Origin of the sequence: Alkalimarinus coralli (genome assembly GCF_023650515.1) — a bacterium.
Classification (GTDB): domain Bacteria; phylum Pseudomonadota; class Gammaproteobacteria; order Pseudomonadales; family Oleiphilaceae; genus Alkalimarinus; species Alkalimarinus coralli.
In genome coordinates this window covers 972,743-1,030,413 of sequence record NZ_CP096016.1, presented here as the reverse complement: position 1 = coordinate 1,030,413, position 57,671 = coordinate 972,743, and the positions used below count along the sequence as shown (strand labels likewise).

Sequence of the window (57,671 nt, the reverse complement as noted above, 5' to 3'; positions counted from 1 at the left end):
TACCACCTGGATAAGCTGCCTCATTTTATCAGTCATATTGTTAAATTCAGTGGTCAGCTCGCCCATTTCGTCATGGGTATATTTCTCCAGACTCACCGTCAGATCCCCGCTAGCAACTTTGCGTGCAGCACTGGTAAAACTCGCGATGGTGGTTCTAACTGATACCGAGAAGCCCATATAAAGGTACACAATCACCGCCAGCAGTAACCCCAGTACAATGAACATCACCATCCGGGCCCTGGTTTCTTCTGCCAAGCGGTTTTCAAGCGTATTCGCTACATAATCAAGCAGGCGTTCATTAAACGCGGTGAATTTGCCAATTTCTGCCGAAACCAGCGAATCAAAATCTCTCCATGGTTTCTCAAGTCTCATGGGCGTGATAATGTCCAGGTCTACGCTATCCTGCACCACAATAAGACTTCCCTTGATCTCTTCAGCATGAGCACTCAGCTTAGATTCAACCTCAGTGCTCGCCTTTAGAGCAACTTCCAGAGAGGGCTCCAATGACGTGTTAACGCTTGTCAAACGATCAAAAATCTCGTTCAGCAGGTCACTCATCGTGTAGTTGACCGTCCCATCATTCAACGCAAAGATACCGATACTTCTTGCTTTCCCCAGCACCTCTTTGGCATCGATAACTGACCCACTTGATAGCTCCAACAAAAGCTGAATATCTCTGGATGAGTCCTGCGCAAGCCCAGACACTTGCATTGAGGTTGCGACCAAATTGCGTGATTTTTCTACAAAGGCATCGTAATACTTGAACTGATTACCAAAGTCATTTTCGAAACTGTCTTCTACTGCCATTCGCTTCCAGTCAGCAGCCAGTCCCGAGACCTGATTTTTCAGATCACCATTTAAGTCAAACTCAAACTCCATTTCGTCCAAATCTGAGATTAATGCGGATATATTCTTACGAATCTTTAACGACGTTTCATCAAGACCTTCAATCGGGCGCAACTTTGAAACCGTGCGATAGTCACGGTAGTTTATCGCCTCTTGCACAATCATGTATGACGAATGGTAGGCTTTTAAACCATCCACTTCATTGGCAACCTGGCTAATTGATTCATTTAACTGACTAACCAGCATGTAAGTCAGTCCTCCAATGGGGATTAGCCACAGCACACTGATGAGGGTAAATTTATAAACGTAAGTCAGTCTGTTCATCAACGCCATTGCAGGCAACAACAGATTTTTCACACATATTCTCCAACAAGTGAACAGAATCAACTCTTCAATCGTTTTATCGGCTTATTCTTATTAGCGTTTGATATTTTTAGTAATTCTAGCTTAAATATCGAAAAGTGCAGCACATCTCAAGAAATTCAACATTTTAATCTGCTGTCACTCGTGCCCTGGTTATAGTATCGGCTACAACAGGTAACGGTTAATGCATTTTTTATTTCATTTTGTAAGTAACGTTTTTGATCATAAATTAATTATAAAAAATAATGTCGAGATTCAGGAGCTACCTGCATGCGCTTAGGTATTGACCTAGGAGGCACCAAAATAGAGCTGATAGCACTGGCGCCTGACAATAAAGAAGTATTTCGGAAGCGAATTGCCACCCCACAGAACGACTATCACGAAACGCTCAATGCACTAACCTGTTTGATCTTTGATGCAGAAACACGTCTAGCTACAAAGGGCACTGTGGGTATTGGCATACCCGGCACATTATCACCTGACCATGGTCGGGTTAAAAATGCCAACTCCGTCTGTTTAATCGGCCAAAATCTAAAAAACGATTTGGAAGCAAAGCTCTCACGTCCCGTTCGTATAGCCAATGATGCTGATTGCTTTACACTATCTGAAGCAAGTGACGGCATCGCCGAATCTTACAACACTGTTTTTGGGGTGATTTTAGGTACCGGTGTAGGTGGCGGAATATCGGTCAACAAAACGCTCTTAAGTGGACCCAACGCAATAACCGGTGAATGGGGGCATAACCCGCTCCCCTGGCAAAATGCACATGACCTGCCACTTCCCCCCTGCTACTGTGGAAAATCTGGCTGCATTGAAACTTATTTGTCTGGGCCTGGCTTTAAACACAGCTATATCTCTCAAGGAGGGCAGGATCTACCGCCAGAAAAAATAATAGCATCACTCCCTGACGATAAACTGGCCAGCACTGCGTTCAAGTATTATGTTGACCGGCTGGCTCGCTCCCTTTCGACCGTAATCAACCTGCTAGACCCCGATGCTATCGTGTTGGGTGGAGGGATGTCTAATATTGATTCTCTCTATCTCCCTGTTAAACAAGCGTGGTCATCTTATGTGTTTTCAGATAAGGTCAATACTCAGCTACTAAAAGCGCAGTATGGCGACTCAAGCGGTGTCAGAGGTGCTGCGTGGCTATGGACCCTGGATGAGGCTAATAGCTATAGCGTAAAAATTGATTAACCGCGAGTTAAAGAGTCCGAAAAAAACATATACAGCCTGGATATATAACTATTTATGTCAACAACACCTTCCCCACGCTCTAATCCAGCGCCTTCAATAAAGGCTATTGAGTCATTACTTGATCGCTTTATTGCGCTTTCACTGAAAATTGATCTCTCCCTGCCAAAAGTGGAGTGGGATAAAAACTGGACATCTGAATGCATCGTAGACCCAACCCCTGACAATCACGGTTTGGTACAATGGAAACCTGCCGTTAGAGGTGAGAGCAGAATTTTTTCAGCGCTGGAAGGCGCATTGGAAACAACATTCCACCCTGATATCAACCGTTATTACGGGCACTATTGGTCTGATGGTATCGTCGTATCTCATGAAACCGGAGAGATGAGCCTCATTCAGATATGGAACTCACAAGACGAAGAGATGCTCAAGCAGAACTTGCTGGGCCACGCTTTTGCCAAGAAGAAAAATCGCCTGCCGCTGACGTTATTTATCGGCTGCACACAGGATGATCAAATAATCGCAATAGATAATGCGAGCGGAAATATTGTTCTGGAAAAGCCCGGCTTCGCAGCACATCAAACAATAGCCACTGACTTGGAGGCATTTCTCGGTAGCGTAACGCCGACGCTTAAAGCATATAACGGTTAAACCGTAGTGATAACAGCAATGGCAAAAAGGCCTAGCCAGAGAACCATACTCCTGCTTAGCAACCCTCGGACACCTTCAATTCCCTTCGAACCGTTATCGATGAGGGCATCTCGCCCCATACCAGAGTGAACCTCCGTTCTAACATTAAGGCCATCCAGTGCGCTCGACGCCGAGCGCTTTAACACTGTTGCTGTCTCAGTAGAAAAGTCTGCGAAGTTTAGAGTGCACTGGCGAATCGTATTCTTGAAGTCACCCATAAGCGCAAAGCTTAACGCCAACAATCTGGCAGGAAACCACTCCGCAACCCAGGACACTTTTACCGCCATAACTTTTAACTTGTGAGATGAGTGTTGAGCCAGAATATTTGCCACCCTCACCACAATAGCAAACGCGGGACCAGCCACCATAAACCAAAACATGACCATAAAAAAGCGGTTAAAGTTGTGGTACAAAAGCGCGCTGGATACATCATTTTGCATTAATACCGGGCTGCGTAAACGGCGCTTATTCGCGCGAGAGAGCGCCATATGCATAGCCCCCGCAGACTCAAAGTCCCCTTTCCTCCACGCACGCAAATAAAGCTCCAGCTTTTCCTTAAACCCATTGGAACCTAGCAACAATAGCAAAACGAAGATCTGCAACAGCAGCGAAGGAATATTCCAGAACTCATCATCGATAAGAAAAAACAGCAGATAAAAAAAGAAGAAATAAGCCGACAGGATAAGCATCAACACAGCGAAAGCCGCAGTTGAAGATTTCGCCATCATCGAGAACTGCTTAGGCCTTAAAACTTGCAGTGTCATCCTGTCAAACCAAACACTCAACGGCAAGTCCAGCTTTTGTTGAAGAAAATAACTTATCAGCAGCGCAACAAGACTCATCACCAGTTCTCCGCTTGTTGACTATACAACACGGGAATCATCGCCTGTCCCATCGCTTACCTGCGCAAAATACCCGGTCCAGTCAAACGCTGCTCCAGGGTCTGTTTTTCTACCTGGTGAAATATGTTGATGGCCTACGATTCTATCCATACTAATCGCTGGATATTCGGCCATCAAACTGCGTGTAATATCTGCTAGTACACTGTATTGGTGACTGGTATAAGGAACATCATCCTCGCCCTCAAGCTCAATACCAATAGAAAAGTCGTTGCAGTTTTCCACTGTTTGAAAAACTGAAAGACCGGCATGCCACGCTCGTTGGTTAAACGGCACAAACTGAACCACCTCGCCGTTTCGCTTAATCAGTAAGTGAGACGAAACCTTAAGGCCTTCAATTTCTTTAAAAAATGGGTGCAGAGAGTGATCAAGTTGATTGGTAAAAAAGCGTTCAATATGGTCTCCCCCATATTCCCCAGGAGGCAAACTAATATTATGTATGACAAGCAAGTTTATTTCAGTATCGGCGGGGCGTTGATTAAAATTAGGGGACGCTACACGTGTTACACCGTTTAGCCAACCATCGGTTATGCCTTCACGGACGGGAGTCGATACGTTGCTTTGAACCTGATCTATCGATTTAGATCTATCAGCTTTAGCCATGTTTTTTGCAACGTGGCTTTTAGTGCTTGTATAAACCATAACAACAGAACAACCCCTTCGCGACTTTTATGTAATTACCTACCATAGTATTACAAAGGGGAGGGATTACAAAGGAGCAGTATTACAAAGGAGGCGGATTACAAGCAAAGCAGGTTTCACGCGTAATAGCTCCGTAAACACCTTACACTGGGCATACCAATCAACGTCAACTATGCCAAACCTGCTCTTTTGTGAATATTAGTCCTGTCGGTTATTTCTCAAATTACCAATCACAGATTCAAGAGCACGATCAAATAACAACCCATCATTGAGGATGTTAACCTGCCCCTGCTGAGCCATCTGCAACAGCTCCTGTTTATTCTTGTCCGCTATTTTAATTCCACTGCGGTCAACAAAGATATATTTGCCAGTGACTCGAATCAGCGCTGCCAGTTTGCATCGAACAACTTTGTCGCCTTCATTAAACTCAAGCCAAGATCCCACGCGTAACGACTCAACCATCTCTGTCGCAACGGCATCAATCGCAGTTTCGGAAATTGTTTTAACTACCGGCTCTGCATTCCCTTCATCTGGCGTCACTGTAGCGCTTGAAGCGACAGCAGAATCTGGGGCGACAGCAGAATCTGTGCTGGCTGCAGAGTCTGAAACAACCGTATGATCTGGAGTAACGTCATGACTTGAAGTAACGTCATGACTTGAAGTAACAATAGCCTCGGCCGCCTGCTTTTCATGGGCGACTTCGCTTCGGGCTGGTTCGCTAGTGCTTGGCGTTTCAACCTGCCCATCCACCGCATTCAGTATCGAATCAACGTCATCCAGAACCGAATCAAGGCTACTATTTATTGCATCTCGCTGGTCGCCCTGCTCATGTAATTCATTCTCGGAGTCTACTGACTTAAGCGATTCAGAAAAAGGCGACGATTGAGCTTTTGACGCCTCTCTATCTTCACGCAAAGGTGAAGCAGAAGTGGCCAGCATCTGAAGTGCATCGATATGCAACCCTTCAAGCGACTTAAGGAGCTCACTGGCCTTAAACTGGTCAAAAGAAGATTCACTCAGCCCTGCTCTAATGCGCTTAAGCAAGCCCGGAATAAGTGACAACAAATGGCTTCTGGCATCTGGCATGCTCTGATCTGGGCATACACTCCAAACCAGATTTTCTGCCACCGTTAAAGCGCTCGCCCACTCTGAACTTTGTTCTCCGTGTTTCAGGTAGGTCAATGACATATACTGACCCCAACCATCTTCCAGCAGTGTTAAGGCTGACTCGGGAACATCTTTGTTGGCAATAATCTGTTCGATACTCTGCTGAACAAGGCCTTTTGCACTCTCATTTCTTGCCTTTCCTTCTTCGGCATCACGGGTTCTTTGCTCTATAAGCTGGCCACGTCGACTTTCGATATCAAGAAACCGGGTAAATTCCGACAGCAGCGACTCAAATACACTAAAGTCATTGTCAAAATCATCCAACAGGTGCTGAACAATGCTTTCAACTTTCTCTTTCAGAGGGTCTCGCGAGCCTTCTGGTTTCTCATTCCAGCCAATAGCCGCATTGGCGATCTCGTTCAATAGTTTCCGGGCCGGATGCCCTCCTTTATTGAAGAAACTCCGATCCAGCATCGCAACTTTCAGCATTGGGATCTGTAGGCGCGCAATCAACGCCTTCATTGTTGGCTGTAATTGACGATCATCCAATATGAACTCAAACAGCATAGATACCAGATTGATGACATCTTCATCTACCTTTTTGAGCTTTGGCTCTTCTATTCCCGACGCCCCCATCTGATCAATCAGGAGACCTCTGAAATTCATAACGCTAATCGCTCCGCCCTCCCCTTCAGGGACGGAAAAGCCTTGCTGCACATCAGATAAGACCGATACTACCTGATCCCTGCTTACCTCTGTATAGCCCGTCGAACCTGCGGCATTCCCACCAGCATACGCCATGTTTCCAGGTTGGCTGCTGCCTCTTGAGTTAAGCATCTCTCGCAAGCTTTCAAATAAGTTACTATCTTCTTCTATGACTTCACCCGTATCACCATCGACCAGGTTGGATCGATTATTAGCCTGCGTCCCGGCTTGATTTGAACGGGAGTAATTGCTTGATGACCTGGTTCCAGTTCTCTTTTCGCTCGACCTTACTTGCTTAAGATCAGGCATAACACCATCATCAATAAGCTTCTGGTTCACCAGTTTGTACACTTTTTCAATATCGTTTAAGACATATCGTTCAAATAGCTTAAATACGATTAGTTTTGCTTCAATATCCACCTGCAAGTCTTTACACCCATTCACGAAACTATGAACAAGAACTTCTGGACTTGCTGGAGTATGCGCCTGATCCAGCTTGGTATGCGGTAAAAGCGTTTGCACTCTAATTTCATAATGGTCGATAGATTGGCCGCAAGCACTTCGGGTTTTGCTAACCATTCCCTCAATCGCAACTCGCTCTTCAAGCTCATCATTTTGAACAAGACTTAATGAGTCAACACTGGAAGGCATTTCAGCACTGGTAAGGCCACTGAGCTTGTAGCGCCCTACCTGATTAAAGGATCTGACCACAGATTGCAGCATCAGCAACGCTATTTGCTTACGTTGAAGTCGCACTTCTCTCATCGCATCGAAGTACTTTGCCTGCTCGCCATTGGAACCTGCTTTATCGGCCAACTCAAAAAGAGCATCATCGGCATTGTCGAATAGCTGGCGTAGCAATGTCTTGAGCTGCCCAATTGCAAGATCCCGCACCTTCGATAAGGGCGCAGGAAGTGAGCCAGAAGAGTTACTGCCGTCAGGAACGGCTCTCAATTTATCAAGGTCAACTACATTATGATTCTGCGTCATATTGATTTCACTGTAAGAAGCTATTACCAGATCCCAATCCAGTCACACTCAAGAGAAAGGACACGCTTTATTTCACTTTATTTTACAAATCATTTTTCCACCTAATTTCAATCTTTTATAGATCATCTGTGTCAACAAATGTCACGAAATGTCACTTCGAGACATGGTTCACAGTTTTGAAACCGACCTCCTAAAGCTCACTCAATGACTTAAATAGCTTAGCTGATTTGTGGCAGAGCAAGACTCACTATCTCCTTATTGGCTGAAAAAACTAATTCACCCACCTCTTTGGGTCTTGTATAGTCTAGGCATCATTGTTAACCATCAGCAGACCATGTCAAACCAGAAAAACACACAAGACGTACACACGCAGACTAAAACCGGCCGAAACATGGCGATTATTGCCTGGGTCATCGGGATGATATTACTTACACGCTTTTTAGGCGTGTGGGAGGACAATCAGCTCAACCCGAACAAATCATTATCTGGGATTTCATCCAGTGACGCTCAAATAGAAGTGGCCCTAGAAAGGAATCGTTATGGCCATTATGTATTTGACGGCAAGATCAATGACCAATCAGCTACTTTTATGATTGATACGGGCGCCACAGATGTAGTCATTCCTAAAGCGCTTGCAGATGATCTAGGGCTAAAATCATATGGCCGCTCAAAAGCATCAACTGCAAACGGTATTATAACGGTCTACAACACGACCCTCGAAAAAGTTAGCATTGGGCCAATAACTCTTTATAATGTCCGCGCCAGCATAAACCCGGCAATGAATTCAGACGACGTTGTATTAATGGGGATGAGCGCGTTAAAGCAACTAGAGCTAAGACAAAAAAGTTCAACACTCACGCTGATTCAGCATTAGGCCCAATACGCCCCATAATTACGACGTCCTAAAACAGACAATCACTTTACAAGTCAGATATCACCTTATGACCACTATATTGCGCTCCGCGATCATCCAAAATGTCACCTCAGCTTTAGAAGAAGATATCGGTAGTGGTGATATTACGGCCATGTTGATCCCCCAAAATACTCACGCAAAAGCCAATATCATTACCCGGGAACACTGCGTTGTTTGCGGTATAGATTGGGTCAACGAAGTGTTTAAACAGGTTGATGAAACTGTGCATGTTAAATGGCATGTATCAGAGGGTGATTACGTTAAGCCCAATACAGTCCTCTTTTCACTAGAAGGGCCTGCCCGAGGTTTGCTGACAGGGGAACGTGCCGCACTTAATTTTTTACAGACACTGTCTGGTACTGCGACGATCTGCAAAGAGTATGCATCATTGGTATCCCACACCAACGTGAAGCTGCTGGATACACGGAAAACAATTCCAGGGCTAAGGCAAGCACAGAAATACGCGGTTACATTTGGGGGCTGTCACAATCACCGCATCGGCTTATACGACGCATTCTTAATTAAAGAAAATCACATAATGGCCTGCGGCTCGATCCAAAAGGCGGTTGAGAGTGCTCGCGCTATCGCACCAGGAAAGCCTGTGGAAGTGGAAGTTGAGAGTATGTCTGAGCTTGAACAGGCACTAAAAGCAAAAGCAGATATTATCATGCTCGATAACTTTGACAACACATCACTTGTCAAAGCCGTTGCAATGTCATCAGGTACCGCCAAGCTTGAAGCATCAGGCGGGATTAATAAAGATACCTTGGCAGCCATTGCAGAGACCGGGGTAGACTACATTTCTATAGGAGCACTGACCAAGGATTGCAAGGCTATTGATCTTTCTATGAGGTTTTCGCTCTAACTTAATGGAAAATAAGTAATAAGCGACTTATTCTAGACTACACTAGGTTACATAATGATACGCTTTGCTTTAGCACTATAAGTTGATTTCAGATTAAACTGGTCAAGATTATTGGATTGAGACCTTTGCACAACGTTACGAGCGAAGCAACGACATAACAAAAAAGGCGAAAAGCGCAACTTATACACAATAAATGAGTATTTAAGTCATTTTTAACGATGTATTTGTGAGCGCAATAGTCGTGAAAAAATCTCAGAATAATAAGATGTGCGCGATTTAAGCAATTGAATACGCCAAAAACTGAACTCGTTACGAGCAATGGATGCACTAAAGATGACTACCGGTAAACTGTCGGAGTTAAATATAAGCAGGTGGTTCTTACCTATTAAAGAGCACCCTCTTAGAATGCTGGTTATCTTTGTAACCTACTTGGCACTTGCTCGACTGTCTATTTTTATCACTCTGCCTGACTCTCCTATTTCCCCATTGTGGCTACCTGCCGGATTTTCACTGGCAATGCTTTTTATCTATGGTGACAAACCACTGCCTGCACTTTTTTTAGCTGCGTTAAGCGGTTCAATTTCAGGTTATTATTCTGCTACCAGCAGCTTACCCGATGCACTTCTGCTGACTACTTCGTTTGCCGTGCTCAATACCTTGCAACCCTATCTCATTTATCACTTTTTCATCAATGTCACCAATGCGTCATATCCGTTTGATAAAGATCGAAATCTGCTGGCCTTTCTTCTCGGATCACTATTGGTCATCGTCACAACTTCATCACTGTTTTCAGCGCTGACAAACCTTCTGCAGCTCAACAATGATATTAGCTTCACACTAAAGTTACTGGTTTTCACATTAGCGGACTTTTCGGGCATTTTGTTTATTACTCCCCTGGTACTTGCCCACCATCACTTCCGTAACGTTCGATATATTTCGGAAAAGTTGCTCGAATGGAGCGCCTGGTTTATTGGCTTGGGGATGATTACCTACCTTGCGTTTTATCAGGGCATTCAAGGTATTTTTTTGATGCTCCCCTTAACCATTTGGGCTGCGACCCGATTTAGCCAGCCTGGCTGTACGTTGGCCGTATCTATTACACTGTCTCTGGCCTTTTTCGTACTCATCTATATTGAACCCATAAACCCAGCATCCGGCCTCTATGACCAAGTCATGCTGGAGATATTGTTGGCAATCATTATCGCCGCAACGCTTTATGTCAGTGCGTTATTAGAAGAACGCCAAAAGGTCGCCAGCAAACTGGAAGATACCGTTCTTCAACGAACTCAGGAATTGCAAAAAGCCAATCAGGAACTGATCGATGAAGTGTATGTAAGAAAACAGGCAGAGAAATCATTCCGCCGCTCTTCACGTCGCTACAAGGCACTTATCGAGACCGCAGGAAGCCCAATTGTTGTTATTGACACCCAGTACGTGATCAAACAGTGGAACAGCGAGGCCGAAACCCTATTCGGGTATAGCCGAGATGAAGTAATCGGGAAAAACTATATCGACTGTTTTGTTCCCCAGCACCATCAGGATGAAACGGCCTGGAAGATCACTAAAGTTGTTGAAAGCGGTGGGGGAAAGGAGAACCTCGAAAGCGAAGCCCTGGCCTTTGATGGTACATCACACTCCATGCTTTGGAACATCAACCGCATTTCCAATTCAGATGACGAACCCGCTCAGGTTATATTGATAGGGCAAGACATCACTGAAATAAGAACAACTCAGGATCAGCTCCATCACCTGGCCCACTATGACATTCTTACTGGCGCGGCCAACAGACGCCTGTTTGAAGACCGATGTAACCAGGCACTTAAGCAATCTCTAAGACATCAACACCCTATCGCGCTCATTAATCTCGATATTGATTTTTTCAAGCGAATTAACGATACATTGGGCCATGATGCGGGTGATGAACTACTCAAAGTCATCGCAGACAGGCTGACCTGTTGCGTTCGTAATGAAGACACAATCGCCCGCTTAGGGGGGGATGAGTTTGCTGTTCTATTAGCCGACGTTAACGGAGCGGAAGGCGCAGAACTGGTCGCCAGGAATATTTTAAACGCGATCACCACCCCCATTCCTTTACCTGGGGGAGAATTGGTAATCACTTCCAGTATTGGTGTCTCTCTATCCCCCAATGACGGGGTTCAATACGCAGAGCTGTTGAAAAATGCCGATATGGCCATGTATCAGGCAAAAAGCGCTGGGCGTAACAATATACAGTTTTACAGCCCTCAAATGAACGAAGACATGCAGCGACAACTCACAATCGAGCAAGAGCTGCGGCACGCAATCTCAAACAACGAGTTTAAGCTTTATTATCAGCCAATTATTGATATTGAGACCGGCCAAATAGTCGCCTTAGAAACCTTGCTCAGATGGCAGCACCCTAATAGAGGCCTCCTGAAACCTGAAGAGTTTCTACAGGTTGCTGAGCAAACAGGGCAACTACTGGCCATTGGCGAATGGGCGCTCCAAAATGCCTGTTTACAGGGTAAGGCCGTGCAGGCGATGAGCGAAACGCCAGTACAGATCACTCTTAACCTATCAAACCGGCAGTACAGTCACCCACAACTGGTAAAAACGATTGAGCGGGTGTTGATGGAGACCCGTTTCAACCCACGCTTTCTGGTTTTGGAAATTGAAGAAAACACCATCACCAATAAGCTGGAAGAGTCCGTCACCACCCTTAATAAACTTAAGCAGCTAGGACTAACACTCACCATCGATAGTTTTGGCACAGGCATTTCATCCCTGAGTCACCTTAAAAAGCTCCCGATTGATATCATCAAGATCGACCGTACCTTTATCAAAGGTATTCCAGAAGATGAGAATGATATGATCATTACCGAAACGCTGATCAACATCGCCCACCAGATGAACCTCAAGACATTCGCAACCGGTATTGAAACACGCGAGCAGGAGGCATTTTTGAAGATAAACGGCTGTCGCTACGTACAAGGCTACTTATATTCAAACCCGCTCCCGAGCGAGTTACTGCCGCAGTTGTTTCAGGAAATTCGTAAAGGGCTTAGGCTCAACGAAGGCGAGCAGATATTTTTGCCTCTTGACTAGGGATATTTGCACGAACTGCTGAATACCCGGACATTACAGAAAATGAATGTAAATAAAGCTACCCAATATCGGCGTTGTTTTATCGGGTTTAGTATACCGGAGCCGCTCAAGTCACAGCTGATAGACGCACAAAAAGCACTTAAAAAGCAGCCGTTATTCCAACACTTTAGGTGGGTTCCGCCTCAAAACTTACATATTACACTGCACTTTTTGGGAAACATAAAACCGAATGAGCTAGCAGCACTTCACTCGGAACTGAGTTGTCACAGGCTAATAAACAAACCAATTCCAATAAGTATTGGCTCTATTTCCGGTTTTCCTCAGCATTTTCAGGGGGCCTTCACCTCTCGCTCTGCCCCTTTTCTGGTCGCTAACATTAATAACCATCAGCCATTGCAGGCTTTCTATACGACGTTAGCTCAACACCTTGCTGAGCTCAATTTAACAATAGAAACTAGAACCTATCGCCCTCACATAACACTAGCGAGAACCGGGAAAAAAAGAAATTTGCACCGAAATGACAGGGTTGCACTTCCTCAGTTTTCGTTTGAACAACACGCCAATGTTTCCGGTTATACTCTCTTTGAGAGCACACCAGGAGGGCAACACCCTGTTTATAAACCTATCGGCGAATACCAATAGGTTATTTTAAATTCGGCTCATTGCTTATCTTGATTGGGAGATGCTTCAATAACCTCCCCAAAACCAACGGTACCGTCTTCTTTCACTAAATAAGGCACTGTTCTAACAATCACTTTGCCATTAGCGTGTTTAAGGTTGATCTTCAGTAAACGGTTTTTATCCCCCTTAGAGTCAGCCCCCGCACTTTGCGATGACGGATCATTACTCTGGGTATAGTATACAACGCTTGCTACTGCCAATCCTTTATCCATCCAGGATGTCATAGCAGAACCTAACACTCTGACAGCGATATCTACCGGCACTGGTTGCTCTTTGTTAAGCTTTAATGGCTTTACATCACCATTAGGCAACAAACCAGCAGCATAAGGCTTGGTTCCACCTTCGGACTTAATGTTCTCCTGTGCTGACTTATAGGTATTTGCCATCAGGAAATTAAGCTGCCTTGTCACCTGCTCTTCGGTATAAGCTGCACGATCAACTGAGGTTCCACTACCAGCCGAAGGCACTTGCCCAGGTTTATCACTATCCGCAACAACCGTGGTCGACACCCCTAACGCCGCAGCAACCAAAAAACCAGAAAGCCAACTATTCATCGCATACTCCAACTTCTTTTTATCGTGTCTAAGCAACGTCCTTCGCTATTTAATCCAATATTGCCTTAATATTGCACACATGTACAAACCAAACAAGATCCGTGTGAGCTTTAATGGGCCATAATTAGCTGGTCGAATGCCCTGATCAACGCAACAAATGCAGTAGCATTCAGCGATGAACCTCTAAAATATTCTTCCGCCATAGGCGCAATATCACTGTTGGAAGGCAGTGTTCCCCCCTGCTCTACAATACACTTTAAACGTTCAATGAATACAAACTGAATCCATTCAGGAAAGCTCATGGTATCGATACAGAATGGCTCTGTACTCATTAGCTGCTCTTGAGTGGGTGCCAGGTCTGACCATATATTTAGCCTCCGCATTTCCAACTCAATGTCTAGCAGTAAATCAGCTATTTTTGAATGCATATCGTAACCCTAAATGTTCGTCCAACGTTGTTTAGACTTTCAACCCTCATTCACTAAATCCATCAATTGTCCAATATGGAATAATTCCCGCTATGAACATAATGATAAAGGTTTTAGAATGACCCACCAAGAAAACCCGCTCTCAAACTACTGAGGATAATCATGGAATACCCTACATCTTTAAACTCGCTACTTGCATCCACCGGGCTAAAATACCGCTGGATTAATATTGGTAGAGGTATTCGTAACATGACTCAAGAGCAGTTTGAGTCAATTGAATCATGCCAGTCTGTATACCCCTGGCCATTAAACTATCAAGCGCAATTTGCATTGATTGTCTGGAACCCAAGCCAAGACCAACAGCACACGATCTGGTTTTTCAAACTTCCACTGGATGAACAAGGCCTGATTATTCCCCAGGCACGGGATGCGCTGATACTAGAGCTCCTGGCAATGCTTGGAATCACCACATCGGCACAGCAAAATCAGGGTGCGACATCTGTCTATACCTTTGAACCAGATAATGAGCAAAAAGCCGCTATTCATGCAAAAGTCAGCAAAATTCTTGCAGAGCCACCCTCAACATGGTTCCAGCCAGTCCTGGACTATTTATCAAATACGAATCCCAATACTCCTTGGAGCAGTCTTGGCTTACAGGGTTTTGCTGATATTGTGGAAAGAATATCGGAAAACAAAATGAGCGCTCTACTTACAGATGCAGTAAGTTGGGTAGATGCGCCCGTTTTCGAAGCATTGTGTCATTTTATTCAGAATAAGCGGGCACCCAGCATATTGCTAGCCGCCATCGCCCAACGGGTAAACCAGTCTCTTTCTGAAACAGAAACACCGCCACTACCTGCCAGCTTTTATTGCAGTGCTATCAGAGCCTTTGCTCAAGTCGAGACAAACGACAATGGATTAACCTGCATAACCTCGATATTGTCATCCCCTGCAGGAGAGAATCCAGCCGTTTTGGAAAGCTTGGCACTCTATTGCTGGCACTATTTGAAGAATAAAACGCTCATGAAGCAGTATCTGGATAACCTGTCACAGGTGCCAAATGGACAGCCGCTGTTTAATCAACAGGTCTCTGACTTAATGTTTGTCCCGGATATGCGACCTGAAGTGCTGGCACAATTTCGTAATCCAGAGCGTTCTGAAAGCCTGGGAGTGGCAATCGGAAACTTAATGAGTGGAATGAAAAGCTAACAACAGAGGCTATGGAGGATATACTGAAGGAGAAAGAGGTAAAGGAAGAAAGGAAGCCTAACCCGTCGGCTTCCTCTTATAACCAGATAAGATTGTCTACTGGCCGCTATAGTGCCTCAACCGAAACCTCTTCGCCATTCAACACTTTGTGTAAATCAATAAACTGCTTGGTTAACCCATGCTTTGGTGCAAAGTGAATTAACGGATTCTTTGCCTGGTGGGACTCCTTCATTTTTACTGACGATGAAAGCCGAACAGGTAACACAGGCAACTGCTCTTCAATAAGCTCGCTAATTAGCTGACGCGGTAGACTTGCTCTGGGCAGAAACTGATTAGCAATAATCCCTTCAACGCTTAACCCCTGGTTATGATCTTCTTGAAGATCTTGAATCTCACCCAGAATTTGATAAAGCGCTTGACGAGAGAAATCATCACAGTCGAATGGAATCAAACACCTGTCTGCTGCAATCAATGCTGATCGAGTATAAAAATTAAGCGCCGGAGCGGTATCAATGTATATACGATCAAAGGTTTCACCCAGTTTATTGAGCGCATCACGAAGTTTATAAATTTTGTGCTTCGCTTCCAGCTTTCGCTCCAGATAGTCTAATTCAGGGCTCGAAGGTAAAACATAGAGGCCATTAAAAGGGGTTGCATGAACAAAGTCTTCAGGTTTCTTATTGAAGATATTAAATGCAACGGTTTGCTCAAACATGTCACCTATTGTGTCTTTCAACTCGGCCGTTGGCTTGCCCAACAGATATTGGCTTGAATTTCCCTGCGGATCGAGATCAACCACGAGCGTTCTCAACCCCTCAGCGGCACTTATAGCGGCAAGGTTGGAGGTAATACTAGACTTCCCCACTCCACCTTTTAAATTAAATATGACACGTTTCATGCTTCCCCCCAGTTTTTATAATCCTTATTGTCCGCATTCGAGTGATGCGTCCTTTTTCAGCCGACTATATTTTAATCAAGTTCTATGCGACTTGTAACAACTTTCTCGATACTTTTATCAAGCACCATGTTAGTACCTATCAAGCACCATGTTAGTACCTCTCCCCACACCCCATAACCATATTGGCCTCACCAGCCCAATACCGACTTCACAAAAGGCACGGTTAATCGACGCTGGGCACTTAACGATGCGTCATCAAGTTTATCTAACACGCCAAACAACTCATCCAGACTACGGTCACTACGCCGCATAATAAACGCGGCCACTTCATCGCCCAACAGCAAACCTTTGTCTTTGGCTTTTGACTTGAGCGCCTGTTGTTTCTCTTCGTCAGTTAGCCTGAACAGTTGCAGCAGTAACCCTGCTCCCAATCTTGACTTAAGGTCAGCTAACGCAAAGGTTTGCTGACTGACCGGTTCTGTTGCTGTCACCACCAGCATCTTCCCGTTTAAACGCAGTCGGTTATACAGGTCAAACAGAGCCTCTTCGCTGTCTGAATTTTCAAACAACAGATCAATATCGTCGAGCATCACTGCGTCAAATGATTCTAGACCATCAAAAAGCTGGCGATTGAACGCTCCCACATCTTTCAGTGATAGAAACATAACCCGCTTATTTTGCCCTTCAAGCGTGTTACAGCAGGCGTTGAGGAGGTGCGTCTTACCACTTCCCTGATCCCCGCAAAGATAGACAAAAAGCTCGTCTGAACTAAGCGCATGCAGCAAAATATTACTGTTTTTTGTATTAGCAGCCCCAAAATAGTTATCAAACGAGGCGTCTTGACGAAGCTTGACGGACAAAGTCAGTTGCTGAGGGTTATCAGCCTGAACAGTTCTTTTCATATAAAACAATCAAGCCTTAATAGATTTCCGGTGAATATAAGCTTTACGGCCCCAAACGTAGGCATACTGAGCACAGCTCAGCACTGCAAGTACAGCGACACCCCAAACGCCATAGTGAAGTACAGCGTCAGGCATTTCAATACCCGACAATGAGACCACGACAACCAGCACGTACACGATTTGAACAAACGTATTCATTTTTCCCAGCACAGAAGGCTTCATCTCATAGGCCCCAATCCAGTAGTGATAGATAAGCGCGCTGCTCACAATAATAATATCTCTACCAAATACCAATGCGGTAAGCCAAAGAGGAAGGTGCCCTGTAATGGTTAACATCACATAAGCGGTCACCAGCAAGAGTTTGTCGGCCAAGGGGTCTGCTATTGCGCCGAAGCGTGACTTCCAGTGAAAGGTTCTCGCCAGAAAGCCGTCTACGCCGTCTGACAGCCCTGCAATAAAGAATAAAATTAATGCCTGTTTAAAGTATTCAAAGTACAGACATGCGGCAAATGGAATCACTAAAATGATCCGCAGGAATGTCAACAAGTTAGGAATATGACGCCACTCTAAAAGCATAAATAAAACATTCCTGTTTATTCCCCGACCCGCTTATTTACAAAGCACTCTGTTTTGTCCAACGATAGTAAAGCTTGGTGCTATCTTCCACGTTAAAGGACTGCGATATCTCTTCCGAGAGTAGTGTGTCCAGCTCAATATGCTGCAATAGTTGCTCTAGATAACCATTAAGCGTGATACTAAAGCGTATTTTGTCGCCTTTAACCCAACTCAATTGCGCGCTACTCACCGGTGGTAACGCATTGATATAACGTGTAGCGCCCACATAGTCTTCCATGGTTTTAATCGCACTTATCTCCAGCTCTACTTCACTATTCAGAGAGCTGTCGCCCCCTAGTATCGCATAGCGTTCTGCCAGAATTTCAGCAATATACCCCATCAACGTCAGGGCACTTTCGTCTAATGTCTGCCCCTTAACTTCACCATTATAGACAAACCCTTTTAGCTCGAAGACCCACTGCCCTGACCATCCACCCCCATCTGCTCGAGTTAACCGAGTCACCAGGATCGAGTCAGCGCTATAGCGTGCTGAGGGTTCTTTCAACGAATCAAGAAATAGCCCCCAAATATCCGAAGAATTAACAGCAGCCTTGTCCTGGTCATCCATGGACGGCAGAAAAAGAGGCACGCCTCTTATTTGAGCCGCCTTCTTGATTGCAGAAGACAATGAAGACTGATCTTTGACACTTAGAATAGATCGCTTACCCTGGCCATCTGACGCCAGCCAAACGAGCACGGAAGGACGATTACCGCCCCACACCGGTTCACCATATTGCTTGAGCGCCTGACTCACTGCTAGCCGGGAAAACATAATACTTATTGCATAAGTGCCTCGCGAGCCCGATTGAGCGAGCTGGCGCTTCGCCGCATCGGTAGACAGATCTACCGGGCTTAAACTATCGCCTGCTTTCTCATAACTGAACTTCTGAACAAACGGGTCTGGCTTTTTGGCGAGGTCCATTAATTGGCTGTTATCAAGTACAGATACTTTGCCTGAAACCCTGACCAAGACTTCTTGCAGCGCCAAATTAAATGCCTCTTGGCGCTCTTTTTCACTTTGAGAGCTCACCAAAACATCAGCCTGGTACAGGCCACTAACCTGGGCCGCAGACAGAAAACCGGAAAAAGATAGAAGTGACGCGATAAATACCAGCTTACCCAATGTTTTTATTAGATATTCGTTAATAACAATTTTCAAATCAACATCCATAAATAAGCACAACCTAATTGAATAGGGATAATACACCAATAAAACATTTGTTCCTACGTTGGCTGTTCTATTCGTCACCTGCTAAAATACCGCGCTTTCAGATTTGCCTAAATCTGTTGCCTGGAATTATTGTTTATAACCACAGTCGAGAAACCAATGACAGACAAGCCAGAAACACAGTCCTTAAGCTACAAAGATGCCGGTGTTGATATAGATGCCGGAAATGCACTGGTTGAACGCATTAAAGGTGTTGCCAAGAAAACACGTCGCCCTGAAGTCATGGCTGGACTCGGCGGGTTTGGTGCGCTGTTTGAATTACCCACCGGTTATAAGCAGCCCGTGCTCATTTCAGGCACTGACGGGGTCGGGACGAAGCTTCGTCTGGCGATGGATTTAAAACAACACGATACCATTGGTATTGACCTTGTTGCCATGTGCGTCAATGATTTAATCGTCGCGGGTGCTGAGCCTCTGTTCTTTCTCGATTACTATGCAACCGGCAAGCTTGATGTAGACGTTGCCGCACAGGTTGTTGAAGGTATTGGAGCAGGTTGTGAGCTGGCAGGCGCGTCACTGGTGGGTGGCGAAACAGCCGAAATGCCAGGGATGTATGACGGTGGAGATTACGACCTGGCTGGCTTCTGTGTCGGTATTGCAGAAAAAGACGAACTGATTGACGGCAGTAATGTTGCCGCAGGCGATACCTTGATCGGCCTGCCATCATCAGGCCCGCATTCAAACGGCTACTCGTTAATCAGAAAGATCATCGAAGTATCAAATGCAGACTTAAACGAAGAAGTGGGTGGCAAGCCTCTAGCCAATGCGTTGATGGAGCCAACGCGCATTTACGTTAAACCACTACTCAAACTGATAAAAGACAGCCAGGTTAACGCCCTTTCACACATTACCGGCGGCGGGTTGTTAGAAAATATCCCTCGCGTTCTTCCAGAAGGTACTAAGGCGGTCATCGATACCGCCAGCTGGGAAATGCCTGCCGTATTCAAGTGGTTGCAAGAAAAAGGCAATGTTGAAACTCGTGAGATGTACCGCACACTCAACTGTGGTGTAGGCATGGTACTTGTGGTTCCTTCTGAAAGTGCAGAAACAGCGATATCAATACTCAAAGCCGAAAATGAATCACCTTGGATTATCGGCACCATCGCCACTGCACAAGCAGGTGAAGAGCAAGTCGAACTGAAAGGATTGAACGCTTAATGAGTCAACCGGAAATCTCACTGGTCGTTCTTATTTCCGGCAGCGGGTCAAACCTGCAAGCCATTATAGATGCCACTCAAAACGGTACCTTACCGGCACGCATTAAAGCGGTTATCTGTAACAAAGAAGATGCTTTCGGGCTGACAAGGGCCGCTGATGCGGGCCTTGTTACCGAGGTGGTTTCTCACAAGGGCTTTGATAGTAGAGAAGCCTTCGATCAAGCACTTCAAAAAACGATTGACCAATACGCCCCAGACCTCGTGGTATTAGCAGGGTTCATGAGAATCCTTACGCCAGAGTTCGTCAGGCATTACAGCGGGCGTATGCTAAACATACACCCGTCATTGCTGCCTAAGTATCGGGGCCTTCATACTCACCAGCGAGCGATTGAGGCTGGAGACGCCGAGCATGGAGTGACTGTTCATTTTGTTACAGAGGAACTTGATGGAGGGCCTAACGTACTCCAGGCCAGAGTTTCAATCAGTGATGACGAAACCCCGGAGTCACTGGCCAAAAAAGTACTCATTCAAGAGCATCAAATCTACCCACGCGCCATTAAGTGGTTTGCCCAGGGCCGGTTAAAGATGACAGATAACCAGGCCTTTCTTGATCACAACGTACTTTCTGAATCTGGCCAGCAACACCAAAGTGGTGATACTGACTAAGCAGCCAGAAAACACACGCCAAGCCCCGACCTCAAGGGGCTTTGTTTTTTTCTTCATAAGTTGATCTTAACACTCACCCGTAAGCTAGTCTCTCTCCTAAGCTAGTCTCAACACGCCCCCCCAAAGCTCCATCCATTCTGTGACAGTCATTAAAAGCGCTCATCCCGTGGCAGTCATTTATTTTCTTGAAGCCGGAACTGAAAACGATTAACGTGATATCAAAAGGCGAACAAACACACTACGAATGAATACACAGGTCTCCCCCAAAGGTTTTTTATCTTCTGATGAGACGAATAACACACCCCTGCTCTAAAAAGCTGATATCGATACTGCTGTTGCTTGTCTCAACTGCACTATACCCAGTTGAACTCAAACCAAACGTAGCCCAATACAGCGCATCATATAAAAATGGTGTACCTATCAGCGGAACGGCAACCCACACACTGATTCAATTATCACAAGATATTTGGCGTTATCGGTTCAACGTCGACTCTTTTTTTGCAGACATCAACGAGTCGGTCTACTTTCAATGGGACGGAAAAACAGTCACACCTATCTCATACCACTACAAGCGTAGCGGATGGGCCGTCAGCAACCGCCGAGCGACCTTAGAGTTCAATTGGAAAGAGAATAAAGTATTAAATGATGTTCAAGGTGTGCCCTGGTCTATGGGTATCCCTGACCGTGCACTTGATAAATTGGGCTATCAGCTCCAGATCAAACTAGACCTCATGGCAGGCAAGCAGGACTTGACCTACCACGTCGCAGATGGAGGGCGCCTAAAGACATTTCAATTTGAAATATTGGGCGAAGAGACCCTTGATACAGAGTTGGGAGAAGTAACAGCAACAGTCGTCAAAAAGGTGCGTTCGGAGTCAAGCAAACGGGATAGTACATTATGGTTTGCCAAAGAGTGGGACTACCTTCTGGTCAAGCTGATCCAGGTAGAGGCTGACGGTGAAAGGTATGAAATTAACATAGAAAGCGCGCGTTCCATTTCTCGATAGCTATCAGTCACCCAATAGCTCACCAACCCTAAAGCAGGTAAACCAAACGTTCACTATCTACGCTTTATCGAGTGCCCTGGTTTTTCTATAAGGGGCTTTTCTGGCCATCGGTGTCTAGGGTATTTACCTCGCATCTCTTTGGCTACATCAAAGTAAGACGTATTCCAGAAATTTGCCAGGTCACTTGTGGTCTGAATTGGACGCTGTGCCGGGGAAAGTAGTTCAAACCTGATCGGAACTGAGTCGCCACCCACTCTTGGCGACTCTAGCTCTCCAAACATTTCCTGTAACCGCACTGAAACCGTTGGGCCACTATTTCGATCATAGACGATATTTATCTTTTTACCGCTGGGGGTAATATAAACCGCAGGGGCTTCTCGCTCTAACAGCTGTTGTTCTTCCCAGGAGAGTGTTCCTGTCACTAACTCATAAACATCTACATTTTTCAGTTGTGCCAAACTCTTTACATAAGGAATATACGGCAACAGCCACTGATCAACAGACTGAACCAACATGCGTTCGGATAATACTGGAAACCCATCGATGGCATCACCTAACCAAGCGACCCGTGCCAACCAGGCCTGACATTTTTCAGTCCAGTTAAGAATGCTGAGCCCCTCTGAGTCAAACAGGCTCTTAATGCATTTTTGAAAGGCATCAGAAGGTACTTCCGATAGGGCTTGAGAGCGTAGGGTAAGCGCTTGATATCGAGAAATTCTTCTCCCGACGATACCCTGTTTTTTGTCATCTAACCGATAAACATCCTCTTCGACAGCCCTGTGTCCTACCGTTTCATCAATATCCCGCAAACTGACGGGCGATGCACTGAAGATATGCCCTTCTTTTTTATGCGCATTGCAGTCACAAACAACTAACCAGTCGGCATTAAAAAGGGAATCATCCTCAAATAACAATACCCCCCTCCCATTCGAAAGCTGATATCGGCCAGAGTTAATGGTGCGCCGCTTAGCCAGACGATCCGGGTAAGCGGTTAGCAGCAGTCTTCCTGCTCTACCCTGCAACTCAGCCAATGAGTAGCTCGCTGTTTTAGTTGGCAACCCCAGGTGGCCTTTTATCGATTTCGACGTCGCCAACACCTGCTCAATCACAGCCCTTTTCAGCGGCCAAGACTCCATGGCTGATTTTTTGTCTGCCTTATAGTCCTGAAGCGCAACTAAACGCTCAACAATATCAACACCCTGTCGACCATAAAAAATGTCACTTTCAGACAGCAGTGCCGAGAGTTCGCAAGCAATAGATGCATCGATTGGTTTCTCCGCCAGCAATAACATGGCAGCCAGCCTTGGGCTTACACCAAGCTGTGACGCCTTAACTCCGGTAGATGTGGCGCGTCCTGATTCACCAATTAGCCCTAAAGAGATCAAGAGCTGTTTAGCCGACTCAAAGTGTGGCAGAGGCGGCGGTGTCAACCAGTTTATTGACTGATAGTCGTGCTGCCCCCATACGTGAAGCTCCAGCACTAACCCTGTTAAGTCGGCAGAGAGTATCTCCTCGCCTTGATACTCTCTGAGTGAGTGGTGTTTAGACTGACGCCATAACCTGATGCAATGGCCTGCTTGCAATCGGCCAGCTCGCCCCTTTCTCTGATCCGCAGACGCTTTTGAGATATACGTTGTATCGAGCCGGGTCATACAACTAATAGGGTCATAAACTGAAATTTTCTCTAGCCCGCTATCAATAACGCTGGTGACACCCTCAATGGTTAAACTTGTCTCTGCGATATTGGTGGTAAAGATCACACGCCGCTTACCATTTGGATCTGGCAATAACGCCCTCTCCTGCTGCTCAATGGAAAGACCTCCATACAGCGGCAAAAAAACCAGATTGCTCTGGCTTTGAAATGCTTTCTCGGCCTCCCCCATACACCGCTTTATATCTGCCTGCCCTGCTAGAAAAACAAGCGTATCTCCCTTGTTACCGGAGGCTAATACCGAGTTCAGAGCATTAACCACCTCGACGCATAAGTCTCGGTTACCACGTTCAATGTATTCTACGCTAACCGGGTAAGCTCGACCGGGGCACTTAATAACCTCTGCCCCGCCCAAGTAGGCTGATATTGCATCCGTATCGATTGTAGCGGACATAACTAACAGCTTCAGATCGTCACGAAGCGTTTGCTGAACCTCCAGCGATAGCATCAAGGCCAAGTCGGTATGAAGGGAACGCTCATGGACTTCATCAAAAATGACCAAGCCGACATCAGAGAGTTCGGGGTCATTCTGTAGCCGTTTGGTTAATACACCCTCGGTGACAATTTCCAGCCGAGTGTTTTTAGATACTTTTCTATCATTTTTTACTTGATAACCAACTCGCTCACCGACCTTTTCAGCTAGCTGCTTTGCCAAATAATATGCAATTGATTTTGCTGCTACTCGGCGGGGCTCTAGCATCACAATTTTTTTATCGCCTAACCACTCCGCATCGATAAGGCTTAAAGGCAAAGCGGTTGACTTTCCCGCACCGGGTTCTGCTTGGAGCACAAGGTTGTTAGAAGTAGATAAACAACGCGAAACGCGGGGTAAGATATCGGTTATAGGTAACAAATGCAGGCTCGTGACATTGTCATATAGGTTTGCTGGGTTTGAAACGAATGAAGCATTCTAACTGAGAGCATATTCAATAAAAGGGGCCATGAAGCAAGGCCCCTTTAATATGTAATTTCTAAGATTGGGCGTTTATTAAGCGTTCACCTCTTTCTCGTGAGTAAACATGTGCACATCCCGTTGTGGGAATGGTATCGTCGCACCGGCTGACTCTACAGCCTCTTTCAGTAGTGCTCGCGCATCGAAGAAGAAACTCCAGTAATCTTCATTTTTAACAAATGCTCGCACTAGAAAATCGACTGAGCTTTCACCTAAATCAGTCACAGCAACAACGTTGTTTTTATCTTTTAAAATACGTGCGTCATTTTCTAGCACCTGCTCCATTGCCTGTTTCGCCGCTTTAATGTCATCCGAGTACGAAATGCCAATAGACACCTCAACTGCACGGGTTTCATGACGAGAGTAGTTAACAATGCTTCCGTTCGCCAACGGGCCGTTGGGTATAATAATTGTCCGCTCATCAAAGGTTAATAACGTTGTGACGAATATGCCAATATCCTGAACGATGCCCTCATAACCTGCGGCTTCAATATATTCACCCACTTGAATGGGGCGGAATATCAGCACCATCACACCGCCTGCAAAATTCGACAAACTTCCTTGAAGGGCTAAGCCAACAGCCAGCCCGGCAGCACCAATAACCGCGATAAAGGACGTTGTTTCAATGCCAACTATAGACGCAACACTGATCACCAACAGCACTTTAATTGATATTTCAAAAGCACTTGATAGGAACTTTACCAGTGTTTCATCGGGCATATTGGCGTGGAGAGAGCGATCCACAAGCGAGCTTATTTTATTAACAAGCCACCACCCGACAATGAGCGCAACCAATGCCAAAACGACTCGCCCGCCATAGAGCGCGACCTGCGCTTCGATAACACTCCATAATTCTTGTATTTTTTGTTCCATCATTTTATCCCCTGTTATTTTTAAGGTGGCACAATATCAGATCGCGCCTTTCAGTTTGTAGACAGCATTAGCGATAATGGTTGAGAGGTAACGCAGAAATGGCTATCAAGCCCCCTCTACTACAGTTAATCCGACGATGGCTAAACAACATCCAGGTAGTTTTCGAATACCGACAGCCATTCATCGTAATAGGCTTCAGCATGCTTCTTGATAAAGGGAAACAACCACTGAGCAGCCTGCGGCGCAAGATTAAAGTCCTCATCCAACGGTTCATCAATACCCGGAAAGTTTAATGCGTGCTCTACTGCAGCAGCACACAGCAAAAACTGACCAATAGAGTCTGCTATCGGGCAGAACTCCCATGGCCCAGCCCCTTGCATTGCACTGTACACAGTGGAAGAGTCGCTATGCTCATCCAGCTTGACAATGATAGGGTCACCCCCTTCGTTGGCGATTAAAAACCATGCATCATTCCAACTGGCAATTGGCTTGCCCGTCACAGCATTTCTGTTATAGCCAGGCATATTCCACGACATTTCGCTTTTAGAGATAATGTCTACCGGGTATCCCACACTCTCAAAAGCCGTATGTGCTATTGGACAAACGGTATCGATATACGCCTTAAGCTCAGGAGGGAACGTTATCGACCTTTCTTGTTCCAACGCCTTTCGTACCGAAGAATCGCTCACTGAGCGGAGGCGCTCGGTGGAGCAAAAGCTATTAATCAGCTGTGTGGCTTCTTGTAGTTTCATAAGCTTACTGTCGCAGGTTTTGGCTCTTTGCTGTTTTATAATAGCCGCATCATAATAGAAACCACCTGGCTTATCTATCACTCTTACCCTAAAGCCTGTATCAATGGCTCTATAGCTTAACATCATCGATGAGCGGCCGCCGCCACGCGATTAATGACGGTAATAACTGTTTTAAAAAATAGTTATAGCGAACATGTATAAGAAATACCCCCGTACTAAACTAGACTTATTGCATATAACATTTTGCTGGAAGCACTGAGGTGAACCGGAGAACTGATTATGCGAGCAATATTTGAGGCTAAAGACCCGGAATATAGAGGCATAGAGCGACGCATGAGCCATCGGAGGGTGCTGGAAGAAAGGCGCACCAGCGTTCGTTTTGAACCAGAAAAGATAGACCGACGCCAATTGTTAGGGCGCAGAGCCCAGGATGGTGATAGCTGGCTACAACGAGACTTTTAATATGACATGACCCCAGGCCTACTACTTATTCCGCACATTGCTCCACACAGACATAAATGTCGGTACGTTCTGTCGCTTTCGCTGCGCGGAAGAAACGATCAATGGTATACTTGCCCGCTTCCCTATCTCTTTCAGGATACTTCAGATGGTTAAAGTAGGTCAGGTCAATGAGCTCGAAATTATTAAAGAGACCGATATCGGTGCTTATCTGGATGGAGATTCATTAGGCCAGATATTTATGCCTTTCAGATATGTTCCGCCGGGTAAAAAAACCGGTGACCATGTAGAAGCATTCATCTATTTCGACTCAGAAGACCGTATCATTGCCACCACCGACAAACCCAAGGCAATGGTCGGCGACTTCGCTTGTTTAAAAGTCGTTGCAGTGAACTCGGTCGGTGCGTTTCTGGACTGGGGACTACCCAAAGACCTGCTGGTTCCTTACAACGAACAAAAGCAAACCATGGTTGAAGGGCAGTCGTATGTGGTCGCCGTTTTCTACGACAAAAATACCAACCGAATTGCGGCATCTGCCAAGCTCAATAAGTTCCTGGACCAGGAAATGGGTCGCTATCACAATGGCCTCGAAGTTGACTTGCTTATCTGCGACCATTCAGATATTGGCTATAACGCCGTTATCAACAACCAACACTGGGGCGTATTATTCGACAGTGAAGTTTATCGCCCGCTGAAATATGGACAGAAAATCAAAGGGTATATCAAACGCATCAGAGATGACGGCAAAATAGACCTCTGCCTCCAGCAACCGGGTTACAAGAAAGTATCAACGTTATCAGACCGGGTCATGGAAGAGTTAAAGAAACAAGGCGGTTATTTACCCTTATCAGACAAGAGCGCTCCTGAAGCAATTTACAAAGCCTTCGGAGCCAGCAAGAAAGCCTACAAAATGGCGATTGGCGCACTTTATAAAAATCGTCAAATCACCATTGAAAAAGAAGGCATCACCCTCATTAAAGAAAATGGTTAACTCGAGAGCTTTGCACGATGTAATTGTAAGCGCAGTAGTCGTGCAAAACTCTCAACACATTTATTTGCCGGGGCACTCAATAGCCTAGGCTCAAGTTGGAGAAAATTATGGCACGTGCCAGCGCAAGACATATCTTGGTAGACAGCGAAGAAAAATGTAACGAGCTTAAAGCAAAAATAGAAGGTGGCAGTGACTTCGCAGAGATCGCACGCAACTTCTCCACCTGCCCTTCTGGCCAGCAAGGCGGCGCATTAGGCGAATTCGGCCCTGGCCAAATGGTTCGCGAGTTTGACGAAGTCGTATTTAGCGGCGAGCTTAATAAGGTATTAGGCCCGGTTAAAACCCAGTTTGGCTATCACTTATTAGAAGTAACCAGCCGTTCGGAATAACCCCAAACTAGCGCACCTAAATTGACAGTAATAAATAGTAAAAAGGCCCTTAACCAACAGGGCCTTTTAATCGACCTCTATTATCTGGTTTTAGCTAATTCATCTTAACTGTTAATTCGAATCTAACGTATCTCTCCGCCGACTCTCAAAACCTTCATCGTATTGGTACCACCTTGCGCATTAACATAGTCACCTTTGGTCAGTATCACCAAATCGCCATTCTCAACAACTTTTTTCTCAAGTAAGGTATCAATAGCAAAGCGGTTTACTGCTTCATTTTCTACATCTGCTGCATTAAACGGTATGGTCTGCACGCCTCTATATAGAGCCATACGTCGCTGGGTGTGAAGCTGACCAGAGAATGAAAATATAGGCAACTTGGAGCGTATCCGAGACATTAGCAGCGGTGTAGCTCCCGTCTCAGTCATACTGACAATCGCTTTAACCCCTTTAAGGTGGTTGGCCGCATACATAGCGGACAGCGCAATACTTTCATCTATTTTCTCGAAAGATTCATGAATCCGATGCTGAGAGACCTGCGTAGTTGGGCTTCGTTCGGCTCCAGTACAAATACGATTCATCGCTTCTATCACTTCGACGGGGTATTCACCCACCGCAGTCTCAGCAGACAACATCACCGCATCAGTGCCATCAATAACGGCATTTGCCACATCAGATACTTCTGCCCGGGTTGGCATTGGGCTGGTGATCATTGACTCCATCATCTGGGTTGCCGTAATCACCACACGGTTTAATGCCCGCGCTCGTTGGATGATGTGCTTTTGAATCGCGACTAACTCAGCATCACCAATCTCGACCGCCAAATCACCACGAGCGACCATCACGCCATTTGAAACACGAATAACTTCATCCAGCATTTCATTGTCAGCTACCAGCTCTGCACGCTCTATTTTAGCAATTAAACCTGCCTCGGAGCCCGCGTCAGCCAGCAATGCTCTTGCTTCATTCATATCTGAAGCGTCTCTTGGGAACGAGACCGCAACGTAGTCAGCATCAAACTGTGCGGCCACTTTGATGTCTGCTTTATCTTTATCTGTTAGCGCCTTGGCCGACAAGCCTCCACCTTTTTTGTTGATGCCTTTATTGTTTGAAAGTACACCACCAATTAACACATCACATTCAATTCGAACACCATCATTGCTTTTGACTAGCAGCTCTATTCGGCCATCATCCAACAGTAATACATCGCCCTTGCGGGTATCGTTGATGACGGCCTCATGATCAATACCTACCGCGCTCTGGTCGCCATCATTGGTTCCAAGGCGCGTATCAAGCGCAAAACAGTCGCCTGCATTAAGCGTGATTTTGTCACATGAAAAGCGGGCAATTCGTATCTTTGGGCCTTGCAGGTCAGCTAATACAGCAACAAACCGCCCCAACCTGCCAGCCACTTCTCTAACACGGTTAGCCCGTTGAATATGGTCTTCGCTTTCACCGTGAGAAAAGTTCAGCCTGACAACGTCAACTCCCGCTTTAATAATCGCTTCAAGTGATTCAACAGAGTCGGTTGCCGGCCCTAACGTCGCAACAATTTTGGTGCGTCTCAACATCAACACTTTTCCTTATTTGTTTTTGAGAGACCTTTGCACGACGTTATGAGCGAAGCAAAGACAAGGCAAAAAATGACGAAAAAGCGCAGTATATATGTAATATATGAGCATTTTGAGTCATTTTTTAACGCTGTATTTGTAAGCGCAGTAGTCGTGCAAAGGTCTCTTTGAGTCAAAGAGATTAACAACAATTCTATACCAATACGATTAGACCTTAGCACAGACTCAGCGAGACGCCTTGATCAAAGCTAAGGTGTTATCCAGCATACGGTTTGAGAACCCCCACTCATTATCGTACCAGGACATGACTTTTACATGACGGCCGATAACGCGTGTCTGGTTAGCATCGAAAATTGATGATGCGGAGTGGTGATTGTAATCAGTTGAGACCCACTGAAGGTCGTTATAGGCCAGCACATCAGACTTTTCGCTGGCGTCCTTTAGAAGCTGGTTAACCTCTTCTACTGTGGTTTCACGTTCCATGACCAGAGAAAGATCAACAACCGACACGTTAACCACCGGGACTCGTACCGCTAACCCATCAAATTTGCCTTTCAGTTCTGGTAACACCAAACCGATAGCCGCCGCGGCTCCCGTTTTGGTTGGGATCATAGACTGCATGGCAGAGCGGGCACGATAGAGGTCTGGATGATAAACATCCGTCAGGTTCTGGTCATTCGTCACCGCATGAACCGTCGTCATTAAACCACTGACAATGCCAATATTGCGCTCTAGAACCTGAGCAACCGGAGCCAGACAGTTAGTGGTGCAAGAGGCGTTTGAAATAATATGATGAGAGTGGTTTAGGACTTGGTCGTTTACGCCGTAAACAACCGTTGCATCAACGCCTTTTCCGGGTGCCGAAATGATAACCTTCCTGGCCCCGGCATTCAGGTGTTTTGCTGCCGCATCTCGGCTGGTGAATAAGCCAGTGCACTCATAGACAACATCAATATTAAGCTCAGACCACGGCAACTCGGAAGGGTCTTTCGATGAATAAACATCGATTTCATCACTCCCTACAAATATATGGCTGCCATCATGGCTCACTTTTTCAGCAAAGTGGCCGTGCACTGAGTCATGTTTGAGCAAGTGGGCGTTGCTTGCCACGTCAGCCAAGTCATTAATCGCGACCACCTGAATTCTGTCACGGTAGTCATTCTCATAAAGCGCCCGGACGATATTTCGCCCAATCCGCCCAAACCCGTTGATAGCTACTCGAATAGTCATGTTCTTCTCCTACAGATCTTAGATACTCATAAGCTCTGTAAAGTTCCCGAAAAACAATGCCCGCTCACGTCCCTGCAACAAACGCTAACCTGACAGAACAAAAACGGCTCGGGTATACCAGAGATATGTAATCTGGATCTACAACTAAAAGTTTATAAGACTCCCGTTTGCAAAAAACGGGGATCATCAGCGCTAACACTGGCACAAACGCCTCGTATTAGCGCCCATTAATCATAAGCTTTTATGGGAGATATACAGCGTCACAACTGGTCAGACTTGATCACCAATTGAGACATCTTTTATACGGCTGTCAAACAACGCACCACTACCTGCTCCACAGGCAATAATCGTACGCATCATATCTTCTACCTTAATGTCTGGGCAGACTTCGACCTGTTCTGGCGGCAGGTGAAACATATTGCCCGACGTGGGGTTTGGCCCTGTTGGAACAAACACAGTATAAAAACCGTCTGCATGCCGAGATGTAACTATCGCTGTTACCGTCGTTCCGCACCCTTTTCCAAATATACTTGCTCGCGCGACTTCACCGTTAGCAAACGGTGAGGATGCCTTGTCACCAAAAAACTGCCCTACAATTTCTTTAATCAGCCTATAGCCAGGTGCTATACGTGCCAGGTACTTATCAAAATGAGTGTGCATTAAAACGCCTACACCGGTTGATACAATGCTACCTATGACAAAACAGACCAGGAAAATGACCATTATTGCCAACATATCACCCAGGACTTCGGGCATTCCATTGTTCTTAATAATCAAGTCGGTTAATGGCTGAATCATATTGGTGACGATGTTAAACGCCCAATTAAACAAAAGTACTAATATAACGATAGGCAGCAAAACCAGAATGCCACCAACCAACGATGTTTTTACAAATTTCTTTATACGTCCCATAACAATACCCGCAAAAAATATCCAGAAATTACAGCAGCCGATCCGTCGCGCCCAATATCAGCTCGGCTAACGTCTTGGCCGCCACGCCAGCCGTATCTTTATCTGCATACACTAAATAAAGCTCAACTGACCGAGTTCCCCCTTCTTCCAAAGGTAATGGTTTTAACACACCGCCCTGCAACTGCTTTTCAATGATTGGCTTTGGAAACCAGGCAAAACCCAAACCTTCGCAAACCGCATTAATCGACGTTGTCATATTACTGACGGTCCATCGCTGCTCTGTGCCCAGCCAGCCTGCATCCCACTTTCGCTGTACGCCTGAGTCACGCACAACGAGTTGACGATGTAGCCTTAAGTCTTGAACCGTAACTTTTCGCCCGAGGTGCTGCAATGGGTGCTCAGGGTGCGTTACCGCAATAAATTCCATATTAAATATAGGCTCCCCTAAAAAACCCATCGGCACGCGTGCTGCAATGACAATATCTGCGCCGCCTGCCAGCAGTATTTCTTCGGTACCTGATAATACTGTTTCCAGTAATTCGACGCGAGTATTCGGGCATAGCAGGGAAAATTCATTTAGGCAGGGCAACAATATCTCATTTGGAAATATCACCTCCACGGCCAATCGAACAACCGGCTCCTCCCCCTTCCCCAGGGTTTCGGCAAGCTTCTCTATGCTGCTGGCATCATCAAGCAGTAATTTGGCACGCCTTAACAGCACTTCTCCCTCTGCGGTCAGCTTTGCTTTGCGCCCTTTCACCTGCAAAACCTCAGTCCCCAAAAGCACCTGTAGCTTTTTCACGCCATAGTTTATCGTCGACTGGCTTTTGTTTAATGCCTCCGCCGCCTGAGCATAACCACCATGCTCGACCACCGCTTGAAACATTCTCCATTGCTCAAGCGTCACTTTTGGGAAGTTATTCATTTTAGCTCGCCCATCCTTTCTATTTTTTCGTATGGATTGACCTATTTATTCTAATTTTAACCAGATTTTTAGTATATATAATTAAAAACATCAACAACAAACACTCATCTAGCTGAGGATCACAACATGAACACATCAAGCTCCACAACCAACACGTTGAATGCGTCAATCGACCTAACGGGACGTGTACTTATCTCTGTTCTGTTTATTATGGCGGGCGTTAGTAAGCTAGGCGCAGGCTACGAAGGAACACAGGGATACATGGAGGCAATGGGCGTACCAGGCATGCTGCTGCCATTAGTAATCTTAACCGAGATAGGCGGCGGGCTATTGATACTGGTGGGGTACCAAACCCGTCTTAGTGCGTTGGCGCTGGCAGGATTTTCGATTGTTTCTGCACTGTTGTTTCACGCCAACCTGGCTGACCAGATGCAACAAATACTGTTTATGAAAAATATCGCCATTGCGGGAGGTTTTCTATTCTTAATAAGCAATGGTGCTGGCCGCTTTAGCGTTGACTACCAGTTAGCCAAGCCCCGTGAGAGCCAGCATATTTCAATGCGTCAGGCGTCTTAATACTCAAACTCCAGGGCTTAATAACATGAGCCCTCTTACAATCTATACAGGGTGACTGCTATGAGTAATCGAACGGTATTAGAAGTTATTCCAGCCAGACCAACCTCTGATGGTGATGGAGTTAAAATCAGCCGAGTCATTGGAAATCGCGGAATGAAAGATTTAGATCCATTCCTTCTACTGGATGAAATAAAAAGTGACGAGAGTAAAGACTATATTGGTGGTTTTCCCCCTCACCCTCACAGAGGGTTTGAAACCATCACCTATATGAGGAATGGAAGCTTTCGACACCGTGATCACCTAGGTAACGATGGCGTTATCAACTCGGGTGGTGCCCAATGGATGACTGCTGGCAGTGGTGTAATCCACTCCGAAATGCCCGAACAAGAAGAGGGTTCGCTGCACGGGTTTCAGGTTTGGCTCAACCTTCCTGCCAAAGACAAGATGCAGAAAGCAAGTTACAGGAATATCCAGCGTGAGCTTATTCCAGAAGTCTCGACAGAAAATGGTGTCGTCATTAATGTGCTGGCTGGCAACCTGACTATTGGAAACAACACCTATCAGGGGCCTATACACGGACAAGCCACACAACCGGTCTATTGGGACTTAAACATTCCTCAAAAAGAGACCTTAACCGTCCCTCTTGATGAACGTTTTAACGGGTACCTCTATCTATACAGTGGAACCATATCGATAGAAAATAGAGAGGTCAGCGCACAGTCGTTTATACGTCTCAGTGAGGGGTGCGACATTACCATTACTGCAAACACCGACGCTCGACTGCTATTGCTTGCAGGCATTCCAATAGGCGAACCCATAGCCAATCATGGCCCTTTCGTTATGAATAACGTTGAAGAAATAAGACAGGCAATGAGGGACTATGAAGAAGGAACACTAACCGATGAGGAGCATGTAGCCTAAAGTTGTTATCTTGGCTTGTGTATGCGATGTCCAACTGAACAGTATCAGCAGCTCTGTTCGACATTCGATACTCAAGCCTGATCCATTCACACATCATCAAAGTGTGACTTCCACCGCTGATTGGAAACATGGCCCTTAAGAAGCTCAATACATTCGTCGAGAATCGCTATTATCTCTTTATTCAGGGCTTTCTCTTCGAGCTGAGAGGCAGTGATACCGTGCGTCATAAAATAAGTTATTTTCTGCGGACTCATATCTTTTAACAGATGAATCACTGACTGAATAACAATATCTGAAACCGCACTTTCGAGCGTCTGCTCAATTGTACTCCCCAGAACCGGAACCAGTTTCAAACGTGATACTTCACTGTTTTCTCGCACCGCTTTTGAAACGCTGTCTTTCACATGATCCCTGATCATTACGCCAGACTTTTCATCTTCAATTGAGTTTCCTGCGTGGGTCAACATTGTCGAAACCCATAAGCTGAGGGTCTCCCTACGGGTTGCTACAACTTTATCTGCAATTTCATCCAGTAGCGGTGAGCCCTGACGAAGATCTTTTTGCGCATCAGACAGCACCTTTACCACGATTCTGTCGCTAAGCTCTTCGATAAACACGTCATAGTAGAAGGTAATAAACTTGAATATTTTGGAGTTTGTTAAGTCGATTATTTTATATTTGTGCAGCCGATAGATAATCGAAAAAATTCTTAAAAACCGGAATATTCGCGTGGCCCCCAATGGGATACAGCCTACCAGGTCATACCAGTGAATAAATGGAAAGAAGTACCAGCGAAGATACTCTTTACGCCGAACTGCAACGATCCAGCGCAAACAAAACTCACTAAAAAAGACCGAAACAAACGCGAGATCAATCAGTATAAAGTTTTTATGAATAGGCTGATAAGACTCTGAAATGGAGGGCGAAATATAGTCTAGCGTGGCCTTGAAATAGTCTGTCATATAAAGTGAGTCGAACAGCAATAATATCAGGTTGATAATCAACAACCCTAGCATTATAAAATCCATCACAAACCAGATGCCTTCATGGCTTGCGCGCAACTTGTCTCGACTAAATTTCAACATACTCTGTCCAGCACCCTAGATTACTTTGTCCAGCCCCCTTCATAATCAGATCCAATAACCAGAATAACCAAGGGCTTAGTTTGGAATGGCACTTACTTAAGCTTGTCATCCTCGCGAACGCGGGAATGACAGTGCTAGGTCTTTATGTCTTAAGTAGTGCCATTCGGCTTAGTGTGTAGTTAACTTCTAAGTTTCACCGCTATCTGCAACAAGTCGGGCAGCAGGCCAATAAATGTCGCCAAACGTCCGGCTATTCCCGCTATTTCAGGAGTATCCTTCATCATATCCTGTTCCACAGCGTCAACAATTCTAACCAGCATACGCTCAGCCCTGAAACGGTTCACCCCCGTCTCTACCAGTGGAGAAATAACCGGCATAATAGCCAATGTCGCGACAACACCGCCCATCATGCCTGCTACGGAAACCCAGCCGGGAACCCCAAAAATTTGCACCATAAGGCCTGACCACCAGCCTTGATGGCTAAGATATAGTGATGTAGCAGCCATTGACCCCAACCCCATCGTACTGCCGAACACCGCTTTGTCTGAAAATGCTCTTCCTACCAGACCGGTCGCAATAAAGACCAGCGACTCACGAATACCTTCTTGCGCGACAGAGTGAGTTTCGATTCGCTGTTTTAGCCATCCTTCAACAAGAGGCGCATTACCTTTATCCAATAGGCTGGCTACTTCCTCTGTTGTCAGTCCAACCTCTTCCACCTCTTGCTTCAAGTAAGCATTTAGCTTGGCCGATAATTGATCCAGCTGAAGCAACTCCTGACTAACAATTTCAAGTAGTGCTTGCTCCTTTCCGCTAGGTATTCGGCCTGATTGCAGCCCCTTCCCCGCTAGCTTCTTGGCAAGCCCCCAGCCAGCTCTGGGTACAGCAGCTATATCCTGAGGAATATCTTTACGATGCTGCCAATGTCGTTTAGTGACCGCCCTGATTGAAAAAAAGTGATTGGCACAGATCTCATTGACCCTGCCTCTGGCATCCGCAAAATGCCTGACAATAATTTCTTCCAGCGCTGCCTTATGGTCGATCACATCATTCATATGACACAGTCATCATCAATTAAACATCTAACATTGCCAGAGTGGCCTAGACACACTATATATAGTAAACCGTTTATTCATTTTATACGCAGTACTAGTTTACATGCAGTGCTAGTTTACATTCAGTACTAGTTTATATGCAGTACCAGGCTAGACAACAGTGCCTGCAAACGGTGTAAATTAATTAATCCACAATAACAACAACTAAGATTAGCATGCAGCCCCATCCAGGAGGGATACACTATGGCCATACGCACTCCACACACGACCCCCAGCATTTTTGATTCGCTCACAGACCATGAACTGATGCTCCTGCAGGAAATGTGCGGGCGTAATTTTGATTATGACGACGAGTCGCGAGAACTATTGGATGCATTCATTCGAATGGATGAGGCGCTTATGGCGCGAGGGTTTAAAGCGGAATCGTTAAAAGAGCGTGACACTAAATCGCATAAAGCGGCATAACGTCAATAATAACACACCCCGGCACCAAACCGGGGCCTATTGTTGGCTGAACTCCGCTTCCCCCCAGACCTGGTACTGTAGGTTCGAGGGATTAAGCTATAAAAAAGGGGCCTTTAAAAGCCCCTTTGACTGGAGAAACAGAATCGAGCAACTATTTTGACATGTTCAGCTCAGAGATAAAGCGGTCTTTATTCGCCCATAGGTCATCAACCCACTTTTTGATTCGGTCGCGGTGTTGATCATCTCCACTATAGTCTCTGCTTCTTAACTCTTTCGGAATCTCTATTTTATTTATTCTTATCGAAACCCGTTTAACTTTGCCACACATAAACTCCCAGAAACCAGGCCGTCCATCAGGATACACGATCGTAATATCCAATAGAGTGGAAATGCAGTCCCCCATTGCATCCAACACCAATGCAGTCCCCCCAACTTTGGGCTTAAGCAGGTTATTGTATGGCGAGCCTTGTCGAGCATGCTTCTGTTCGGTAAAGCGAGTACCTTCAACAAAATTAATAACACTCACAGGGGTGTAGCGGAATTTTTCACAGGCCTTGCGGGTTGTTTCTACATCTTTCCCTCGCATTTCAGGGTGCTTCTCCAGGTATTCTTTGCTGTAGCGCTTCATAAATGGAAAATCCATCGCCCACCATGCAATACCGATAACAGGCACCCAAATAAGCTCTTTCTTGATAAAGAATTTCAAAAATGGGATACGGCGATTAAAGATGTGCTGTAAAGCAAAAATATCAACCCAACTCTGATGATTACTGGTGACCAGGTACCAGCCCTGATGACTCAAGCCTTCAAGCCCTTCTACATCCCATTCTGTGCGTTGAAACAACTTCATCCAACCACTATTAATGCTGATCCATAGCTCCGAGATGGCAATAATCGCCTTGGCACACAAAACCTGAACAAACTTGATAGGAATAACGATCTTAATGATCATAGGAATATAAAGAATACTGCAAAGCACGACAGTATTAACAAACAGGAAAACCGAACATAAAACACCAATTAATGGTGCAGGTAAAAAGTTAAGCATAAACTCACCAGATACAAATTAAAGCCAATAGCCAACTGATGTTACTTAAAACGAACCGCTGCTACTCAATGCAAATCTACAATACGAGCCTATAATAAAGAGATTTTATATTCCGTCAAACGTTTCTGAACGTTGGTCATCTATAATACCCTTATAAAAGCAATGGCGTTGCTCACGAAGAGAGTTCAACCTGTCTTTATGCTATAACTTAAACCATGACGCACTTAATCTATATGATTTTTATACATAAACTGTTTTGGCCAATAAGCCAAACTAAAGGCCGTGATACTGTTAGCTCATTCACCAGGTGCATTGGGTGGGCTCTGACCATCTGGGGCGTTTTTTTCTCTTCGCAAACCTTGTCACAGCAAGTAACACTGGCCAGTTCTATTTCAATTCCCCCTTATGTAATTGTCGAATCAGATACAGGGATTCAGCTTGATATCGTCCGGGAGTCACTCGCCCGTTCAGGGCATACTCTCAAAGTACTTTACGCCTCCAACAAACGAGCTCTCAGCTTCTTAAAGACCAAAAATGTCGATGGCATGATCAATGTTCCCAGCGGAACACCGGGCCTCTATTACTCAGACTCTACTATTGAATACCAAAATGGAATAATTGCGCTAGAGAGCCGTAATCTCGCGATAGTTGAGATTCAGGATTTGCGGGATCTGCGGTTAGTAGGCTTTCAAAATGCTTCTAACTACTTTGGCAGTGAGTTCAAAGCCATGACAGAGCAGAACCAAAGCTACGATGAAGTGGTTAATCAACTCGCTCAACTCAATATGCTCTTTAAGCAACGTTGTGACGCCATCGTGATGGATAAGAGAATTTTTAATTACTACCATAACACCTATATGGAAGAACTCGGATTCGACAAATCCACCCGATTTTATAATATTCTGCCTCCCTCCCCCCGTTATGTGGCGTTCCACGACGAATCACTGAGAGACCGTTTTAATGCGGGGTTAAATGAGTTAAAAGCGTCCGGACGTTACCAGGAAATTGTTAACAGCTACCTTAATGAAGCGGCTTTTAAATAATATTCTCAGGCAACACGCTGAGGTTTAATTGTTTCAGAGACAGCACCTGCCAGCACTATAACCGCACCAACAACCACCTGTATTGAAGGTTGCTCACTAATCAGGATAAACGCGATCACCGTACCAATAACGGGTTGTAAGCAACCAATTAACGCGACCGATTTAGCGCTGATGGTACGCAAGCTATTTGCCAGTAGCGAGTGTGGCAATGCGGTGAACACAAAGCCCAGCAGCAACAGCTTAAGCAAATTATCAGACGGTTGCTGAAGCAATTCAGCAGGGTTCAGGTCTGCAAAGGGCAAAAAGACGATGCCAATCACTAATACTTGGTAGAAAATTGTTAGATACGCCGGATAGCCTCTCATGTACCGCTGCTGGGTTACATTTCGACAGGCAAAGCAGAGCGCAGATAGCAACCCAACCAAAACACCTTCAACGTTTCCACCCTCAAAGCCATCACCCGCAGTCGCCATCAGACCAACACCGACTAGAACAGCAATAGCGACTAGCAGATCGTAGAGCTGGATGGTTTTGTTAAAAAACAGTTTTTCCAAAAACACGGTAATAATGGGGTAGGTGTAAAGCACGGTCATTCCTAACGCAACCGTCGATATGCGCATCGAATAAAAAAAAGTAACCCAGTGCAGCCCCAGTAATAACCCTAACCCTATAGACAACGGATAGTGTGACCGCGAGTGCAAGCCCATTCGCTGGCGTTTTATCTGAAGAAATATAAACAGTGCCAATGCGGCCAGTATCGAACGGTATGCAGTAATATCGAACACATCAATGGAGATACCTTTAGCAAAATAGCCATTTCCAGCCAAAAGAAATATAGCTGCATAAAGGGAAATAAGACCATTAACCGTTGCGTTCATAGCGACCACTGCTTTCAATTGCTAATTATGGGGGCGGCATTGTACCTCAGGAAGCGCACTTGTACATCAAAGTGACGTTGTACTCTCAGATTGAGTGGAGGCCTAAAAATAAAAAAACCGGTCAGAGTTGGTCCCCTGCCCGGTTTTCAATAGCTATAGTGAGAGTGCTATGCATGCACTATCTAAACAGGGCACCCTATAGATATGCCCTGCATAAGCCTTAAGCTAAATACTCGGTTTTACACCTTGGGTTAATCCCACGCCCATCGCTGGGATTTTCCACCATGGAACTCCCATAAGTGAGCACGCTGCCCGTTACCCCAGAATGGGTCTTTAATATCAAGCGCTTTGTGCGTGGCATGAGCCGGTCTAAATGAGTTGCTGCTGCCTCGAATCCAGCGCTGGTTATCGCCACCGTGACAGCTCCACAGTATCACTCGTGAGCCGTTACCAGTGCCTGAACCAGAGACATCAACACATTTTGACGGGTCTGCTTTACTATGGATTCTTCCCGTCTCATCCTGATACCACAGCTGGCTATCAGCACCATGACATGACCACTGGTGGATTTCAGTACCGTTTGATGTGCTACGGCCTTCCAGGTCTAAACACTTACCTTTGTCGTTGCGAAGCTTCCTGTACACAACAGGCTGGTTTGACCCAGGAGGGGTAATTTGTGGGAAGTCACCGGGTATCCAGTCTCCTTCAGTTGCAGTATCAGAGTAATTTAACCATACATCACCCGAAATACCTTCAGCAGATTTTGCATCCATCAAACGGCGATTTTGATATCCGTTTTTAGGTACATCATATCGGTAGTTTGCACCAAACTCTTGACCACATACATTATCGCCATTTGACCAAGCGCCTGACCCTGAAGTGATTTTCCATTGATCAGCTGCAACGCTGTAGCAGGCATACTGGCGAACATTGCCGCAGCTGATATCATTAAATCGGCCATCCGCTCTTGAAACAGCACAATCTTCACCGCCAGCATCATTTGGCTCATTAGCGCCCCAACTCCAAATTGCCGCACTCAATCTTGAATCATGAATATCAAGTTGATCAAGACCAACAACACCCATGCCGCAGTCAACCGCTTTTTTCATTCTCTCAGGTGTAATAGCCGGAGGTGGTGTACCAAATATGCTCGAAAGAGACGTGCTGTCTTCGTAAACACGAACCAGATTGTTTATAAGGTAGTTCGTAGAGTATTTGCTTGTCGTACAGGTTGGGTAGCTGTTAATAGTGCCATTATCAGTCGGATATGTATTTTTATACGCGTACTGGCTCCAGGCGCTTGAGCCGCAGTTTCCACCAATAATAAGCACCTGCTTACCCGCATTAAGCACATCAGCCTTGCTGATGTTCATGGGTAAGGACTGGCATGATGAAGGCTTATATATTAAGTCACCCATGTGGGCATCGACTTGACTCATTAGGTCGTTATAACGGCCATCAACATGCTCTTCAATGTAGAGTATTATTACTTGCTCTCGATTATTTGACTGCTTAAGCCAGCTCGCGACTTCTTTTATGCCATCTTCAAAACGTCGATCAAAAATACTGCAGCCGGTATGGTTGCCCTGGCCATGGCATAACAGCAAGTCACCGTTATAGTCATGTACATCAAGCTCTAACGAGCGTATTCCCATATCCAACTGATCAACCAGGCTGTATTTCTGGTTGGGGTCATAGTAGCTACCCAAGTTGGCGTATGCGTCAGAGTTATAACTATTATGGGTGGTCAGAAACGTAGACTTACCAAGAGGTTCCCCCATATCGATACGTTGCTGATGCTGGAGGGCTCTGTATTCCCAGGTGTTTTTGAAGTCATCAACCGTGGCAGCAGCCGCAGTTTGAGTGACGGCCAATAACGCAAACTGCGCAGCCGCTATTTTGAGTTTCGTTCGGAGTTTCATGCGATAACCTTTTTGTTTTTATAAGCTTATATATCAAGTGGTTTCTTTTAGCGTTCATTGCTGAGGTACTGCAGGGAAAGTCCATTTTCATGCACCATCGTACATTGTTTATACAGAATTGCTCTACAGCATCTTCTTTCCATTTGCTAAATATGATAACTCGTTCACTTTTGCTTAAGGCAACCAGGAATCATTAGCAAGCCCCCAATCATTAGCAAGACATCCATCGTATTGAACGCCATTTATTTATCGGGCGCGGGATCCCCCTACTTCTTTGTCGCCACACATTTTGCCAAGGTCTTTGTGGGAGGGTGTCCCGCGCCCGATTCTATATTCAGCAGAAAACCAGAAGGCACATCAGGGCTACTAAAATATTCAACACCTGCTACAGTAAAATGCGTAATATCCGCGTGATAAGCGTTTCACAACTACAATAGAAGTCAGGTGATATGAAAATACCCGTTGGAATTAGCAGCTGTTTGCTGGGAGAAAAAGTTCGCTACGATGGAGGGCACAAGAATGATGCCTATATCAACGGAACCCTTAGCGAATACTTCGACTTCAAACCATTCTGCCCTGAAATGGCTATCGGTATGGGTGTCCCAAGAAAACCCATTCGACTGGTTCAAACTGACGATGGCATCCGTTGCATAGGCGTTAAAGATCAAACCATTGACGTAACCCGGCAACTTGAAGCCTGTGCAGATAACCAGCAGCCACAACAAACCGATTTGTGTGGCTATATTTTCAAGAAAGACTCGCCAAGCTGCGGCATGGAGCGGGTTAAAGTCTTTATCAATGGGCAACCGCGCAGAACAGGCAGCGGTATTTTTGCGCAACGAACAATGGAGCACTTCCCCTACCTGCCGATAGAAGAAGAGGGACGGTTAGGCGATCCTCACCTACGGGAGAACTTCATCCAACGGGTATATGTGCTCTACCGTTGGAAGCAACTCATAGCAAGCGGTCTCACGCTGCATAAGCTCACACAGTTTCATAGTCAACATAAGCTTATTATCATGAGCCATCACCAGAACGATTATCGTTCATTGGGAAAGTTAGTCGCTACAGCCACTAAAGACAATCTTACGGAGGTCGCTGACCAGTATCTTCCAGAATTAATGGCCGCGCTAAAAACCGTTGCTACACGGGGCAACCATGTTAATGTTTTGCAACACATTCAGGGCTACCTAAAACGTGCACTCGATGCGGATGACAAAGCAGAACTTACTGAAGTGATCGAGCGTTACCGCTTGGGGGAGCTGCCACTTATCGTGCCGATAACTCTATTAAAGCATCACTTTCGGAAAGCCCCTGATGACTATATCAGCAACTCATACTATATGACCCCTCACCCTCAGGAGTTGAAACTGCTTAACCTGCTATAGGCTCACAAGCTCTTTGTCACAGCAAACCGGCATAAGTTGGTTTGGTGCCAGGTTGCCGGTACACTAGGGTAATGCATTGAAATACAAAATGTTCAGAAAACACAGGGGTAGACAATGAGTATTAAAAACAGCAAAACACCATTTGAACACTTATCACTCCCGGTAATAACCGCGCCGATGTTTTTGGTCTCTGGTGTAAAACTCCTGACAGAGTGCTGCAAAAACGGCATTGTAGGCACCATCCCGTCACTCAATAACCGAACCACTGAAGGACTTGAAGAGTGGATAATCAGCATCAAAAGCGAACTTGCCAAATTTGAAAAAGAAACAGGGAAAAAAGCAGCACCATTTGGGGTAAACCTGGTTATTCACCCGACCAACCCTCGCGCCCAAGCAGACTTGGCCGTATGTGTTAAGCATCAGGTTCCTTTAATCATTACCTCCCTCGGGGCGGTAAGCGAAGTTGTTAACGCCGTGCATGGTTATGGCGGACGGGTATTTCATGATGTCACCAACAGACGTCATGCCAAAAAAGCAGCGGAGGCTGGCGTTGACGGAATCATAGCTGTTGCAGCAGGTGCAGGCGGACACGCAGGCACCACCAACCCTATGGCACTGATCACTGAAATTCGCTCAGTATTCAACGGTACGTTAATTCTCGGTGGCTGTATCAACACAGGCAAGGACATCGCCACTGCAATTCAGATGGGTGCCGACTATGCGTATATGGGCACCCGCTTTATCAATACCGTTGAGAGCGAAGCGAGCGACGAATATAAGTCGATGGTCTCGCAATGCAGCGCTGATGATATTATCCATACTCCTGCTGTCTCGGGTGTTAAGGCCAGTTTCATGCGTCCTAGCCTGGAGAAAGCAGGGTACGATTTAGATGCACTCATGAACCCGTCATCTATCGATTATGGAACCAAGCTAAAACCCCTGGATGACGAAGCCAAGGCATGGAAAACCGTATGGTCAGCAGGCCAAGGTGTGGCGGGTATAAACGGTGTAACACCGGTAGCGGAACTGGTTGCTCAACTAAAACAAGAACTAACCGAGGCTGTTAGTGAGCAGCAAGCAAAGTTGGCACAATATATCTAAACCAAGCACCTCTAAACCATGCTTCTTTAAACCAAGCACCTATAAATAAGCCAAGCGCCTACTAATACCTCAAACGGTTATTATCAATTACGGGTCCAATTGCGGGCCCTTCTTCCCTCGAAAGCAAGAACGCCTACTCCCCCAAGCAATGACTTCGTTGTTATCCCCCCCCTCTCAAAACCATCATCAATTTGTCATCACTCTGTTATGTACTATTGTGATAACAGTCATTCTATTTTTCAGGATCAAATAACATTCACAGAGACCTTCACACGGCGTTATAAGGGGAATCAGGCATTTTTTAATGCAGTGTTTGTGAGCACAGTCATCGTGTAAAGGTCTCTCACAAGGATTGAAGTATGGAATACGATCTCAGCAATGCAGATATCTGCAATGCTTACACCCGTGTAAGAAGCGAGACAGAACAGCTGATAAACGGACTTTCATCAGAAGACTGCCAAATTCAATCAATGCCTGATGCCAGCCCAACCAAGTGGCACTTGGCCCACACCACCTGGTTTTTTGAAACGTTTATCCTGCTCAAATATCAACCTCACTATACCGTTGTTGATGAGCACTATGCTGTTTTGTTCAACTCCTACTACAATGCCATCGGTGCTCAATATAGCCGCCCCAAACGTGGGCTTCTATCACGGCCGACATTAGACCAGGTGATGGAGTACCGAAAAGAGATTGATACCCGAATGACTGCATTTATTCAGCAATTACGCGATAGCAATATTCTGAAACTGATCCTGCTCGGGTTAAATCACGAGCAACAGCATCAGGAGCTGATACTGACCGATATCAAACACGCACTATCGCAAAACCCGATGCATCCACAGCGATTAAAGCACTATGAGTTTCAGGACAGGCAGTCATCCTCTTTAAACTGGCATTCATATCAGGGTGGTTTAGTGACTATGGGAGCCTCAACAAAAGCGTTTTCATTCGACAATGAACGGCCGCAGCATCAAGTCTTTGTCGCTCCTTTCAAGCTCGCAAACCGAACCGTGACCAATGGAGAGTTTCTATCCTTTATAAACGATGGCGGATACCAAAACAGTCTTCATTGGCTCTCTGATGGCTGGGAATTTGTTCAGTCAGAGGCCATCAATAGCCCTCTTTACTGGCATCAACAGGGCAACCAGTGGTTTAGATATACCATGTCAGGCCTACAGCCTTTAAACCTTAACGAACCGTTATGCCATATTAGTTTTTATGAAGCTTCAGCCTTTGCCTCATGGTCAGGAAAACGTTTACCAACAGAGTTCGAGTGGGAGCTAGCCGCGACACAAAGCGTAACCCAAGCACCTCAATTTGACCCCATGACCCTTGAACCCTCAGTTGTCGAAGAGGACAACCTTCAGTCGCTGCTTGGTGGAGTATGGGAGTGGACCAACAGCAGCTATCTTGCCTACCCAGGATTTAAACCATTCGAAGGGGATGCCGGCGAGTATAACGGGAAATTTATGTCAGGACAGTTTGTCTTGCGGGGTGGCTCATGTTTCACCCCTACAGGGCATATTCGCAACAGCTACAGAAACTTTTTTTACCCACAACAGCGCTGGCAAATGAGCGGTATACGTCTGGCAGCAGACTTAACGTAACACTGACAATGGACAGAAGAGCAAGAAGCAAACACAGGAGCACACATGAACTTTATAGCAGGACAGTGTACAACAGACCCGACAGGCTCTGAGCATGACGTTTTTTTTCAAGATGCTTTAAATGGACTTAGCCAGCAACAGAAGTCCCTGCCCAGCAAATACTTTTATGATGCCGCAGGCTCAAGAATTTTCGAAGAAATTTGCGATTTGGACGAGTATTACGTGACTCGCACCGAAATGGAAATATTGAATACATACTGCCATGAGATGGCGAGTTACTTTGGCGGTGGCATGACCGTTATTGAACCGGGGGCTGGAACGGGTAAAAAAGCATCAATCTTGTTATCCGCACTAAAAAAACCAAAACAGTTCATCCCTCTTGAAATATCCGATGAAGCCATCTCGATGTCGTCAGATAATCTGAGCAAGCAACATCCAGGCGTTTTGATTTCTCCACTGCAGGGAGACTTTACCAACGAAGTTGACCTACAGAGGGTCTCGAAGTTATTTAATCAACAAGAAAGCCGAATGGTCTTTTTTCCGGGCTCCACGCTCGGTAACTTCTCTTATGAAGAGGCCATAGGCATTCTTCACAACCTAAAAATATTAGCCGGTGAGTCAGGCAAGATTCTATTGGGTGTCGACCTAATAAAGGATCGGAAGCGACTGATCGCAGCCTATGATGACAAAAAAGGCGTCACCGCCCGATTTAACTTAAACCTACTGACCCGTATGAACAATGAGCTGGGCTGCAATTTTGATTGCCAGCATGGCTTTACCCATAAAGCACTGTTTAACGAACAATACAGCCGCATCGAGATGCACCTGGTCGCAACACGAGACCAGCTCATTCGACTGGGTTCCAAGCACATTTTATTCAATAAAGGGGAAACGATTCACACTGAGAACTCCCACAAATACAGCGTTGAGTCGATTCATCAGCTGGTCAGCCGATTAGGGCTGGTTATTGATGATCGCTGGCAGGACGATAATCAGGATTTTGGCATATTTTTGCTCGGCCCTTCGAAGTGAGCAAAAGGCTATCCAGAGACTAAAAGCGAATTTTACCAATCAGGATATCTTTAAACATTACCCAGTCACCAGCCAGGCTATACAGCGGATACTTAAATGTGGCGGGTCTGTTTTTTTCAAACACAAAATGCCCAACCCATGCGAACCCGTAACCAATAACCGGCAACCATAACAACAGCATTAAACGACCTGAAAACAATGCATAAAGCAAAACCAGCACCACCAGAGATGAACCTATAAAGTGCAGTCTCCGGCAGGTCTGGTTGCTGTGCTCGCTCAGATAAAACGGGTAAAACTCAGCAAAGGTCTTAAATTCTTTCGTCATGATCGTACGCCTATTCTTATTATCAGTATCAGAGTGACTAGATAATAACTCTATCGACGCAGGATTCCGACATTAATTTTGGCAGAACAGATTAAGTTTATTACCATCCAGATCTCTAAAATAAGCACAGTAAAAGCCCCCTTGCCGCACCCCTGGCTCGCCTTCGTTTTCTGCACCCAGCTCAAGTGCCTTAGCATGAAGTGCATCAACAGACGCTTTGCTGGCCAATGCCAGCGCCATCATCACCCCGTTGCCAACAGTCGCAGGCTTATTATCGAACGGTTTGATAACACCAAATGCAGGAGCCCCTTTACCACGTCCCCAAGCAACAAATCTCTCCGTATCGAATACCCGAATTGCTCCTGCTTTTTTTAAAATAGCGTCATAAAAAGCAGTGGCTTGACCCATATTATTAGTGCCAACAGTCGTATAACCAATCATCTCATTGTCCTTATCTGTTATCAGGCGCGTTTCAGCTTGCAAGGCCAACAAGGTATCTCGAAGGCCTGACTTCATTAAACAACCCTTACTGAGTTGCCCTATTAATATAAAAGCCCGAAGACACACGAGAAATGGTCTAAATTGACTGCTTAATAGCGAGTCTTGCCAAACCAAACAATGACAAATGGCTCTGGTTATTTAGGCGCTCCAGTTATTTAATGGCCGTGGTTTCCGCCAATCAGGTGGCCGTGTTGGTCATAAAAACCCGATGCACCATGGGAGATATGCCCCAAATTAATCATTCGCATGAGAAATGGGTCTGATTCGTTATCACCAATATCGGTATAGTCAGTTGTTTGAAACTCAGCACGACGCGCAAACTCACCCTGAACTTTATCGCTATCGGTCACGACATCCAGTAATTCCCATGTCGTGGTGACGAAAGGTCGTTCGCTAATATAACTCTTAATCAAACGCTGTTCAGGCAGCCATGCTAAGGTTATTTTTTCTCCTTCCGCTGTTTTAGAATATTGCAAAAGTGGTTCACAATCTTCAACCAAAGAGGCTTCTCGAGTCAGTGTTTCAATAAACTTGTCACTGAGTAGCTGATATTTCAACTGCCAGTCTGTTGCTGTGTGCGCGATTCTAATTTCGCCCGGGGCATACTCAATGCCTCGATGGTATAAGTCAAAGTAGTGAACCGTTCTTAGTTTGCCATTGCCGGCTCTTTCCCAAAGTTCTGTCTTCCCTTTGCCATGGTATTGATGTGCCACCTGATCAGCCATTCGCCACAGCGTAAACGCTTTAACACGTTGTTTACCGCTCTCATTCTCAGTGGTTGTAATACGGTAGTGCGCCCCAATTGGCCCGCCTTGATTAACACAACCGGCGTGTACGCCTGCTGCGATAGAGGCTAACATCCAGACAAAAAACAAACGCATAAACATGTTTAAGTACCTTTAAAGACCAATAGAAAAGGGGCAACATGTGCCCCTTGCAAGATAGCTGGAGACCTACCTTCTCCACCATGGCAACCAGCGGCGCTTGTTTAGCTGCTTTTCAGCCTTTTTCTCTAACCGCGCACTTCTATTCATAACATGAAAGATCACGCTCTGTTCGTTGGTACCACTAACAAGATGCCCTCCCGGCCCCTTGCCATATATCGCAACATCCTCACCGGCATGAGTTTCTGAGCCTAACGGAACCAGTGATTCCTGATGATATCCGCTTGCTTCAGTGTTAACCGCACTTAAATCTACCCGACCGGTTGCAGCGGGTAATCTGTAGGTCGCATCCGCATTGGTTTCGTCACCCAGGTCACGAAAACCAAGCCCGTTCATATAACCCACCGTGGTATATGGCATACCGTCAGACGCCAGCGCAGGTTCGTCAGAACCTACTCTTACCACTTTGCCCAAAATCGGGTTACCACGCTTGGGGTAACCTGCAATAGTAAACACATGACTGTGGTCAGCAGTCACAATTATCAGTGTTTCACTCATATCAACGGATTCAACGGCTGCGCGAACAGCATCTGAAAACGCAATAGTATCGGTTAGTGCGTTGTAAGCACTGCCTGCATGGTGGCCATGATCAATTCGACCTGACTCAACCATCAAGAAGAACCCTCTGTCATTGTTATCGAGCAGACGAATCGACTTCTCCGTCATTTCTGCCACTGATGGTTCACCGGCGATATCATTTTCCCGATCAGCTTCATACTGCATGTGCGACTCGTTGAATAGACCAAACACTCGTTCGGTATATTCTGGGTCAATGGTGTCAAAGCCCGCCTGATCAAATACATACTCACCCTGCGGGTAAGCAGCTTGCCACTCACTAATCAGGTCTCGGCCATCTGTGCGATCACCTTCGGTTGAGCTCATTGCATCAGGGCTATTGTAATTTGGATCTTTCGGCAAAAAGTGGCGCCGCCCTCCCCCCAAAACGACTTCCAGGCCATCAATGCGTTTTGCTGAAGGAAAGCGCGACTTCAGGTTCTGCTCAAATCCGACTAACTGGGACGCAATATCTTCACAGCCTTGCTCTATAGCCTCTGCGGGCATATCAGAGATATCTTCCCAGTTACGATCAGCAGATTTCGCATAGGTTGCCGCCGGTGTGGCATGAGTAATCCGCGCGGTTGAGATAACCCCTGTAGATTTTCCCGCTATTTCTGCCAGTTCAAGTGCGGTCACCAGCTCGTTACCCGCAACTGTTGAACAGTCGCCACGCACTATATCTTCATCCACACCGATAACACCTACATCGGTTTTTACACCTGACATCATCGCCGTCATGGTACCAGCAGAGTCTGGCGTTTGAGCATCTACGTTATAGGTTTTTGCCATACCCGTGTATGGAAAGGTATCAAAGCTCAAGTTATTCTCTTCACCAGACATCCCTTTTAGCTGGCCTTCAAGAATCCGTGCTGCGGTTACCGTCGAAACCCCCATACCATCGCCCACAAACAGAATCACATTTTTCGCCTTCGGGAAACGGGAAAAGACTTTATCTGCAACGTTTGCCTCCCCGGCGGTGAACCATGGGTTTTCTTTCTGGTGCGCAGGAATTGCATCTACACTACTGCCATTACCGTATGCATTGCCGCTGTGGGCATTGGACGCTACCGCTAGAGTTATTGCGGCAAGTAAAAGGTTTTTCTTCATTTTCATTATTGCTGTCCCTAATGGATTGAGTCGTTAATAAAAGTGGGCAAAGATGAAACTACCTTCATTGTGTTTCACTATTATGGCGGTAATGTTTCGCTAAAATGACGACCTCCTCACGACCTTCATTGAGCATGATCCCCACTCTCAAGAACCGTTCATTTGTGACATATCCCTGTCATCTATTTGTAACTTGAGCGCTATAGGGTGATCAAAAAATGAAGCGACTCAAAAAGGTAACCCATGAAAAAAACAATTTTAGCGCTTGCGATTGGCACCCTGCCACTTTCAGTCCATGCAAAAAATAACGCCAAGGTGTACGATGCAGCCTCTCTTCAAGCGGCTATTTCAGCCGCAAATCAGGACTCATCAATTAACAAAATAGTATTTAAGAAAAACGCAACCATTTCACCCATGGCACCAGTCATCTACAGCGGAACTCAGCCTCTCACCATTGTTGGTAATGGCGCCACCATCAATGGCGAAAATGCTGGTCAGTTTGAGCTTGTGGTTGACAACAATGGCATGGAAGCAGCGGTAACCGAGGACGGCACACTGGTTTTCAATACCATGGCAGATATAACGATCAAAAATCTTACCGTAGAAAACAGCGCCACACGCGGTATCGTGGTGAATGTTCCTGAGGACGCACAAGGCAGTGATATTTCAATCACACTAAAGCACGTTAATATTATATCGTCAGCGTTGTATGGCCTTCACATTGATGACAACGCTGATGCATTTGATGATGGCGCATCCGGCTCATCAATAGGAATAGACCTGGAAATCTATGGCTCTAACTTTATTGGGAACGGTACCGGTGCGCTAGATTTTGATGGCATTCGTGTTGATGAGCGCAGTGAAGGCGATATCTCTTCCTGGATCGTTAAAAGCCATATTGATGGCAACGGAGGCGATGGCATTGAGCTAGATGAAGCGGGTTCAGGAAGCGTTTTCAGCACAATGCACAACGTCACTGTAAACAACAATGGCTTCTACAATGAAGAAGATTTAGATGACGGGTTTGATATCGACGAAGCAGGCGATGGCAGCATATTAGTTAACCTGTACCGAGTCGAAGCCAATAACAACATGGATGAAGGGCTCGATTTTGATGAATCAGGAAATGGCCGCTTAAGCATTACCGCTCGACGGGTTGTCGCAGAAAATAACAGTGACGAAGGCATAAAAGCAGATGAAGAAGATGCCGGCGATATTGGCGTAAACCTGGTGAAAGTTAAAGTCCTGGCGTCGGGCGACGATGGCATACAACTAACAGAGCTGGGGGAAGGAAATATTAGCGGCTTTTTAAATAAGGTGTTTGTCAGCGATAGCAAAAAGTACGGCATTAAAGCCGAACAGTGGGTTAACGAGGATGAAGCCGAAATTCTGGAGCCTGCTGGTTTCTTAAAAGCCAAAAACGTACGGCTTGAAGGCAATGGTAAAGGCGACGAAATAAAGGTTCACAATATTTCAGTCAACTGATGACTAACCAGTTATGTGGTTAAGTTGCAGTCGTTAAGTACTGTTTCAGCGAGTGGCCAGAATATCCGCCACTCGCGCCTTCAGTTCAGGTATCAACGTTTTCTCAAACCATGGATTTCGACTTAACCAGATATTATTTCTGGGGCTTGGATGGGGCAAAGGCACAATGTCGGGCCAATATGAGCGCCAGTCACTCACCGTCTTGGTCAGTGTGCTGCCTTTCTCTTTGAGATGGTAATCCTGAGCATAAGCGCCGACAAGTAATGTCAGCTCAATATTCGTCAGGTGACTAAGTAGCTTTTCCCGCCACGCCGTTGCGCATTCTGGCCTGGGAGGCAAGTCACCGGATTTTCCGCGTCCAGGGTAACAAAACCCCATGGGCACAATGGCAAACACCTCTTCGTTATAGAATACATCCCTGGTAACACCAAGCCAGTCCCGCAGACGGTCACCACTGGGGTCATTAAAAGGCACACCTGTTTCGTGCACTTTTCTTCCCGGAGCCTGACCGACAAGCAAAATTCGCGCTTTGGGGTTGGCCTGTAATACTGGCCTTACGCCATTGGCCAAATACGGCTCACATAACGTACACGCTCGGACCTGGTCGAGTAACGCATTAAACTTGTTCATGCGTGGGTACTGTTGGAAAGATAAAGCGTGAAGGGAGTATATCGAGCACAGTGATCACGCGCCTCGAAGGTAGTGCAGGAGGGGCACTGTCTAGCAGTGTAGCTGCATAACAGCCCCTCCTTAAAGGTTTTACATTATTCGTACTTACACAGTTAATAGTTATCACAGTTAAATGTCAGTTCTGCCAGCGGATCGTCTATTCGCAGGTTCCATACAGAGACCAACAGTTTGTAGTTACATATATTCATACGCATAAATACCTCCAAACATCATGTAAGAACATCACCCCAAATTCCAATATTGGGGTTTATCATACTAACCAGAAAGATTAGAGTATTGAACCTAAAATGGCCAACCGGTCAACCTTCTGAAGTGGCAAGCTCCCCTGCCGCTGGTTTTGCAGGCAGTCCCGCTGAGACGACAAAAGATAGGAACGTGGGTAGCACCCAAGCCAAACCTTGTTCGAACATCGGTATGACATTGAAGAAACTCATTTCAACACCCGCAGCTGACAAACCATCCAGAATACCAAATAACAGCGCAACGGAAAGCGTGACACAATAGGTCAAACGCGGATTCCTTAACTTTCCTGAGATCAGCGTAAGAAGAACCAAGGCCATCGCCACGGGATAAATAGCCATCAGTATAGGAATTGATATAGCGATTAGCTGCGATAGACCAATGTTGGCCACCAGTAGACACACGGCCGTTGCAGTGATTACAACCCCTTTATAGGGGAGCTTCGTGCTCAGGTCATTAATGTAGTCACCAAATGCACTAATAGCCCCAATAGCCGTGGTTAAGCAAGCCAGAGAAACAACCGCCGCCAAAACCAACTGCCCCGTCGGGCCAAAAATAGCCGCCACATATTCGGTAAAAATCTGTCCACCATTATCTGGTGAGGGGGTAACAAGGTGGCTGGTCGCGCCTAAATAGAACAATGCGATATAGACCATCGCTAAACCTGTACCGGCTATCACGCCTGCCGCAGCCAGGTATTTAAACTGTTTAGCCGGACTATTAATTCCTTTGTTCCGCAGTGCGTGAATGATCAATAAGCCAAACATCAATGCAGCCAGCGCATCCATCGTCATATACCCATCCAGGAAGCCTTTGGCAAAAGGAGACGTCGCATACTCAGATTGCGCAACACCAATATCACCTTGCGGTGAAAAGAATACCCCAATGCCCACCACACACAATAAGAGCAAAAGAACAGGTGCGATAACTTTACCGACATTGTCGATCAACTGGCCTTCTCTGAGCGCAAAAAACAGCGCAATGGAAAAATAACAGAGTGTAAAGATAGCCAATGTCATCGAACTGCCAGACTCAACAAATGGTATAACACCCATTTCATAAGCGACCAACGCTGTTCTGGGAATACCAAACCCTGGAACCAAAATAAGATAAATTAATAAACCGAGCAGGATACTCGCCCTCTTGGGCAGAAACTTACCTAACGTAGGTAACCCTCCACCCGCTTTCGCAATGGCAAAAAGCCCCAGTAATGGCAACCCTACCGCCGTTAACAAAAACCCGGCAATCGCCAGCAGCAAGTTATCCCCTGCATAAAACCCCGCAAGTGGAGGGAAAATCATATTCCCTGCCCCCAAAAAAAATGCAAAGGTCATAAACCCCAAAGCAACAACATCAAATGGTTTAAGCGATTTTTCCATGAGGCCTCACAACTGCTCGAAAAAATGGACTCATTATAGAGCGCCAAAACTTAGGCAATATACGTAATTCCCGAAGTAGAAACTCGACATTTCGGCGTAAAACCACATCAAGTAAACAGCAGTGTCATCAATGAGTAGAGACCTTTGCACGATGTTATGAGCGAATCAAAGACAAGGCAAAACATGACGAAAAAGCGCAGTTTATGGTCTATAAATGAGCATTTTGAGTCATTTTTTAACGCTGTATTTGTAAGCGCAGTAGTCGTGCAAAAGTCTCGAATAATATTTAAACAATCGTTTCAATCGCAAGAAGAGCGTGACCTAAGGACAGTTGTAAAGGAGATATTAACTAAGTTATCCACAATTAATGTGGGTAACTTAGTTTAACGCTCTGCTCGACTTTACCCTCAGGCCGTAACCTTGTATGCAGTGAGGAACGAACGAAATCAAGGTTTTCTTCTCGGAGCTTGAAATACCACTAAGGACAATCAAATCAAACGTTTTGGTGTTGCATTAGACCCAGAGTTACATCAAGCCCAAGGCAATATCAAGCCCGTGGGTTCATTAAGGCTGCTTATCAAATACTTTTACGCCATCAGGAATTTGATACCACGCCTGCTTTTCGCTGACCCATACATGAGCAGTCGGGTTGATAATAGACGTATCCGACAGATTAGAGGGTTTCAGCTTTATTTTTTCCGGTTCATCAGGATTGAAGTGATAGAGCCTGTTTCCACAGGTTTTACAGAACCTGGCAGCACTGATGTTTCCGCTATCTGCTGGCCTGCTCCACTCTGCCATCTCTCCTTTGAACTCAATATCTTTAATATCAACCATCGCGGTAATACTAAATGCACTGGTCGATAGCTTTTGACACGCTTTGCAGTGACAAGCGACGACCATTGAGGGCGCTTTTAACAGCCGATATGAAACCGCTCCGCATTGACAGGCCCCATCAATTGGGTATTTCATATTCTTCTCCATGCTATGCAGTCTTCTTAAACCGGTCTTAACGGTTGCTATATGACCATGTCTGATCATACATCATTGCTGGCCAAGGTGACTCTCCGAACGAGCTTCGGAGAGTATAGCGCTACATAAGAATACAGTTCGATAAACAGGCTTTAAATGGAGCCATCCAAGTAAAGCCTGAAATACCTTACTTCTCTCCTAATGCCTCGATTGCACGTTGCCCAACTTCAGTGTGGTGCATTATATTGCTAAAGGGCGCGATTAAGTTTTGAGGGCCTTGTGAGAATACGAGCACTGGTGTGCTGGTGTGCGTACCTGTAGACCAAACAACATTCTGGCCCTCTGCCACTTCGCGTGCTAGCAAGTTTTGGCGATTATCATCCGTTTGGTAAACAAAAAACGCCCCATTCGGCCCCATCTTGGGAACTACCTTAGAGCTGAGATAATTATGACCTTCTGTTAGATAAGGGTTTTCTTCCGTGGCAAGCACTCGTGAAGCTTGCTCTTCGGTGATATCAAAACCCGTTTGATCATTAACGATCTTGGCTAGATTAGCCGGCGTCTGCTGATCTTTTTCTAACGCGTCAAACTGCCCGTAAAAGATATCGGCATAACTAGACTTCTGCTCATAGAGCTTATCTAATATCGACTCATCACCAAAGTTAAAACCAGGCTTGAACATTTGCTCTTTAAAAACATCACCCGGCAGGCCTCTGCCCTGAGGGATATTATTCGCCGAGTAGCTAAAACCAAAACCGCCGGTTTCATGATCTGCAGTAACCACTATAACGGTGTCATCCCGGCCTTTTGCCCAGTCCAGCACGTACTCCAGCGTTTCGTTGATTCTAATCATTTCATGTAGCATGGTGCCAGTATCATTGTAGTGGCCAGCCCAGTCTATTTGACCTGCTTCAATCATTAAAAAGAAGCCCTTGTCATTGCTAGACAGTGACTCAATCGCTTTCGCGGACATCTCTTTAAGTGTTGGAATGGTGCGGTTTGGATCATTTTTGGTACGGTTTTCCTTAATCGCATCCGGTAGTGCTGAATAAGCAAATAACCCTAAGATTTTCCCGTCAGCTTTATCCATCTGCGCCTTATTGAACGCTAATGAGTAATTACTCTGCTGAGCTTCTTTAATCAGGTTAACGCTATCTTTACGCTTAGACTTAATTCTTACACTGCCTTCCGTCAGTTGCTCCAACTCTTTACGCACATCTGATTGTTTATCATTGGCTTCTTTCGGTATCCAGTAACGTAAGCCACCAGATAGCATGACATCAACATCATTGTTAAGCATATCTACCGCTATTTCATTTTCCAGGCTACGATGGCTCTGGTGTGCGGCAAAACCTGCGGGTGTTGCATGGGTAATTCGGGTATCAGACACCAGCCCGGTTGACTTACCCATTTTTTTGGCTTTTTCCAGGATGCTTTCAGCAGCGTAACCATCTTTATCTGCGCCAATCATTTCAGAGCCCGAGTACTGGCCCGTCGCTAACTGAGTTGCAGAGGCTGCAGAGTCAACAACTAGAACCTGGTTAGCATTGGTCATTGAAAGCCCAATTCGACCGTTACTGGCAATCTTATCAAACGCGGTAACCCTGTTTTCTATCACTGAATTCGGAGCCTGCCTTGCATAGGAGAGCAATAGCCCTACCTGCTGCGGCCCCATGCCGTCACCAATAATCATAATGACATTTTTAGCTTTATCGGTACTCGCTGTATCCGGTGCTGATTGCAGCTGACTGCAACCCGAGATCACCAAAGAGCACGCTGCCGCTCCAACTAACGCACGATATTTCTTTATTTTCATTCTTTCCTCTCAACGCTTCACTCATCTACCGGAGTGCAAACCTTACGGTATAGCAGCAATAAATCAGCGAAACGTTCCATGAATATGGGTCATAAAACCCTTTGTGTATTGATGTACAGCTTACAAGAGTAGTTTTAATTGAACGTTCTATCAATAAAAAACTGAAAGAGATTTTTCGTTTTTTTGTAAAAATAATTTATACAAAATAACAAGTTGCCTAAGAACGGAAAATAAAAAATGCAACAACGGGTCATGATAAAAATAGTATGAGGCATACCGCCCCCCATACCACTGGCTTATAGGTAATTATACCTATTCAACATAAATAGAGAGAAATAGCTGACTCAGGTTAATTTTTTCCAATGTTTCTCACTTACAATGCGCCAGTGTTTTATCAACATTCACATTTAAAAATAGGTTGTCAATTCAGTTCATACCTCACGAGGGTATGAAGTGAATGGCTATCCTGGAGCTTTCGATGACGTTAACGGACTCATATCTTAGGTCAAATAGTCCAGACATTAAGTTTCAACCGAAAGGTACACAATCAGCAGCAACTGCCCAGTTCCATCAATTTACGCTGTCCAGCGTTTATCAACCTATTGTGAGCTTTACTCATCAACGTATAGTCGGATATGAAGCGCTTGTCAGAGCGTCTTGTATAAGTGAACCTATTCAGCCAGACGGTTTGTTCGCGCTTGCAGATACATTTAACGAAGGAACAGAACTTGACCGTCTCTGCCGCGCAATACATGTCGCTAACTTTGAGCAACCAGAAAATCCGTGCTGGCTATTCCTGAATCTCGGTAGCCAAACGATTAATAGTCACCAATATTCTGCCGAGCTCATTAACAAAGCCCTTCACCAATACGGCCTTACTCCTGACCAGGTTGTACTGGAAATAGTCGAGCACAAAGTTCGTGGCGACATCAAACTGAGCGCTTTTGTTGAACGATACAAGTCATTAGGGTTTCGCATTGCTATTGATGATTTTGGCAAAGGTGAGTCGAATTTTGATCGCATTTGGAGAGTCGCGCCCCATATCGTTAAGCTGGATAGATCGATGCTGCTTCATGCAGAACACCACAAAAAAGCACGAGGTGCGTTGAAAGGGCTGGTCAG

At 45.7% G+C, this 57,671-nt stretch carries 53 protein-coding genes (2 of these 53 running past the window's edge); 23 read left to right on the top strand and 30 right to left on the bottom strand.

All coding sequences use genetic code 11. The features are described 5' to 3' along the window. Positions 1-1,203, bottom strand: the 5' portion of a protein-coding gene (locus MY523_RS04560; protein ID WP_250657628.1) for a methyl-accepting chemotaxis protein. 828 nt of this gene lie to the left of the window's left edge; the window shows 1,203 of its 2,031 coding nt (coding positions 1-1,203); it begins with the start codon at positions 1,201-1,203; its stop codon lies beyond the left edge, outside the window. A 276-nt stretch (positions 1,204-1,479) separates the two neighbouring features. Between MY523_RS04560 and MY523_RS04555 the strand changes: the two genes are divergently transcribed. Beyond that, a complete protein-coding gene (locus MY523_RS04555) occupies positions 1,480-2,406 on the top strand; it encodes an ROK family protein (RefSeq protein WP_250657627.1) in 927 nt (308 codons plus the stop codon). A gap of 54 nt (positions 2,407-2,460) precedes the next feature. After that, entirely contained in the window at positions 2,461-3,054 is a 594-nt protein-coding gene (gene syd / locus MY523_RS04550) for a SecY-interacting protein (RefSeq protein WP_250657626.1), read from the top strand. Here the strand turns inward: syd and ampE are convergent. The 3 genes from ampE to MY523_RS04535 all read right to left on the bottom strand — a co-directional run bounded on the left by ampE (position 3,051) and on the right by MY523_RS04535 (position 7,436). Beyond that, positions 3,051-3,935, bottom strand: a complete 885-nt coding sequence (gene ampE, locus MY523_RS04545) for a regulatory signaling modulator protein AmpE (protein WP_250658771.1) — start codon at positions 3,933-3,935, stop codon at positions 3,051-3,053. The two genes, syd and ampE, sit on opposite strands and share 4 nt — an antisense overlap. 21 nt (positions 3,936-3,956) lie before the next feature. Continuing rightward, positions 3,957-4,634: a 1,6-anhydro-N-acetylmuramyl-L-alanine amidase AmpD gene (ampD, locus tag MY523_RS04540; protein WP_250657625.1), complete on the bottom strand. Its 678-nt coding sequence runs from the start codon at positions 4,632-4,634 to the stop codon at positions 3,957-3,959. A gap of 198 nt (positions 4,635-4,832) precedes the next feature. Beyond that, positions 4,833-7,436 (bottom strand): DUF1631 domain-containing protein, encoded by a 2,604-nt coding sequence (locus MY523_RS04535; protein ID WP_250657624.1) that lies wholly within the window; start codon positions 7,434-7,436, stop codon positions 4,833-4,835. Between the two features lie 229 nt (positions 7,437-7,665). Here MY523_RS04535 and MY523_RS04530 point away from each other — a divergent pair, with 229 nt between their 5' ends. From MY523_RS04530 to thpR, 4 genes are all read left to right on the top strand, one after another. Next, positions 7,666-8,310 carry a retropepsin-like aspartic protease family protein gene (locus MY523_RS04530; protein WP_250657623.1) on the top strand — a complete coding sequence of 215 codons (645 nt, stop codon included), beginning with the start codon at positions 7,666-7,668 and terminating at the stop codon, positions 8,308-8,310. Positions 8,311-8,386: 76 nt separating this feature from the next. Continuing rightward, complete coding sequence (nadC, locus tag MY523_RS04525) at positions 8,387-9,214, top strand: carboxylating nicotinate-nucleotide diphosphorylase (RefSeq protein ID WP_250658770.1); 828 nt, start codon at positions 8,387-8,389, stop codon at positions 9,212-9,214. Between the two features lie 333 nt (positions 9,215-9,547). After that, positions 9,548-12,298, top strand: a complete 2,751-nt coding sequence (locus MY523_RS04520; RefSeq protein ID WP_250657622.1) for a bifunctional diguanylate cyclase/phosphodiesterase — start codon at positions 9,548-9,550, stop codon at positions 12,296-12,298. A 42-nt stretch (positions 12,299-12,340) separates the two neighbouring features. Next, positions 12,341-12,940: an RNA 2',3'-cyclic phosphodiesterase gene (gene thpR, locus MY523_RS04515; protein ID WP_250657621.1), complete on the top strand. Its 600-nt coding sequence runs from the start codon at positions 12,341-12,343 to the stop codon at positions 12,938-12,940. Between the two features lie 17 nt (positions 12,941-12,957). Here thpR and MY523_RS04510 read toward each other — a convergent pair whose 3' ends face one another. Together MY523_RS04510 and MY523_RS04505 are read right to left on the bottom strand one after the other, a co-directional pair. Further along, the gene (locus MY523_RS04510) at positions 12,958-13,533 is read right to left on the bottom strand and encodes a hypothetical protein (RefSeq protein ID WP_250657620.1); all 576 of its coding nucleotides are present in this window, start codon (positions 13,531-13,533) and stop codon (positions 12,958-12,960) included. 110 nt (positions 13,534-13,643) lie between these two features. Then, positions 13,644-13,961: a YqcC family protein gene (locus MY523_RS04505; protein ID WP_250657619.1), complete on the bottom strand. Its 318-nt coding sequence runs from the start codon at positions 13,959-13,961 to the stop codon at positions 13,644-13,646. Positions 13,962-14,123: 162 nt separating this feature from the next. Between MY523_RS04505 and MY523_RS04500 the strand changes: the two genes are divergently transcribed. Further along, complete coding sequence (locus tag MY523_RS04500) at positions 14,124-15,170, top strand: DUF3549 family protein (protein ID WP_250657618.1); 1,047 nt, start codon at positions 14,124-14,126, stop codon at positions 15,168-15,170. Positions 15,171-15,276: 106 nt separating this feature from the next. On the opposite strand, the gene MY523_RS04495 is transcribed toward MY523_RS04500, so the two are convergent. From MY523_RS04495 to MY523_RS04480, 4 genes are all read right to left on the bottom strand, one after another. Then, a complete protein-coding gene (locus MY523_RS04495; RefSeq protein ID WP_250657617.1) occupies positions 15,277-16,068 on the bottom strand; it encodes a ParA family protein in 792 nt (263 codons plus the stop codon). A gap of 188 nt (positions 16,069-16,256) precedes the next feature. Beyond that, complete coding sequence (gene hda / locus MY523_RS04490; protein WP_250657616.1) at positions 16,257-16,970, bottom strand: DnaA regulatory inactivator Hda; 714 nt, start codon at positions 16,968-16,970, stop codon at positions 16,257-16,259. A 9-nt stretch (positions 16,971-16,979) separates the two neighbouring features. Further along, entirely contained in the window at positions 16,980-17,546 is a 567-nt protein-coding gene (locus MY523_RS04485) for a CDP-alcohol phosphatidyltransferase family protein (protein ID WP_250657615.1), read from the bottom strand. Between the two features lie 37 nt (positions 17,547-17,583). Beyond that, positions 17,584-18,756 carry a DUF2066 domain-containing protein gene (locus tag MY523_RS04480; RefSeq protein ID WP_250657614.1) on the bottom strand — a complete coding sequence of 391 codons (1,173 nt, stop codon included), beginning with the start codon at positions 18,754-18,756 and terminating at the stop codon, positions 17,584-17,586. A 156-nt stretch (positions 18,757-18,912) separates the two neighbouring features. Here MY523_RS04480 and purM point away from each other — a divergent pair, with 156 nt between their 5' ends. From purM to MY523_RS04465, 3 genes are all read left to right on the top strand, one after another. Then, entirely contained in the window at positions 18,913-19,971 is a 1,059-nt protein-coding gene (purM, locus tag MY523_RS04475) for a phosphoribosylformylglycinamidine cyclo-ligase (RefSeq protein WP_250657613.1), read from the top strand. After that, positions 19,971-20,636 carry a phosphoribosylglycinamide formyltransferase gene (gene purN, locus MY523_RS04470; protein WP_250657612.1) on the top strand — a complete coding sequence of 222 codons (666 nt, stop codon included), beginning with the start codon at positions 19,971-19,973 and terminating at the stop codon, positions 20,634-20,636. The genes purM and purN overlap by 1 nt, the downstream gene beginning before the upstream one ends. 284 nt (positions 20,637-20,920) lie before the next feature. Beyond that, complete coding sequence (locus MY523_RS04465; protein WP_250657611.1) at positions 20,921-21,643, top strand: DUF3108 domain-containing protein; 723 nt, start codon at positions 20,921-20,923, stop codon at positions 21,641-21,643. A 53-nt stretch (positions 21,644-21,696) separates the two neighbouring features. Here MY523_RS04465 and hrpB read toward each other — a convergent pair whose 3' ends face one another. The 3 genes from hrpB to MY523_RS04450 form a co-directional block, all read right to left on the bottom strand. Further along, on the bottom strand, positions 21,697-24,207 hold the full coding sequence (hrpB, locus tag MY523_RS04460) for an ATP-dependent helicase HrpB (RefSeq protein ID WP_256470518.1): 2,511 nt from the start codon (positions 24,205-24,207) through the stop codon (positions 21,697-21,699). Positions 24,208-24,342: 135 nt separating this feature from the next. Beyond that, the gene (locus MY523_RS04455; protein WP_250657609.1) at positions 24,343-25,182 is read right to left on the bottom strand and encodes a mechanosensitive ion channel family protein; all 840 of its coding nucleotides are present in this window, start codon (positions 25,180-25,182) and stop codon (positions 24,343-24,345) included. Between the two features lie 137 nt (positions 25,183-25,319). Then, the gene (locus MY523_RS04450) at positions 25,320-26,057 is read right to left on the bottom strand and encodes an SMI1/KNR4 family protein (RefSeq protein WP_250657608.1); all 738 of its coding nucleotides are present in this window, start codon (positions 26,055-26,057) and stop codon (positions 25,320-25,322) included. Between the two features lie 153 nt (positions 26,058-26,210). Here MY523_RS04450 and MY523_RS04445 point away from each other — a divergent pair, with 153 nt between their 5' ends. The 3 genes from MY523_RS04445 to MY523_RS04435 all read left to right on the top strand — a co-directional run bounded on the left by MY523_RS04445 (position 26,211) and on the right by MY523_RS04435 (position 27,770). Further along, entirely contained in the window at positions 26,211-26,393 is a 183-nt protein-coding gene (locus MY523_RS04445; protein ID WP_250657607.1) for a hypothetical protein, read from the top strand. A gap of 145 nt (positions 26,394-26,538) precedes the next feature. Next, positions 26,539-27,381, top strand: coding sequence for a CvfB family protein (locus MY523_RS04440; protein WP_250657606.1), 843 nt, complete (start codon positions 26,539-26,541; stop codon positions 27,379-27,381). A 107-nt stretch (positions 27,382-27,488) separates the two neighbouring features. Next, positions 27,489-27,770 carry a peptidylprolyl isomerase gene (locus tag MY523_RS04435; protein ID WP_250657605.1) on the top strand — a complete coding sequence of 94 codons (282 nt, stop codon included), beginning with the start codon at positions 27,489-27,491 and terminating at the stop codon, positions 27,768-27,770. 122 nt (positions 27,771-27,892) lie between these two features. Here the strand turns inward: MY523_RS04435 and pyk are convergent, their stop codons facing one another. From pyk to MY523_RS04415, 4 genes are all read right to left on the bottom strand, one after another. Then, positions 27,893-29,341, bottom strand: a complete 1,449-nt coding sequence (pyk, locus tag MY523_RS04430; RefSeq protein WP_250657604.1) for a pyruvate kinase — start codon at positions 29,339-29,341, stop codon at positions 27,893-27,895. Positions 29,342-29,566: 225 nt separating this feature from the next. Then, complete coding sequence (gene gap / locus MY523_RS04425; RefSeq protein ID WP_250657603.1) at positions 29,567-30,571, bottom strand: type I glyceraldehyde-3-phosphate dehydrogenase; 1,005 nt, start codon at positions 30,569-30,571, stop codon at positions 29,567-29,569. Positions 30,572-30,841: 270 nt separating this feature from the next. Continuing rightward, a complete protein-coding gene (locus MY523_RS04420; protein WP_250657602.1) occupies positions 30,842-31,483 on the bottom strand; it encodes a DUF502 domain-containing protein in 642 nt (213 codons plus the stop codon). A gap of 28 nt (positions 31,484-31,511) precedes the next feature. Beyond that, positions 31,512-32,408 (bottom strand): LysR family transcriptional regulator, encoded by an 897-nt coding sequence (locus MY523_RS04415; RefSeq protein WP_250657601.1) that lies wholly within the window; start codon positions 32,406-32,408, stop codon positions 31,512-31,514. A gap of 126 nt (positions 32,409-32,534) precedes the next feature. On the opposite strand from MY523_RS04415, the gene MY523_RS04410 reads away from it, so the two are divergent. Next, on the top strand, positions 32,535-32,984 hold the full coding sequence (locus tag MY523_RS04410; protein WP_250657600.1) for a DoxX family protein: 450 nt from the start codon (positions 32,535-32,537) through the stop codon (positions 32,982-32,984). 60 nt (positions 32,985-33,044) lie between these two features. Further along, entirely contained in the window at positions 33,045-33,905 is an 861-nt protein-coding gene (locus tag MY523_RS04405; RefSeq protein WP_250657599.1) for a pirin family protein, read from the top strand. Between the two features lie 86 nt (positions 33,906-33,991). Here MY523_RS04405 and MY523_RS04400 read toward each other — a convergent pair whose 3' ends face one another. Together MY523_RS04400 and MY523_RS04395 are read right to left on the bottom strand one after the other, a co-directional pair. After that, positions 33,992-34,990: an ion transporter gene (locus MY523_RS04400; RefSeq protein WP_250657598.1), complete on the bottom strand. Its 999-nt coding sequence runs from the start codon at positions 34,988-34,990 to the stop codon at positions 33,992-33,994. 179 nt (positions 34,991-35,169) lie between these two features. Beyond that, positions 35,170-36,045 carry a hypothetical protein gene (locus tag MY523_RS04395; RefSeq protein ID WP_250657597.1) on the bottom strand — a complete coding sequence of 292 codons (876 nt, stop codon included), beginning with the start codon at positions 36,043-36,045 and terminating at the stop codon, positions 35,170-35,172. Between the two features lie 243 nt (positions 36,046-36,288). Here MY523_RS04395 and MY523_RS04390 point away from each other — a divergent pair, with 243 nt between their 5' ends. After that, complete coding sequence (locus tag MY523_RS04390) at positions 36,289-36,510, top strand: hypothetical protein (protein WP_250657596.1); 222 nt, start codon at positions 36,289-36,291, stop codon at positions 36,508-36,510. A gap of 151 nt (positions 36,511-36,661) precedes the next feature. Here MY523_RS04390 and yihG read toward each other — a convergent pair whose 3' ends face one another. Continuing rightward, complete coding sequence (gene yihG / locus MY523_RS04385; RefSeq protein ID WP_250657595.1) at positions 36,662-37,558, bottom strand: 1-acylglycerol-3-phosphate O-acyltransferase, YihG family; 897 nt, start codon at positions 37,556-37,558, stop codon at positions 36,662-36,664. A gap of 233 nt (positions 37,559-37,791) precedes the next feature. Between yihG and MY523_RS04380 the strand changes: the two genes are divergently transcribed. Further along, the gene (locus MY523_RS04380) at positions 37,792-38,601 is read left to right on the top strand and encodes a substrate-binding periplasmic protein (RefSeq protein ID WP_250657594.1); all 810 of its coding nucleotides are present in this window, start codon (positions 37,792-37,794) and stop codon (positions 38,599-38,601) included. A gap of 5 nt (positions 38,602-38,606) precedes the next feature. On the opposite strand, the gene MY523_RS04375 is transcribed toward MY523_RS04380, so the two are convergent. Further along, positions 38,607-39,479 (bottom strand): DMT family transporter, encoded by an 873-nt coding sequence (locus tag MY523_RS04375; protein ID WP_250657593.1) that lies wholly within the window; start codon positions 39,477-39,479, stop codon positions 38,607-38,609. Positions 39,480-39,730: 251 nt separating this feature from the next. Next, on the bottom strand, positions 39,731-41,401 hold the full coding sequence (locus MY523_RS04370; RefSeq protein ID WP_250657592.1) for a phosphatidylinositol-specific phospholipase C domain-containing protein: 1,671 nt from the start codon (positions 41,399-41,401) through the stop codon (positions 39,731-39,733). 449 nt (positions 41,402-41,850) lie between these two features. Here MY523_RS04370 and MY523_RS04365 point away from each other — a divergent pair, with 449 nt between their 5' ends. From MY523_RS04365 to egtD, 4 genes are all read left to right on the top strand, one after another. Then, positions 41,851-42,789, top strand: a complete 939-nt coding sequence (locus MY523_RS04365) for a YbgA family protein (protein WP_250657591.1) — start codon at positions 41,851-41,853, stop codon at positions 42,787-42,789. Between the two features lie 114 nt (positions 42,790-42,903). Next, positions 42,904-43,890 (top strand): NAD(P)H-dependent flavin oxidoreductase, encoded by a 987-nt coding sequence (locus MY523_RS04360; protein ID WP_250657590.1) that lies wholly within the window; start codon positions 42,904-42,906, stop codon positions 43,888-43,890. Between the two features lie 359 nt (positions 43,891-44,249). Next, on the top strand, positions 44,250-45,500 hold the full coding sequence (gene egtB / locus MY523_RS04355; RefSeq protein WP_250657589.1) for an ergothioneine biosynthesis protein EgtB: 1,251 nt from the start codon (positions 44,250-44,252) through the stop codon (positions 45,498-45,500). 45 nt (positions 45,501-45,545) lie between these two features. Beyond that, the gene (gene egtD / locus MY523_RS04350) at positions 45,546-46,532 is read left to right on the top strand and encodes an L-histidine N(alpha)-methyltransferase (protein WP_250657588.1); all 987 of its coding nucleotides are present in this window, start codon (positions 45,546-45,548) and stop codon (positions 46,530-46,532) included. 19 nt (positions 46,533-46,551) lie between these two features. Here the strand turns inward: egtD and MY523_RS04345 are convergent, their stop codons facing one another. The 4 genes from MY523_RS04345 to MY523_RS04330 form a co-directional block, all read right to left on the bottom strand. Next, positions 46,552-46,857, bottom strand: coding sequence for an Mpo1-like protein (locus MY523_RS04345; RefSeq protein WP_250657587.1), 306 nt, complete (start codon positions 46,855-46,857; stop codon positions 46,552-46,554). 72 nt (positions 46,858-46,929) lie between these two features. Continuing rightward, complete coding sequence (locus MY523_RS04340; protein WP_338021726.1) at positions 46,930-47,373, bottom strand: VOC family protein; 444 nt, start codon at positions 47,371-47,373, stop codon at positions 46,930-46,932. Between the two features lie 140 nt (positions 47,374-47,513). After that, entirely contained in the window at positions 47,514-48,245 is a 732-nt protein-coding gene (locus tag MY523_RS04335) for a hypothetical protein (RefSeq protein ID WP_250657586.1), read from the bottom strand. A gap of 66 nt (positions 48,246-48,311) precedes the next feature. Beyond that, positions 48,312-49,973 carry an alkaline phosphatase family protein gene (locus MY523_RS04330; protein WP_250657585.1) on the bottom strand — a complete coding sequence of 554 codons (1,662 nt, stop codon included), beginning with the start codon at positions 49,971-49,973 and terminating at the stop codon, positions 48,312-48,314. Between the two features lie 237 nt (positions 49,974-50,210). Between MY523_RS04330 and MY523_RS04325 the strand changes: the two genes are divergently transcribed. After that, a complete protein-coding gene (locus MY523_RS04325) occupies positions 50,211-51,452 on the top strand; it encodes a hypothetical protein (protein ID WP_250657584.1) in 1,242 nt (413 codons plus the stop codon). Between the two features lie 45 nt (positions 51,453-51,497). Here MY523_RS04325 and MY523_RS04320 read toward each other — a convergent pair whose 3' ends face one another. The 4 genes from MY523_RS04320 to MY523_RS04305 all read right to left on the bottom strand — a co-directional run bounded on the left by MY523_RS04320 (position 51,498) and on the right by MY523_RS04305 (position 56,549). Beyond that, positions 51,498-52,082 carry a uracil-DNA glycosylase family protein gene (locus MY523_RS04320; protein ID WP_250657583.1) on the bottom strand — a complete coding sequence of 195 codons (585 nt, stop codon included), beginning with the start codon at positions 52,080-52,082 and terminating at the stop codon, positions 51,498-51,500. Between the two features lie 359 nt (positions 52,083-52,441). Beyond that, entirely contained in the window at positions 52,442-53,761 is a 1,320-nt protein-coding gene (gene brnQ, locus MY523_RS04315) for a branched-chain amino acid transport system II carrier protein (RefSeq protein WP_250657582.1), read from the bottom strand. A 564-nt stretch (positions 53,762-54,325) separates the two neighbouring features. After that, a complete protein-coding gene (locus MY523_RS04310) occupies positions 54,326-54,733 on the bottom strand; it encodes a GFA family protein (protein ID WP_250657581.1) in 408 nt (135 codons plus the stop codon). A gap of 187 nt (positions 54,734-54,920) precedes the next feature. Further along, on the bottom strand, positions 54,921-56,549 hold the full coding sequence (locus MY523_RS04305) for an alkaline phosphatase (protein WP_250657580.1): 1,629 nt from the start codon (positions 56,547-56,549) through the stop codon (positions 54,921-54,923). Positions 56,550-57,006: 457 nt separating this feature from the next. On the opposite strand from MY523_RS04305, the gene MY523_RS04300 reads away from it, so the two are divergent. Further along, positions 57,007-57,671 carry the start of a sensor domain-containing phosphodiesterase gene (locus MY523_RS04300; protein WP_250657579.1) on the top strand. It continues 670 nt past the right edge of the window, so 665 of the gene's 1,335 nt are visible here — the first part of the coding sequence; the start codon lies at positions 57,007-57,009; its stop codon lies off the right edge, out of view.

Excerpts from the sequence above, each read along its gene's own strand:
- MY523_RS04440 (WP_250657606.1), top strand. The coding sequence starts at position 26,539 with ATGGTTAAAGTAGGTCAGGTCAATGAGCTCGAAATTATTAAAGAGACC.
- MY523_RS04380 (WP_250657594.1), top strand. The coding sequence starts at position 37,792 with ATGATTTTTATACATAAACTGTTTTGGCCAATAAGCCAAACTAAAGGC.
- MY523_RS04455 (WP_250657609.1), bottom strand. The coding sequence starts at position 25,182 with ATGATGGAACAAAAAATACAAGAATTATGGAGTGTTATCGAAGCGCAG.
- MY523_RS04305 (WP_250657580.1), bottom strand. The coding sequence starts at position 56,549 with ATGAAAATAAAGAAATATCGTGCGTTAGTTGGAGCGGCAGCGTGCTCT.
- MY523_RS04510 (WP_250657620.1), bottom strand. The coding sequence starts at position 13,533 with ATGAATAGTTGGCTTTCTGGTTTTTTGGTTGCTGCGGCGTTAGGGGTG.
- MY523_RS04465 (WP_250657611.1), top strand. The coding sequence starts at position 20,921 with ATGAGACGAATAACACACCCCTGCTCTAAAAAGCTGATATCGATACTG.
- MY523_RS04360 (WP_250657590.1), top strand. The coding sequence starts at position 42,904 with ATGAGTATTAAAAACAGCAAAACACCATTTGAACACTTATCACTCCCG.
- pyk (WP_250657604.1), bottom strand. The coding sequence starts at position 29,341 with ATGTTGAGACGCACCAAAATTGTTGCGACGTTAGGGCCGGCAACCGAC.
- MY523_RS04415 (WP_250657601.1), bottom strand. The coding sequence starts at position 32,408 with ATGAATAACTTCCCAAAAGTGACGCTTGAGCAATGGAGAATGTTTCAA.
- MY523_RS04480 (WP_250657614.1), bottom strand. The coding sequence starts at position 18,756 with ATGGATGTTGATTTGAAAATTGTTATTAACGAATATCTAATAAAAACA.
- MY523_RS04365 (WP_250657591.1), top strand. The coding sequence starts at position 41,851 with ATGAAAATACCCGTTGGAATTAGCAGCTGTTTGCTGGGAGAAAAAGTT.
- egtD (WP_250657588.1), top strand. The coding sequence starts at position 45,546 with ATGAACTTTATAGCAGGACAGTGTACAACAGACCCGACAGGCTCTGAG.
- MY523_RS04445 (WP_250657607.1), top strand. The coding sequence starts at position 26,211 with ATGCGAGCAATATTTGAGGCTAAAGACCCGGAATATAGAGGCATAGAG.
- brnQ (WP_250657582.1), bottom strand. The coding sequence starts at position 53,761 with ATGGAAAAATCGCTTAAACCATTTGATGTTGTTGCTTTGGGGTTTATG.
- MY523_RS04405 (WP_250657599.1), top strand. The coding sequence starts at position 33,045 with ATGAGTAATCGAACGGTATTAGAAGTTATTCCAGCCAGACCAACCTCT.
- MY523_RS04345 (WP_250657587.1), bottom strand. The coding sequence starts at position 46,857 with ATGACGAAAGAATTTAAGACCTTTGCTGAGTTTTACCCGTTTTATCTG.
- MY523_RS04495 (WP_250657617.1), bottom strand. The coding sequence starts at position 16,068 with ATGAAACGTGTCATATTTAATTTAAAAGGTGGAGTGGGGAAGTCTAGT.
- MY523_RS04535 (WP_250657624.1), bottom strand. The coding sequence starts at position 7,436 with ATGACGCAGAATCATAATGTAGTTGACCTTGATAAATTGAGAGCCGTT.
- gap (WP_250657603.1), bottom strand. The coding sequence starts at position 30,571 with ATGACTATTCGAGTAGCTATCAACGGGTTTGGGCGGATTGGGCGAAAT.
- MY523_RS04320 (WP_250657583.1), bottom strand. The coding sequence starts at position 52,082 with ATGAACAAGTTTAATGCGTTACTCGACCAGGTCCGAGCGTGTACGTTA.
- MY523_RS04370 (WP_250657592.1), bottom strand. The coding sequence starts at position 41,401 with ATGAAACTCCGAACGAAACTCAAAATAGCGGCTGCGCAGTTTGCGTTA.
- MY523_RS04435 (WP_250657605.1), top strand. The coding sequence starts at position 27,489 with ATGGCACGTGCCAGCGCAAGACATATCTTGGTAGACAGCGAAGAAAAA.
- MY523_RS04500 (WP_250657618.1), top strand. The coding sequence starts at position 14,124 with ATGGAATACCCTACATCTTTAAACTCGCTACTTGCATCCACCGGGCTA.
- MY523_RS04335 (WP_250657586.1), bottom strand. The coding sequence starts at position 48,245 with ATGTTTATGCGTTTGTTTTTTGTCTGGATGTTAGCCTCTATCGCAGCA.
- MY523_RS04410 (WP_250657600.1), top strand. The coding sequence starts at position 32,535 with ATGAACACATCAAGCTCCACAACCAACACGTTGAATGCGTCAATCGAC.
- thpR (WP_250657621.1), top strand. The coding sequence starts at position 12,341 with ATGAATGTAAATAAAGCTACCCAATATCGGCGTTGTTTTATCGGGTTT.
- purM (WP_250657613.1), top strand. The coding sequence starts at position 18,913 with ATGACAGACAAGCCAGAAACACAGTCCTTAAGCTACAAAGATGCCGGT.
- MY523_RS04375 (WP_250657593.1), bottom strand. The coding sequence starts at position 39,479 with ATGAACGCAACGGTTAATGGTCTTATTTCCCTTTATGCAGCTATATTT.
- syd (WP_250657626.1), top strand. The coding sequence starts at position 2,461 with ATGTCAACAACACCTTCCCCACGCTCTAATCCAGCGCCTTCAATAAAG.
- purN (WP_250657612.1), top strand. The coding sequence starts at position 19,971 with ATGAGTCAACCGGAAATCTCACTGGTCGTTCTTATTTCCGGCAGCGGG.
- MY523_RS04485 (WP_250657615.1), bottom strand. The coding sequence starts at position 17,546 with ATGCTTTTAGAGTGGCGTCATATTCCTAACTTGTTGACATTCCTGCGG.
- yihG (WP_250657595.1), bottom strand. The coding sequence starts at position 37,558 with ATGCTTAACTTTTTACCTGCACCATTAATTGGTGTTTTATGTTCGGTT.
- MY523_RS04325 (WP_250657584.1), top strand. The coding sequence starts at position 50,211 with ATGAAAAAAACAATTTTAGCGCTTGCGATTGGCACCCTGCCACTTTCA.
- MY523_RS04395 (WP_250657597.1), bottom strand. The coding sequence starts at position 36,045 with ATGAATGATGTGATCGACCATAAGGCAGCGCTGGAAGAAATTATTGTC.
- MY523_RS04555 (WP_250657627.1), top strand. The coding sequence starts at position 1,480 with ATGCGCTTAGGTATTGACCTAGGAGGCACCAAAATAGAGCTGATAGCA.
- MY523_RS04390 (WP_250657596.1), top strand. The coding sequence starts at position 36,289 with ATGGCCATACGCACTCCACACACGACCCCCAGCATTTTTGATTCGCTC.
- egtB (WP_250657589.1), top strand. The coding sequence starts at position 44,250 with ATGGAATACGATCTCAGCAATGCAGATATCTGCAATGCTTACACCCGT.
- MY523_RS04340 (WP_338021726.1), bottom strand. The coding sequence starts at position 47,373 with ATGAAGTCAGGCCTTCGAGATACCTTGTTGGCCTTGCAAGCTGAAACG.
- MY523_RS04450 (WP_250657608.1), bottom strand. The coding sequence starts at position 26,057 with ATGATGTTAAGCTATAGAGCCATTGATACAGGCTTTAGGGTAAGAGTG.
- MY523_RS04420 (WP_250657602.1), bottom strand. The coding sequence starts at position 31,483 with ATGGGACGTATAAAGAAATTTGTAAAAACATCGTTGGTTGGTGGCATT.
- hda (WP_250657616.1), bottom strand. The coding sequence starts at position 16,970 with ATGAAAAGAACTGTTCAGGCTGATAACCCTCAGCAACTGACTTTGTCC.
- MY523_RS04310 (WP_250657581.1), bottom strand. The coding sequence starts at position 54,733 with ATGAAATACCCAATTGATGGGGCCTGTCAATGCGGAGCGGTTTCATAT.
- MY523_RS04520 (WP_250657622.1), top strand. The coding sequence starts at position 9,548 with ATGACTACCGGTAAACTGTCGGAGTTAAATATAAGCAGGTGGTTCTTA.
- MY523_RS04505 (WP_250657619.1), bottom strand. The coding sequence starts at position 13,961 with ATGCATTCAAAAATAGCTGATTTACTGCTAGACATTGAGTTGGAAATG.
- MY523_RS04400 (WP_250657598.1), bottom strand. The coding sequence starts at position 34,990 with ATGTTGAAATTTAGTCGAGACAAGTTGCGCGCAAGCCATGAAGGCATC.
- ampD (WP_250657625.1), bottom strand. The coding sequence starts at position 4,634 with ATGGTTTATACAAGCACTAAAAGCCACGTTGCAAAAAACATGGCTAAA.
- MY523_RS04330 (WP_250657585.1), bottom strand. The coding sequence starts at position 49,973 with ATGAAAATGAAGAAAAACCTTTTACTTGCCGCAATAACTCTAGCGGTA.
- ampE (WP_250658771.1), bottom strand. The coding sequence starts at position 3,935 with ATGAGTCTTGTTGCGCTGCTGATAAGTTATTTTCTTCAACAAAAGCTG.